The organism is Paenibacillus lactis, from assembly GCF_017873605.1.
Classification (GTDB): Bacteria; Bacillota; Bacilli; order Paenibacillales; family Paenibacillaceae; genus Paenibacillus_AQ; species Paenibacillus_AQ lactis.
This window is the reverse complement of sequence record NZ_JAGGKI010000017.1, coordinates 57672-114148: the sequence shown is the minus strand read 5'-3', so window position 1 is coordinate 114148 and position 56477 is coordinate 57672. Positions and strand designations below refer to the sequence as shown.

Annotated in this window: 44 protein-coding genes and 3 pseudogenes (1 of these 47 only partly in view); 11 read left to right on the top strand and 36 right to left on the bottom strand. The window is 48.3% G+C overall.

The genetic code is table 11. From position 1 onward, the window contains the following. The 6 genes from J2Z18_RS24325 to J2Z18_RS24300 form a co-directional block, all read right to left on the bottom strand. A partial coding sequence (locus J2Z18_RS24325) for a chitobiase/beta-hexosaminidase C-terminal domain-containing protein (protein WP_210095489.1) occupies positions 1-1046 on the bottom strand: 1046 nt, incomplete at its 3' end. After that, positions 1031-2308, bottom strand: coding sequence for an RCC1 domain-containing protein (locus J2Z18_RS24320; RefSeq protein WP_210095488.1), 1278 nt, complete (start codon positions 2306-2308; stop codon positions 1031-1033). The genes J2Z18_RS24325 and J2Z18_RS24320, both read right to left, overlap by 16 nt. Positions 2309-2485: 177 nt before the next feature. Continuing rightward, complete coding sequence (locus J2Z18_RS24315; RefSeq protein ID WP_210095487.1) at positions 2486-5047, bottom strand: winged helix-turn-helix domain-containing protein; 2562 nt, start codon at positions 5045-5047, stop codon at positions 2486-2488. A 171-nt stretch (positions 5048-5218) separates the two neighbouring features. After that, the gene (locus J2Z18_RS24310) at positions 5219-6388 is read right to left on the bottom strand and encodes a sensor histidine kinase (RefSeq protein WP_210095486.1); all 1170 of its coding nucleotides are present in this window, start codon (positions 6386-6388) and stop codon (positions 5219-5221) included. Next, the gene (locus tag J2Z18_RS24305; protein ID WP_210095485.1) at positions 6385-7074 is read right to left on the bottom strand and encodes a response regulator transcription factor; all 690 of its coding nucleotides are present in this window, start codon (positions 7072-7074) and stop codon (positions 6385-6387) included. The genes J2Z18_RS24310 and J2Z18_RS24305 overlap by 4 nt, the downstream gene beginning before the upstream one ends. Before the next feature lie 49 nt (positions 7075-7123). Continuing rightward, positions 7124-7729, bottom strand: coding sequence for a hypothetical protein (locus J2Z18_RS24300; protein WP_245256181.1), 606 nt, complete (start codon positions 7727-7729; stop codon positions 7124-7126). Between the two features lie 973 nt (positions 7730-8702). Between J2Z18_RS24300 and J2Z18_RS24295 the strand changes: the two genes are divergently transcribed. The 6 genes from J2Z18_RS24295 (at position 8703) to J2Z18_RS24270 (ending at position 14803) form a co-directional block, all read left to right on the top strand. Beyond that, positions 8703-10187 carry a spore germination protein gene (locus J2Z18_RS24295; RefSeq protein ID WP_210095484.1) on the top strand — a complete coding sequence of 495 codons (1485 nt, stop codon included), beginning with the start codon at positions 8703-8705 and terminating at the stop codon, positions 10185-10187. Further along, a complete protein-coding gene (locus J2Z18_RS24290) occupies positions 10184-11368 on the top strand; it encodes a Ger(x)C family spore germination protein (RefSeq protein WP_055109518.1) in 1185 nt (394 codons plus the stop codon). The genes J2Z18_RS24295 and J2Z18_RS24290 overlap by 4 nt, the downstream gene beginning before the upstream one ends. After that, complete coding sequence (locus J2Z18_RS24285) at positions 11365-12456, top strand: GerAB/ArcD/ProY family transporter (RefSeq protein ID WP_055109516.1); 1092 nt, start codon at positions 11365-11367, stop codon at positions 12454-12456. Before J2Z18_RS24290 ends, J2Z18_RS24285 begins: the two co-directional genes overlap by 4 nt. Before the next feature lie 7 nt (positions 12457-12463). Further along, the gene (locus J2Z18_RS24280; protein ID WP_007130946.1) at positions 12464-12682 is read left to right on the top strand and encodes a hypothetical protein; all 219 of its coding nucleotides are present in this window, start codon (positions 12464-12466) and stop codon (positions 12680-12682) included. A gap of 1093 nt (positions 12683-13775) precedes the next feature. Beyond that, positions 13776-14531, top strand: a complete 756-nt coding sequence (locus J2Z18_RS24275; RefSeq protein ID WP_210095483.1) for a DUF6431 domain-containing protein — start codon at positions 13776-13778, stop codon at positions 14529-14531. Between the two features lie 23 nt (positions 14532-14554). Then, positions 14555-14803, top strand: coding sequence for a hypothetical protein (locus J2Z18_RS24270; protein WP_210095482.1), 249 nt, complete (start codon positions 14555-14557; stop codon positions 14801-14803). 351 nt (positions 14804-15154) lie between these two features. On the opposite strand, the gene J2Z18_RS31070 is transcribed toward J2Z18_RS24270, so the two are convergent. The 3 genes and pseudogenes from J2Z18_RS31070 to J2Z18_RS24260 all read right to left on the bottom strand — a co-directional run bounded on the left by J2Z18_RS31070 (position 15155) and on the right by J2Z18_RS24260 (position 17998). After that, a complete protein-coding gene (locus tag J2Z18_RS31070) occupies positions 15155-15574 on the bottom strand; it encodes a VanZ family protein (protein WP_356710800.1) in 420 nt (139 codons plus the stop codon). Continuing rightward, positions 15563-16422: pseudogene (locus tag J2Z18_RS30945) on the bottom strand (transposase); the annotation flags it as partial. The pseudogene J2Z18_RS30945 and the gene J2Z18_RS31070, both read right to left, overlap by 12 nt. A gap of 220 nt (positions 16423-16642) precedes the next feature. Next, positions 16643-17998 (bottom strand): annotated as a pseudogene (locus J2Z18_RS24260) (ISNCY family transposase). 300 nt (positions 17999-18298) lie between these two features. Between J2Z18_RS24260 and J2Z18_RS30630 the strand changes: the two are divergent. Then, positions 18299-18619: pseudogene (locus tag J2Z18_RS30630) on the top strand (transposase); the annotation flags it as partial. Positions 18620-18711: 92 nt separating this feature from the next. On the opposite strand, the gene J2Z18_RS24250 reads toward J2Z18_RS30630, so the two are convergent. Next, positions 18712-19158, bottom strand: coding sequence for a VOC family protein (locus J2Z18_RS24250; RefSeq protein ID WP_210095481.1), 447 nt, complete (start codon positions 19156-19158; stop codon positions 18712-18714). Positions 19159-19268: 110 nt separating this feature from the next. Between J2Z18_RS24250 and J2Z18_RS24245 the strand changes: the two genes are divergently transcribed. After that, complete coding sequence (locus tag J2Z18_RS24245; protein ID WP_210095480.1) at positions 19269-20216, top strand: helix-turn-helix transcriptional regulator; 948 nt, start codon at positions 19269-19271, stop codon at positions 20214-20216. A 265-nt stretch (positions 20217-20481) separates the two neighbouring features. On the opposite strand, the gene J2Z18_RS24240 is transcribed toward J2Z18_RS24245, so the two are convergent. Continuing rightward, complete coding sequence (locus tag J2Z18_RS24240; RefSeq protein WP_210095479.1) at positions 20482-21075, bottom strand: TetR/AcrR family transcriptional regulator; 594 nt, start codon at positions 21073-21075, stop codon at positions 20482-20484. An 88-nt stretch (positions 21076-21163) separates the two neighbouring features. On the opposite strand from J2Z18_RS24240, the gene J2Z18_RS24235 reads away from it, so the two are divergent. Both J2Z18_RS24235 and J2Z18_RS24230 read left to right on the top strand, forming a co-directional pair. Further along, positions 21164-21874 carry a GAP family protein gene (locus J2Z18_RS24235; RefSeq protein WP_210095478.1) on the top strand — a complete coding sequence of 237 codons (711 nt, stop codon included), beginning with the start codon at positions 21164-21166 and terminating at the stop codon, positions 21872-21874. Positions 21875-21904: 30 nt separating this feature from the next. Then, the gene (locus tag J2Z18_RS24230; RefSeq protein WP_210095477.1) at positions 21905-22117 is read left to right on the top strand and encodes a hypothetical protein; all 213 of its coding nucleotides are present in this window, start codon (positions 21905-21907) and stop codon (positions 22115-22117) included. 635 nt (positions 22118-22752) lie between these two features. Here the strand turns inward: J2Z18_RS24230 and J2Z18_RS24225 are convergent. The 10 genes from J2Z18_RS24225 to J2Z18_RS24185 all read right to left on the bottom strand — a co-directional run bounded on the left by J2Z18_RS24225 (position 22753) and on the right by J2Z18_RS24185 (position 35376). Further along, positions 22753-23667 carry an NAD(P)/FAD-dependent oxidoreductase gene (locus J2Z18_RS24225; RefSeq protein ID WP_210095476.1) on the bottom strand — a complete coding sequence of 305 codons (915 nt, stop codon included), beginning with the start codon at positions 23665-23667 and terminating at the stop codon, positions 22753-22755. 135 nt (positions 23668-23802) lie between these two features. Then, positions 23803-23985, bottom strand: coding sequence for a metal ABC transporter permease (locus tag J2Z18_RS30940; RefSeq protein WP_312889672.1), 183 nt, complete (start codon positions 23983-23985; stop codon positions 23803-23805). A gap of 178 nt (positions 23986-24163) precedes the next feature. After that, positions 24164-25057, bottom strand: coding sequence for a class I SAM-dependent methyltransferase (locus J2Z18_RS24220; RefSeq protein WP_210095475.1), 894 nt, complete (start codon positions 25055-25057; stop codon positions 24164-24166). Positions 25058-25123: 66 nt separating this feature from the next. Further along, positions 25124-28822 carry a magnesium chelatase subunit H gene (gene bchH, locus J2Z18_RS24215; protein ID WP_210095474.1) on the bottom strand — a complete coding sequence of 1233 codons (3699 nt, stop codon included), beginning with the start codon at positions 28820-28822 and terminating at the stop codon, positions 25124-25126. A gap of 39 nt (positions 28823-28861) precedes the next feature. Further along, on the bottom strand, positions 28862-30913 hold the full coding sequence (locus tag J2Z18_RS24210; RefSeq protein WP_083832636.1) for a VWA domain-containing protein: 2052 nt from the start codon (positions 30911-30913) through the stop codon (positions 28862-28864). Further along, positions 30849-31787, bottom strand: a complete 939-nt coding sequence (locus J2Z18_RS24205) for a magnesium chelatase ATPase subunit I (protein WP_007130965.1) — start codon at positions 31785-31787, stop codon at positions 30849-30851. Before J2Z18_RS24205 ends, J2Z18_RS24210 begins: the two co-directional genes overlap by 65 nt. Before the next feature lie 85 nt (positions 31788-31872). Beyond that, a complete protein-coding gene (locus J2Z18_RS24200) occupies positions 31873-32700 on the bottom strand; it encodes an ABC transporter ATP-binding protein (protein WP_007130966.1) in 828 nt (275 codons plus the stop codon). Next, the gene (locus J2Z18_RS24195; protein WP_100085244.1) at positions 32697-33698 is read right to left on the bottom strand and encodes a FecCD family ABC transporter permease; all 1002 of its coding nucleotides are present in this window, start codon (positions 33696-33698) and stop codon (positions 32697-32699) included. Before J2Z18_RS24195 ends, J2Z18_RS24200 begins: the two co-directional genes overlap by 4 nt. Continuing rightward, on the bottom strand, positions 33688-34803 hold the full coding sequence (locus tag J2Z18_RS24190; protein ID WP_244152733.1) for an ABC transporter substrate-binding protein: 1116 nt from the start codon (positions 34801-34803) through the stop codon (positions 33688-33690). The genes J2Z18_RS24195 and J2Z18_RS24190 overlap by 11 nt, the downstream gene beginning before the upstream one ends. Before the next feature lie 120 nt (positions 34804-34923). Then, positions 34924-35376 carry a site-specific integrase gene (locus J2Z18_RS24185; protein WP_074048690.1) on the bottom strand — a complete coding sequence of 151 codons (453 nt, stop codon included), beginning with the start codon at positions 35374-35376 and terminating at the stop codon, positions 34924-34926. Between the two features lie 96 nt (positions 35377-35472). Here J2Z18_RS24185 and J2Z18_RS31065 point away from each other — a divergent pair, with 96 nt between their 5' ends. Further along, positions 35473-35820: a helix-turn-helix domain-containing protein gene (locus tag J2Z18_RS31065; protein WP_083832637.1), complete on the top strand. Its 348-nt coding sequence runs from the start codon at positions 35473-35475 to the stop codon at positions 35818-35820. A 132-nt stretch (positions 35821-35952) separates the two neighbouring features. Here J2Z18_RS31065 and J2Z18_RS24175 read toward each other — a convergent pair whose 3' ends face one another. The 15 genes from J2Z18_RS24175 to J2Z18_RS31115 form a co-directional block, all read right to left on the bottom strand. Further along, entirely contained in the window at positions 35953-36435 is a 483-nt protein-coding gene (locus tag J2Z18_RS24175) for a hypothetical protein (RefSeq protein WP_100085245.1), read from the bottom strand. A gap of 131 nt (positions 36436-36566) precedes the next feature. Beyond that, on the bottom strand, positions 36567-37508 hold the full coding sequence (locus J2Z18_RS24170) for a VanZ family protein (RefSeq protein WP_007130970.1): 942 nt from the start codon (positions 37506-37508) through the stop codon (positions 36567-36569). A 1138-nt stretch (positions 37509-38646) separates the two neighbouring features. Beyond that, the gene (locus J2Z18_RS24165; RefSeq protein ID WP_312889671.1) at positions 38647-41622 is read right to left on the bottom strand and encodes an FtsX-like permease family protein; all 2976 of its coding nucleotides are present in this window, start codon (positions 41620-41622) and stop codon (positions 38647-38649) included. A gap of 203 nt (positions 41623-41825) precedes the next feature. Next, positions 41826-42593: an ABC transporter ATP-binding protein gene (locus tag J2Z18_RS24160; protein ID WP_007130972.1), complete on the bottom strand. Its 768-nt coding sequence runs from the start codon at positions 42591-42593 to the stop codon at positions 41826-41828. 98 nt (positions 42594-42691) lie between these two features. Beyond that, on the bottom strand, positions 42692-43393 hold the full coding sequence (locus J2Z18_RS24155) for a type IV secretory system conjugative DNA transfer family protein (protein WP_244152735.1): 702 nt from the start codon (positions 43391-43393) through the stop codon (positions 42692-42694). Positions 43394-43493: 100 nt separating this feature from the next. Continuing rightward, positions 43494-43685 carry a hypothetical protein gene (locus J2Z18_RS24150; protein WP_007130974.1) on the bottom strand — a complete coding sequence of 64 codons (192 nt, stop codon included), beginning with the start codon at positions 43683-43685 and terminating at the stop codon, positions 43494-43496. A gap of 21 nt (positions 43686-43706) precedes the next feature. Beyond that, positions 43707-44612 (bottom strand): hypothetical protein, encoded by a 906-nt coding sequence (locus J2Z18_RS24145; RefSeq protein WP_007130975.1) that lies wholly within the window; start codon positions 44610-44612, stop codon positions 43707-43709. After that, on the bottom strand, positions 44609-45484 hold the full coding sequence (locus tag J2Z18_RS24140) for a PcfB family protein (protein WP_040739002.1): 876 nt from the start codon (positions 45482-45484) through the stop codon (positions 44609-44611). Before J2Z18_RS24140 ends, J2Z18_RS24145 begins: the two co-directional genes overlap by 4 nt. Continuing rightward, entirely contained in the window at positions 45393-46802 is a 1410-nt protein-coding gene (locus J2Z18_RS24135; RefSeq protein ID WP_007130977.1) for a relaxase/mobilization nuclease domain-containing protein, read from the bottom strand. The genes J2Z18_RS24140 and J2Z18_RS24135 overlap by 92 nt, the downstream gene beginning before the upstream one ends. Before the next feature lie 14 nt (positions 46803-46816). Further along, positions 46817-47173 carry a plasmid mobilization protein gene (locus J2Z18_RS24130; RefSeq protein WP_040739004.1) on the bottom strand — a complete coding sequence of 119 codons (357 nt, stop codon included), beginning with the start codon at positions 47171-47173 and terminating at the stop codon, positions 46817-46819. A gap of 269 nt (positions 47174-47442) precedes the next feature. Then, a complete protein-coding gene (locus tag J2Z18_RS24125; protein ID WP_007130979.1) occupies positions 47443-47760 on the bottom strand; it encodes a type II toxin-antitoxin system RelE/ParE family toxin in 318 nt (105 codons plus the stop codon). Further along, the gene (locus tag J2Z18_RS24120; RefSeq protein ID WP_007130980.1) at positions 47738-48028 is read right to left on the bottom strand and encodes a type II toxin-antitoxin system Phd/YefM family antitoxin; all 291 of its coding nucleotides are present in this window, start codon (positions 48026-48028) and stop codon (positions 47738-47740) included. The genes J2Z18_RS24125 and J2Z18_RS24120 overlap by 23 nt, the downstream gene beginning before the upstream one ends. Before the next feature lie 164 nt (positions 48029-48192). Next, entirely contained in the window at positions 48193-49143 is a 951-nt protein-coding gene (locus J2Z18_RS24115; RefSeq protein WP_007130981.1) for a DUF3991 domain-containing protein, read from the bottom strand. A gap of 49 nt (positions 49144-49192) precedes the next feature. Then, positions 49193-49477, bottom strand: a complete 285-nt coding sequence (locus J2Z18_RS24110) for a hypothetical protein (RefSeq protein WP_007130982.1) — start codon at positions 49475-49477, stop codon at positions 49193-49195. 181 nt (positions 49478-49658) lie between these two features. Further along, positions 49659-56477, bottom strand: the 3' portion of a protein-coding gene (locus J2Z18_RS31115; protein WP_210095473.1) for a helicase-like domain-containing protein. The gene runs 465 nt beyond the window's last position; the window shows 6819 of its 7284 coding nt (coding positions 466-7284); its start codon lies beyond the right edge, outside the window — the gene reads right to left on this strand; the stop codon is at positions 49659-49661.

Below are 56477 nucleotides of genomic sequence, written 5' to 3'. Positions count from 1 at the left end.
ACTTCGATGGGCGCGGTATATTCGGCACTGCTACTAGTAGGCGTGCTGCCGTCCGTCGTGTAGTAAATCATTGCTCCTTCCGTTGTCGTGCTCAACGTCACCGTTGTACCAGCCAAGACTGCACCGCCCGCGGGACTGGCGACTGGCTTCGATACTTGCTCTGGCTCCGCTTCTAGTGAGAGCGTGATCGTATACGTTTTACTTTTTTGCAAATAAGGGACGACTTCCACGGTAACGACCGTTTGCTCATCGGTTACTGGTATATTGACTCCTTCGACCTGATCGGATTGTCGCTCACCATTCACATACACAGCTGCAAATTCCGCATTTTCCAGTGCCGCGAGCACGTTCACCAACGTAACATGATTGTCAATTAATACCGTGTATTCCTGTTGTACAGTATCAAACAAGAGTTCCAATTCCCGACCGCTTTGATCTCTTAGCTCAATCGTTTCGAGATCGCTTGTTGGAATGATGAGTTGATCCTCGACATTATAGCCCCAACCGACAATCGCTCCGTCAGCTTGCAAGGCTAACGTGAGATGTGTACCTGCCGAAATCGCTACAACTTCACGCAAATTAGAAGGAACTTCGAGTTGGTTAAATGTGTTATCTCCCCAGGCAACCACCGTGCCGTCCGATCTTAAAGCAACGGAATGATGGCGACCTGCACTGATGGCCACAACATCCTGCAGGTTTTCGGGCACTTCTAACTGTTTATACGTATTATCTCCCCAAGCGATCACCGTACCATCCGTTTTAAGCGCCAAGGAATGGTAATGTCCTGCGCTAATCGCTTTTACATCATGCAGACCACCTGGCATATCCAGCTGGTTCCATTGATTCGCTCCCCAAATCACTACTGTACCGTCAACCTTCAGAGCAAGGGAGTGAAACAATCCTGCACTAACGGCAATCACCTGATCCAAATCATCAGGCACATCGAGCCGCTTATCATTCTCCCCCCCTTCAATTCTACCCCAGGCAACGACTGTGCCATCGGCTTGCAACGCCAAAGCGTGATAGCTGCCTACGCTGATTGCCACTGTCTGTCCTTGCACTTCAGGCGGAATCGCCGCATAATGAGAACCGTCCCCCAGATCACAATCGTGCCATCGGCTTTTAATGCCAGGGAAAAATAATCCCCTGCATCCATTGCTTGCACATCTTGCAAATCGGCAGGAATCGCAAGGCGATTGTACTGATTGCTTCCCCAGCCGAGTACTTGGCCATCGGAGGTTAACGCAAGCGAATGGTTTCTCCCGGCAGCCAATTGTTTGGCTTTCACACGTTCATGGACATGTTCCGGCACGTCAGTCTGACCTTGACCATTATCTCCCCAGGCAATGATCGTCCCATCCGCTTTCAAGGCAAGCGAATGTCCGTATCCCGCTGCAATCGCGATCACACCGCTTTTCGCTGCTTCGGGTACAACCGTTTGTCCGTAGTCGTAGTCATCCCACGAACCGTCTGAAATGCCCCAGGCAATGACAGAGCCGTCAGATTTCAAGGCCAGAGAATGTACATACCCTGCCGCAATGGCGATAACGCCGCTTTCCGCTTCTTCCGGCACAGAAGATTGTCCGTAATCGTCGCTCCCCCAAGCAACCACCTTGCCCGAAGCAGTTAACGCCAAAGAATGACGCAATCCTGCACTAATGGCTACTACCTGGCCCTGCACCTCGTCAGGCACATCGAGTTTTCCTTCGCGCCCATCTCCCCATGCAATCACTTCTCCGGCAGCCGTTAACGCTAAAGAATGCCAATACCCCGCCGCAATGGCTACAACGCCGCTCTCCGCTTCTTCCGGCACATCCGATTGACCGTTAGAATTGGAGCCCCAGGCAATGACTTTCCCTGAGGACGTGAGGGCTAACGAATAGAAGGCAGTAGGACCCGCTGCAATCGCTATAATATCGCTTTTCGCTTCCGCCGGTACATTGGCTTCGCCGAATCTTCCCCCACCCCAGGCGATGACCTCGCCGCCGGATGTGAGAGCGAGAGAGTGGTCTTGTCCTGCGGAAACCGAGACAATACTGGACTGTGCTTCAACAGGCACCGTAGTTCGGCCACCTTGATTCGATCCCCAAGCTAACACTTCGCCATCCGCAGTTAAGGCTAAGGAATGGTAACGCCCTCCTGCAATCTGCTGGACCCCGCCCCAACGATCACTCAAGGCTGGATGAAAACTCCCTTGAGCAGACACGTTGTCATAGGGTACCGTGATCAGAAACGACTGGATGAACAGCAAAGCGATGCACAACCTCACCAAGCCGTTCCCCATATTGCTTTTATATGATTGTTTCATGCTTTTCCCCCATGGATTCATCTCTTACAAATCCTCCTTCAAGTTAATCTCTGCATAGCTTCACCCCATCTATTGTATATTCTTCCAATCCCATTGTGATCAACCCTGCCCGGCACAAAAGATCAAAAAGGTTGAGCAGGGTGGTTGAGATAATTTGTACAAAATAAAAAGAACGGGTCAGAACAATTGTAGTGTTCTGGCACGTTCCAACGCTTGTAAGCGATTTTTGGATTGCAATTTGCAGTAGATATTGTTAATATGTGTTTTTACGGTTGCCAGGGAAACATTCAATTTAAGCGCGATTTCTTTATTAGACATTCCCGTTTCCATCAACCGAAGCACGCTTTGTTCTCTGGCTGTAAGAGCAGCCAACGTTCTATCATGGGGAGTACCGGCTTCCCTTTCGGCTAGCGGAATCAGTCTCCGCAGCCGTTTCACATAGGATAAAGGCACCTTATGGCTGGGGCGGCGAAGCTGATTTTGGCGCAATCGGATATATTGATCCAACAATTGCCCAAGTGATGCTCCTTCGTCGACAAAGGTCCGGATATACCCTTCCGGCCGCGCCAATGCCAGCGCTTCTTCCAGTACGTCCATGGAGTCCGAAATCTTTCCTTGTAAGGATAGGATCATACTCTTGTGAACGAGCAGACGAATTCGGTCGCTTTGCCGTCCTTCTTCTATTGACAGCTGGAGTAGACGCTCCGTCAATGCTGCGGCTTCTTCCATTTTTCCTTGCTCCGCCAATATAGAGGCCAGTAAATCGTATTCCTTGATCATGGATACCGGAATTTCATCACGGAATCGCAAGCGGCTCTTTCTCAGCCATTGTCTCACCGGTTTCTCTTCTCTATGCATCCTGCCCAGCATGGCGCGAAACGAGGCGATTTTCCCGGACAAACGCGAATTCGCCGTCTTGGACGTGAGTTGGGTTAGCTCGCGTAATATGTGCTTTGACGTCGCCTCGTCTCCTTGTACGGTGGCAATGCGGGCAAGCCAGAGCGCTGCGATGGTCGCCAAGCTTCGATGATCATGCAATCTTCCAATATCATAGGCTTGGCGCATCAGCTTTTCCGCTTCGACCAAGCGATTTCGTTCGTACTGCATTTTGCCTAAGTCGATATAAAGATGAGCAACAAAATAGACATTTCGGGTTTCAGACCAAATCGACAGCAAGGACGTTAACACCTGCTCCGCCAATCGAAGGCTGTCATCCGACACGTAGATATCCCACACCGGATGATAGCCATCCACGTCGCTCCCAAACTCAATGAAGAAATCGCCTTCCGGATGCTTCTCGACATATTCATGTGAAAATTGAACGGCATATTCAAAATCACGATCCAAAAACGTGCGAAATGCAGCCAGAAAAGCGAGTCCGGCTTGCAATGTTTCGGCTTCTTCAGGAGGAAGGGGATCTGTGTCCTCTTCTAGCCTGCGAACCGCTTGCCAATACCCGTCAGTGGCCGCTTCGACATGCCCGGACAAGTACTGGGAAGCGAGTTTTGTCAACAGCATCATCGGTCTGGCAAATAACAGCGTGTCGGGAATTGCGTTTAACCACTTGCAAAGCGTCGTCCATTCATTGGTCATCAGCTCCGGTGTCATCACCTCTATCAATGATAGCGCATGTTCATAATCGGCAGCCGCAAGGTAATGATCTACCGCTTCATGCGGATAACCGTTCTCTTCCAACCATTTTCCCGCTGTCATGTGAAGTGTTTGCCATTGCCGCGGCTCGCGCATTTTCAACTGCGCCGTCAAAAATTGCCGGAATAAATGATGATACCTGTACCACTCCCGCCACTCGTCCAAAGCTACAAGAAACAAGCTTTCCTTGTCTAATTGTTGCAGATACGCATGACTTTCGGCTATACCGGTTACCGCTTGACAAAGTTCGCCCTTCATCCGGTCCAAAATGGAAGTATAGAGTAAAAATTGCTGCATCGTTGCGGATTGTCGGGCTAACACCTCATCAAAGAAGTAATCCGATATATCACGTTCCGTCCCCGCCATCTTCCGGATTAGAGATACGGGATCGGTATGTTCGTGCATTGACAAGACCGCCAGTCGCATCGCCACTGCCCAACCCTCTGTCTTTTTTTGTACGGTCGCCACATCTTCATTGGATAATTGTATACCACCGCACTTCGCAAAAAATTCAGTCGTTTCGTCCGGCACAAACCGGAGATCGCTCGCCTCCAACGAGATCAGCCTATTTTCTGCTCGTAGTCTGGAAAGAGGAAGCGCTGGAGAATTTCGGCTTGCAAGATAGAGATGGACATGTAGTGGTAAACGTTCCAGCAGATAAGTGACGCCCTGCAAGATGGACGTTTCTTCGATATGATGAAAGTCATCCCATACGAGCACCATCGTGTGTGAAATGCGATGTAGCCCGTTGATGAGCGCAGCAATCAGTGACACACCCGATGGATCTTCTGCGGCATGACGAAGGACGTCCTGTTGGTCAAAAGACGGATAAGCTTGTTTTAACGCTGCAATGGTATGTGCCCAGAAGCGCGTGCGATCATTATCCCCTTGATCAAGCGAGACCCAGGCGACGGGATTTTCCAGCGTCATCACCCATTCGCCGAGCAATGTCGTTTTGCCATACCCGGCTGGAGCTGAGATCAAAGTAAGCGTGCGATCTAACCCTTCATGCAAACGCCGGGTGAGACGGGAACGCACAACAAGCGAGCTTCGCGATCGAGGAATATGCAGTTTCGTGGCTATGATCATGGCTTGCCCCCCTCCCTTATTTGGCAACCGTCATGAGATATGAACATTTTTTCTATTATTTTACCAAAAAACTTTTATTTAGGTAGGGCCTTATCGGAGCATGTCAAATCACTTCGATCGACAATGCTGGGGGTACTATTAACTTGAAATAGAATGGAGTACATCTTTCCGCTAGTCGATGACAGGAAGGCGGACGATAAAGCCTTTCATCGTTTGCTCACGACTGTATTCAATCGTTCCCTCATGCTTTTTAATAATGGATAACGCTATGGATAGACCTAGCCCTGTGCCTGCCTTGTTCTTCGTTCTACCTTCCGAAGTTCTGTAAAACGGTTCAAAGATAAACGGAATGTGTTTTTCATCAATACCATCTCCGGTGTCCATAATTGAAACGAAACACTCGCCTTCTTGACTTGTGCATGTGATGATCACTTTTCCTTGTGGCTTGTTGTACATAATAGCGTTCTCGACCAGATTGCTAATGGCTCTCTGGATTAAAATATCGTTCCCGTATATCTCAACATCAAGATGGATGTGGATTTCAATAGCAATTGTCTGTGTTGAAGCTAAATCGTTTAATTCACTTACTACTTTACGGATCAGCGAACCAACTTCAATCACATCCTTATCCGGATCATTATTTTTAGTAAGAACTAGCAGTTCATTGATCATATGATTCATTCGTTTTAACGTCTTTTCAAAAATGTCCGAGAGCTGCTGATAATCTTCCATAGTCGCGGATGGGTCACTCCTCAAGACGTCCAGATTCGTCTTCAAAATCGTCAAGGGAGTTCTAAATTCATGAGCGGCATTGGCCATAAAACGTTCTTGCTGTTGAAAAGCATGTTCTATTTTTTTCAGCATGGTATTGAACGATTCCGTTAATTCTTTCAATTCATCATTTGGCAGTTCCTTAACAGGAAGCTGCACAGACAAATCGTTGGCATTGATTTTCATCAGCCGTTCACTCAATAAACGCACTGGCCACAGACTTCTTTTGGAGAGATAAAACGCCCCGACCCCACCTAATATAATCATGATGATCAGACAGATCAGCGAAAAAAGGAGAACTTGTCCTTTAAATGCGATCAATTCAGATGAAAAGCTTACATCCGATATGAGCATTCCCTCTTCGTTTACCTGATTCACTTCAATGGTGGGTACGATCACTTCTTGGTCTTGTGGAAGCAGTATATCGTTAGGCTTCACATGGACGGCAGGAAGCATAATTTGCACGAAAATATTGAGCGAAACCATCAGAAACACACCTGTCAATATGATTAAACCCAGGTTCCACAACACGATTGTTCCTGCCAATGTAAGCCGCCTGCTTTTCGTCATTTTGGCAACTCCTCAATTTGTTTGTTCAGTTGATAGCCGTACCCTGGCACTGTATTCAAAAAGTTTGCATGGATGATGGATCTTATCTTACTACGCAAAGTCGTAATATGTACCCTGACGGAACTGGAAAAAGGGTCCGCATGCTGATCCCACACATGTTCAACCAATTGTTCAGAAGAGATAACTTGATCGGGATGAGATAAAAAATACTGTAATATGGCAAACTCCTTACGAGTGAGTGTCAACTGTTGCCCAGCGCAAGTTGCTGTCTTCGTAATCGGATTCAACTCGATAGGGCCATAAGTGAGCAACGGGCTTTCTCGTAAAAGATCACGTCTCAATAAGGCGCGTATTCTTGCTTTCAGTTCTTCAAAATCAAATGGTTTACCAAGATAATCGTCCGCTCCCAAATTCAATCCTTTCACACGAGAAGGCGTATCCGAAAGCGCCGTTAGAATCAGCACTCTGATTTGTTTGGACAGATGTCGTATGTGTTGCAGCACGTCTAATCCACTCCTATCTGGCAAGTTTAAATCCAAGATGATGATGTCGTAGGCATGGATTTCCGCCAGCTGACAGCCTTCTTCTCCATCAAATGCAATGTCTACCGCAAACCCTTCCATTTCCAATCCTTTTTCGATCGCATTGGCCAAATCTTGTTCATCTTCGATCACCAACATCCGCATCTTTAGCTCACCTCTCAATAAAACGTCGTAGTCGGGGAATGGTTTATGTTTAGATCGTGATATTTCCAGTGACTGTCACTTGATGGGTATCCGTATTGTAAATCCCCACTCGATAGTTGTCAGCGACATTCACTACAAAAGTTCGACTATCGGCACCGCCTGTAAAGTTCACATAAAAAAAGGTATTGTCCGAGTCGATTAAACCAACTCGAAGTGTAGCGTCCCGAGGCAGCCATGTCAACGATATGGTAACCTCTTCGTTCCGAGTCAAATACCACGGGTTTCCAGACCCATCACTTATTGTGGCAAGTGATGATCCCGGCAAGTTGAAATTAACCGGATAAGCAGCCTGTACACCAACATCGTCAGAATCCCCAAGATTCAATTCAATGATGTTTTCCTCTGATAGTTGAATTTTGTGTACCGGCTGCCCGTCCACAGTGACATCGCTCGAAGTTGGGTTAGCGTCATTCACTTGAGGAGTTGCCCGTTGAATTACTGTAACCGCTCCGGAAGACTGGCCCGAAATATCCTCTGACTTCGAAACAACATCACTCATTTGAATCGTTACTGCAGGCGCATCATTTGCCAAGGCAAATGCGGTCATGGGCAACACAGCCAGCAACAAAACAGCCGTAATTAAAAAACGTTTCATTTTCACTTTTTTCACCTCATTTTGTCTTTTCCCCGACTACTTAAAAACAGTCTATCCCATCGATCGTTAAATTTTTGTTAAGTAATTCTGTATTTCAGAAAAAGAGGAAGTCAGCTGAGGAACTTCTGGGGCGAGAACGATGCTTACGGTTATCGAGGCAGTCACGAGCCCCATCGAACATGATACTGTCCACCCAAACCTGCCAGTTAAAATCGGTAGCTTTTCCGATGACAATCGGCAGTCAATCCGTTAAATCCACGACGATCTGACAGAGCCACCGCCGTAGATGGCGGGGAAGCAGATAGAGAAGAGTCAGTACATGATCGCAAGGCCCAAATAAAATTCGCGCGAGTGTGCGCCCATGTTGAGGGATACGATCAAATTCGCCTTGCCGGTAATATCCATGAATCCGATAGTTAACGCCGGAGCGCCTGCGCGGGCGTTAGACCGACGGAAACAGCCGCCTTGGGTTGTCCACGCGCACACCTTCCTGTCTTCAAATCGGCCCCGTACCACGACCCCATTTTCGTTCTCGACGGACTAGGGGAGTTCGTTTACAAACAGAATAGTCACGCGATCCGCAAAGCCGAATTGTTCTGCCTGTTTTTGCAGACGGTGCACAAATATGAGGTCAAATGGCGACCCTCTTTTTTTCTAATCGATAATCTATAAATCATGAATAAGAGAGTCGTATTTACGTTAGATCATCCAACTTTGGCGAATGCTGCGAGCGAATCTATAATAGCCTGCTTCTTCCTTCATGCCAGCAAGTACGGGAAGTATGTTCAAGAATACTGCAGCAGTTGAGGTCATGTACTAGATATCCTCATTGATCGAATAACTTAGTAATGTCGTAACCGAATCTTGATTTCACCACACGATAATTTGCAACAGCATAACTGCCAATGGAATAAGAATCCACCCAATAGGAAATAATGATAATGATGAGATGTGAGAATCTGGAGGTTCGTCGATGGCAAGAAAAAAGCAAAATCAATCGATCAAGAATGATTTTTTCGGAGACATTCAATCAGCCCTCGGGTTCCCTCCAGACTTGGTCTGCCGATCCTTGTTTGCCCAAGGGGAACAAACCATGCAGTGCCTGTATCTGGAATCGATGGTCGATAAAAAAACGATTGACGAATACATTTTGAAATCGTTCACGGAAAATACGTTTTCCGAAGGGGAAGCGCCTCTTTCCGCCGAAAGCGGTTTTTTGCGCGAATTTTCCTTTTCCGATCCATATGAACAGTTGCGGGAACATGCCGTAAAAGCTCTCCTTACAGGCCATTGCGCACTAACCGATTTTGCAAGGGAGCGCGTTTGTCTTATCAATGTGACCGAATCCAAACAACGCTCCATTGAAGAACCGAAGTCGGAATCGACCATTCGCGGGCCGCACGAAGGCTTTACGGAAAGCATTCTGACCAATGTGGGGCTTGTCCGCAAAAGAATCCGCAACCCATTCCTCCGGTTTGATAAAATGAACATCGGCAATCAAACCGGGACGACTTTGCTTATGGTGTACATGGAGAACCTCGCCCCGGAATCGCTGGTCCGGGAAGTGCGCGGCAGATTGTCAGCCATCCGGACGGACAGTGTGCTGGAAAGCGCTTATGTGGAGGAATTCATCCAGGACCGGATTTGGTCTCCTTTTCCGACGCTTACCAACACCGAGCGCCCAGATATGGTAGCTGCCCAGTTGCTGGATGGTAAAGTGGCCGTAATGGTGGACGGAACGCCCAACGTCCTGCTTGCCCCCATGACGTTTTTCGAGTTTTTCAGTTCTCCTGAAGATTATTATCAGCGGGCGGACATCGCCACGTTTATTCGCTGGATTCGGTTGATTTCCTTTTTTACGGCCGTGTTCGTCCCTTCCTTGTATGTCGCGGCCACGACGTTCCACCAGGAACTGATCCCGACCCAACTCCTGATCAGTTTGTCCGCCCAGCGGGAAGGGGTTCCCTTCCCCGCCATCTTCGAAGTGTTGTTAATGGAAGTCGTGTTTGAAATTATCCGGGAAGCGGGGCTGCGTATGCCGCGAGCGGTCGGACAGGCGCTTTCGATCGTGGGGGCGATTGTACTGGGGCAGGCGGCGGTGGAAGCCGGTCTCATTTCCGTCGCGATTGTCATTGTTGTAGCCATAACCGGCATCACCAATTTTGTCGTTCCGGTTTACAGCTTTGGCATGTCACAACGCCTGCTTCGTTTTTCGTTCGTGCTGTTGGCCGGCTTTATGGGCCTTTTCGGCATTTTATGCGGTGCCCTGTTTCTGGTTGCCCATCTGGTGTCGCTTAAGTCCTTTGGCGTTCCTTACTTCACTCCCGCTTCCCCGTACATAGGAACCGATTGGAAAGATGTGTTGGTGCGGCTGCCCCGGCCCTGGCTGAATCCGAACGGTCTGCCCGGATATATTCGGAATATGAAGAGAAAAAGTAATCTGGAGGATCAAACATGACCAACCGGTATGCAGCGGGTCTGTTCATCCTGATGATGTTTACCGCCCTGCTTACGGCTTGCTGGGACAGAACGGAAATGAACGAACTGGCGCTGGTCAGTATGATGGGGGTGGACAGAGATCCTGAGAGTGGAAAAATAACCGTATATTACCAGATCATCAACCCGCTCAGCGGCACTTCCGCCAAAGGTACGTCGGGAGGCGAACAAGCCCCTGTATACACTTACGAAATCAGTGGATCCTCTTTTGGAGAAATCAAATCTACGATTTACAAAATGTTGCCGCGCAAGTTATTTATGGCCCACTGCAAGGTGCTGCTCGTTTCTCGACGGGTGGCCAAACAAAACATACGCGATATTGTCAACTTTATCGAAATGCAACCTAATGGCCGTTCGTCGGTCCCGATGCTGATTGTCGACGGATCGATATCTCAGGTCATGAGAACATTAACTCCCCTGGAGCGGGTGCCGTCTGACACGATCGATTCCAGGCTCGACCTGCTGATCCGGAATTCGCTCCTAGTGGGAAAACAGATCAAGGTCAGTGATGTCATTGAACGGATGGAAAAGTCAGATACGATCGTATTACCGTTGATCACCGGAATGACAGAGGCACCTTCTTCCAACAGCGGGGAAAGGTCGGCGGATATCGACGCCAATCAAAACAACTTTATCATCCGAGGCGGGGCGGTTTTCCGTGATTATCGCATGGCGGGCAAACTGAATGATACGCAGCTGGTCTGGTACCATTTGCTAAATGGCGATCGAGGTCGCCACGTGCGACAGTTTCAGGTGGAAGGAAAACAGGTATCCGTGGAATTGAGACTGGTTCGCATAAAACGTGAGGTCTTCTGGAAATCCGACCAACCTGTCGTTCGGATCCGCATGGACCTCGAACTTTCCACTGCCTATACAATCGAGTCCGTCCCGAAGTCTCGGAACGAGGTGGAGAGACTTGAAAACAGACTGAATCAGATCATAGCAGACGAGTCGCTTGCTTTCTATCAAATGATAAGGGAGCGTGGCTGGGATCTGTTAAGCATCAACGACTTGTTGCGCAAACAAACGCCAAATCATCCGGATATCGACCAAGCGGCGAAAAATGTACAAATTGAGATTCGTGCAAATACCCGGCTGCTCCGAACGGGAAGCATGAGTCAACCTTATGGAGGAACAGGATGAAGCCAATGATTTCCCGATTCCAGTTTTATCTGCTGACAATCAATTATATCCTCGGAACCACCCTTTTCGTGCTGATCGGGCGGCTAGTCGTACAGGCGGGACAGGATGCCTGGCTCATGCCCTTGTGGGCAGGAAGTTTTGGCATACTCGTCGGTCTGTTCTGGACTTTTCTTTTCCGATACTACCCGGGCAAAAGTCTGGTGCAAATCCCGCTGGAAGCTTGGGGACGTTCTCTGGGAACGCTTGTCTCCGTCTTGTATTTTCTTTATTTCTGTATTTTGGCTGGATGGGCTCTTCGAAATTTAAGCGATTTTTTAAATGGAACCATCATGCCGGAGACGCCGAAAACCGTTTTTCACGTCATGTTTTTGCTTGTCGCCTTTTACACGGTCGCTCAGGGGACGGAAGCCATCGGACGATTAAATCAAATCATCACTCCGTTTTTGTTCTTCCCGTTCTGGTTTGTTCTGTTGCTGGCAATGGTGAACTGGGATTGGGGAAGACTTCAGCCAGCTTTCCATTCCGGCCTGGGTGCCATTTTGCAATACCATTCCTTTTTGGGCTTTCCCTATATGGAAGCCATAGCGCTCACGATGCTTTTTCCGCTGGTCAAACAGGGGGCAACACGCCCCTTTTTGCTTGGGTTGATGACCGCTTCCCTTTCTCTTAGCATGACCTTGTTTATGATTATCGGTTTATTAGGAGTGGAGAGGGCGTCACAACTTACCTTTCCAGTGTATACGACCGTGCAGGAAATTTCCATCGGAGAGGTGATCGTCAACATCCATTCCATTATCTCCGTTATTTTACTGATTCTGATTTTTATCAAGCTGTTGGTACTCGTTTACGGAGCTTCCGAAACGCTGCGTCAAGTATTTCGTCCAAAAACCCGGTGGCCTCATTTTCTGGGTTTGACGATTTTGTTGTCGGCGACCGCCTTGTCCATCTATGAAAACCCGATCCAAAACGAGGAATGGGATGAAAAATATACATTCATATATGACAGTTTCTTTGTTCTACTGATCCCCTTTTTGTTGCTAGTGACAACATGGGTCAAACGCACGTTCGAGAAGCGAAAAGGAGGATGAATTGAACATGTTGATGCTTCACATCCTGCTGGCGCCTTTGATAGGTTTACCGATGTTGGGATTGCTTCGAAAGAGACTTTATCGGGATGCAGCAGTTTTTGGGGCTGTATCTGTTATTGGATACGGATTATGGATTTGTATCGTGAATCATCGTCCTTTTATCATTACGATTTTTATTGAAAGAATGATTGAAATGTTAAAATCCATTTCAACGACGATGATATAAACGTAGAATGAATGAATTGTTTTGCGGGTTCTTCCCAGTTTAGTACCACTATGATCCGCCAATCCTTGTGACAGAACCTTAACAGGAGATATGAAGGATGACTGAAAACGAATGATTACTAGCGGCAAAATTAATGCTTATAATAAACCGTTCCTTCATACCAGCCTTGTAGCCAGATTCTAGGGTACTGATTTTGAACGGGTTGATCTCGTGCGGAATAACCATTTCATAGATTTCCCTATCAAATAATACTTCTGTCGGAGGAAAGCAAGAAGTGAAGTCACTATAATCATAATTAAATAACCAAGCATTAAACTATTTTCAAAATCTTGGTGCATTGAAAAATAAACAAAACAGACTATTAGAATACCAATTACCGTTTTTTTTATATCAGTATCTCCTCGTATAATATGTTTATAAAAAATAAATATATGTGGTAAACTTGGGCATCAGAAGATTATCATAGGTTAAATTTATCGGAGACCAAGCAATGATCAAATATCAGGGGGAGGTCGTCGGAAACGACGGCCTTTTTACTTGGTTCAAGGGTTATGCGGCAAACTGGTCTCGTAGTAGATATGCGGCATGATAGGATACCTAACTAGAGACTGCAATTTTGCATGCTTCTTGAGACAAAAAGGACGCGTAAGCTTATGCTCTTTCATTTTACTGGTGATTCCGGATACTTTACCTTAGGTTTAGGTCCTTTAGCAAACCCGGATATACTCCTTTCAATTTTCTTCTTCCCTTAATAACACAGCTCAAAACTTCTTTTCATCGGGCATTTTTTCTTGTTATTTCGCCCCCCTTCCCTCCCTCTTTTTATTTCATAGCTTTCAGAAAAGTTGCTAAAGCAATATCATGTTTGTCTATTATTAAAAACGTTTGAAATCATGATATGCTGTTCGCCGCCTGATTATTTGGCGGAAAAAAACCATGGATTCGCCATTCGGTTTGGCGGAGCCAAACCGAATAAACAGCCGACAATAGCCTAATCCCTTCTGTACATTGACGGGGGATTAGGCTATTGTCGATTAAATAGGAAAATGCTCCCGAACCTTTGGAGAGGATCCCCGGGAGCATTCACTTCATCATGTCAAAAGTACTTTATTTCGGCCTTTCTTGCAAGGCTTATTTACGCACTTTCGAGAATCAATCTCCTGACGTCCAAATCTGCTGTGACGATTGCGGCCGGCTTCTCCATAAACACGGTCGTTATTGGCGAGGCGTTGTGACGAAACACGAAGTCATCCTGATCCCCATCTACCGCTGGTACTGTCCTGCTTGTAATAAGACGATTTCCCTTCTTCCGGAATTTCTGATTCCATGGGCCCGGTATGCGACTTGGGTGCGAGAAGCGGCATTGAAGCGCAAGCGCAAGGGATTCTCTTGGCGGCAGATCGCAGAAAGCACGACAACATCTAGCGTACGTTACAGCTTCCGTACGTTGAAACGCTGGTGGGCAAGGCATTTGCACCGCGCAGCAAATGCGGCACTTTGGGTTGCCGGGCAATTCATTGCCGGGGGAGTAGACGAAGATATGCTCCGCCTTTACCCCACCATGATGAATCCAACGCCAATGGACACACTGGATTGGCTGAACAAACTGTTATCCCGATTCATCCCCGCTGGCGCATCTAGACGGGGCTATTGGACTTTTCTAAATGCAGGGTTACCTGCATGCAGCATCACGCTTATAAATTCCTTCAGCATCCGCCGCCAAGGAGCACGGCAAGCGAAAGTCGCCTCCAAAATCGCTTTAAAAATCGCCTGGACGGCAAGTTGCCCTCCCGATCCCACAAAATATGCGCCCTCCCTGGTTTCTAGCGTCTATGGGATACTCTCATAGACCACAGGGAGAGGAGATTTTGCATGGATGAGCAAGCAAGGCAGCAAGAGGCTAACTTCCGTTACGGCTTGATTGCGCCCCTGGTTAGCCGCAAATTGGATCCCGGAGAGCAAATGGCACTCATGCGCGAAATTGTAAGCCACGAGTATGAAACACCGTCGGGAAATGCCGATAACCTTATGCTGCAAGATCATCAGCATTTCTTATTTTCTTTATTGAGTAAACTCCATGTGCGTATAATAAACGCTTGTAATAGGAAAACAGACTTCTAAATCTGAATTCAAATCGCTATAAACGAAAAAAGACCGTACAACAGTCTATTTACAATTTTTATTCATGAAATAATGCGTACTAAGATCAGTTCTCTAGCTCGCGTACTGTTTCTTTTACCTAGATGCTAACCCGGTGGAAGCAAAGTTTCCAGGGCAAAAATCTACGCGGATTAGCGGTCAGACTTGCTGACGGCTATAAAAGTTTAATACCTGATTGCAGGTCCTTATATCCAGTTGAGTTATTTAACCCCTTTTTCTATGAAAGTCAAGTAATCGCACTCTATGTGATGTGTTCAGCATCCAGCACCATTATCTAAGATTTTGAGCCCTTTTCACGTATTCATAGAGTTGTTACTTTCGAAATTCAGGTTTAGCTATTTTCCTGGCTAATATTCTAAACCCACTATAAACAAAATATCCAATTAAACAACCTGTCATATTCAAAATGATATCATCAACATCAAAATAACCTAACATTGTGACAAATTGGAAACTCTCGATCCCAATTATACTGATTAAACAAATCAACAAAGTCTTAGAAAGTTTCCTGTACTTTGTAAAAATAGTAGGGATTAAGAATCCTAATGGACAGAACGTAACAATATTACCCAAAATATTTATGAAGGCAAATGGAGTCGTTTTAAAACGGAAATAACTTGAGATACTTCGAAAAGGATCTACATTGTAGTTCCAGATCCCGATACTCCTATTTTCAAGTATGGATTGTATTCTATCAATAAAACCAATAGGTTTTACTACAATGATCGCCACGCGGCGGGGCTTTTTCCAGGATGTCGCTTTGTAAATGAGCGTTATCCCTTCGATAATCCAGTCTTCATCGACAAATCGTTTCCAGTACCGGCAGGCTGCACCTGCGCCGCAAGGCGCTGCGTCCTTTTCAGCTTGCCGACGTAGCCGATGTTCTTGCCTTCCCACAGGCTATAGAACTCCTCGCCGCCGAAGCCCTTGTCGAATCGGGCATATTTCACCGAACGTCCGCCAAGGAGCTCGAACGTGTTGTCTAAGAATGAAGCAGCATCCGTAGAGGCATGCGTGTTCCCAGATCGGAGGAAGTCATTCAGGCACAGGCGAGACTGCCCCTCAAATGTCAGTAGCGGGTGGTAGCTTTTGCGGCCGGGCTTGTGCGGGTTCTTTCCTTTCTCTGCGCCGACTTGATCGCCGTATACGGTTTCCGCCGTCGAATCCAGATCAAGGACAAGTTTAGACGGCAGGCAGGGCCGAATGACGGTCTGATTGAGCGTTCGCAGTTCGAACCGCAAGTTAGGACAAGATGTTCTCAATCGAATCAGTTCTTTGTACAGCAAGGTATGGTGTGGGCATCGCCCGCCAAGAAATCGCTTCAGAAGCTAGTCGCGCTATAGTTTGCGAAAATGAAAGAGCCGCTCGCAGCCGAGCATCCAACCCACGATGAGATAAAGCAGAATGCGGTAAATCGGAAAGAGAGAATTTCGTCCTTTGCCGCAAGAGATGTCACGTAACGCTTCGGAGAGCTTTATTTTCTCAAGGTATTCCAGAAAGATTTTGATGCCTCCGAAGCTGGTGGCATTCTCCAAGGAAAATTCAGTCTTGATCTTGCTGACGGGTGTGGTAGACTTCACCTAAAAGGTGCTCCTCTCTTTGGGTGATGTGTTTCAGTCAAACACCATTCTACCAAAGATTTGGATCCCTTTTCACGTTTCCACGGAGCTGTACGTTCGAAATTCAGGATTACTTTTCGTTTCTAATTAGTTACCCCTGAAAAATTCGAATTTAGAGTTCGCTCTACTCTCCTTGAAATTTTCAGGTGGACATATTTCCTTTGTATTCCATTTCTTTGCCTTATTTGATCATCTGAGCGGCTTTTCTGAGGTTATGAACCCAAATTCCCAAGCCGATCCAGGTTTTTGAGCCAACAAAGCCCCTGTACCGGCTGCGGTTTAAACCGTACCTGCGTTTCAGTAAAATGATTTTGGCTTCACCTGCAGCGCGGAAGCGTTGCAAATCTTTATACCATAACTGTTTCTCAAGTTCCGCACGTTTCTTGCTCTTCTTCCCTCAGAATGGGGTGCTGATTCGTGTTACACCCAGTTCTGCAAGGGTCGATTCATTTTTCTTGCTGCCGAAGCCGCGGTCGGTTGCCACAGCACGGGGCACCGAGCCAAATCGTTCTTTATGTTGTACCACGGCGGGAACGAGCATTTCGTCGTCCGAGGGGTTACCTTTGTATAACTCATAGCCGGTTACAAACCCATTTTCGGTTTCATCGATTCGCGCTTTGTATCCGAATTCCGCGCTCTTGGATAGCTTCCCTTTTTTGATCGGGCGTGCTTCAGGATCAAAGAAGCTGACGATCCGATCTGGAATAATGCGGTTTCCGGATACCACTTGCTTGGCCTGATCGACGAGCTTTTGGGTCAAGGTAATAGCTTCACCTAACTTCTCTTTCATCGCCTTGACGGACGCCTTACCTTTATCCTTTGTAAGATTCATAACAGCTGTTGATTTCTGACATACGTCTTCCGTCATCGCAACGACTTGCTCCGTTATGGCATTGAGCTCGTCCCATGACTGTTGCGTGCGCCGGCGCAGCAACTTGGCGATCGAAAGGATGTGTTGCTTCACTTCACTGTTTTTATCCTCGAAGTTCCGGGTCGCTTCGGACGCCACTTTCCGGATCTTGCCTACCAGGCGAGTGATGACCTTTACGCCATCCTGCAGCAAGGTCGCATCGGTCGGATGATGTACATCCGATTCGACTACGGTGGTATCCGTCCGCAGCTTCCGGTGTTTGAGCACCTTCGCTTCATCCAGTTTTTGAAGCAAAAGCTCATTGAGTTGTTCGACCCATTCTTCGCCATAGCGCTGGCGCGCTTTGATCAAGGTCGTCGGATCAGGCATCTTTTCGTCAATGGGTATGCGGCAAAATCGCCGCCACGTCAGACTGTCGCCTACTTCCTGCACGAGGGATTCGTAACCGAAATTGTAGCGGCGCTTCAGATACATGAGACGCAGGAAGGTTTCAATCGCTTTGGTCGGACGGCCCCTTCGGGTGTGATGCTTCTCTAGAAAAGGCTGCATGAAACGTTCATCATCCAGCAAGGCATCTATTTTAGCCAGTTCTTCAGGCAACGACCATACGCTCTCAGAGATGATGGAATCCCACAATGTGATTTGTTCTTCACGAAGTTTCAACATTTTTCTCACCTCAAAAGGATTTTGAGGGGCAATGAAGAATTCATAAGCATAGGAATTCGGCCCCCCTTTGGATGGTTATCTGGACAATAACTAATTCCATTTTGAGGCAGTGAATTCCTTTTATTTTTGATCAAAACCCTGATTTTTTCAGGGGTAACTAATTAACAGTGAGCAACATTCAACATGCCTAGTTCAGCGAAAAAAGGCGCTATCAACGGAATAATGTCCTGCTCAATTTTTTTCTGATTGGAAAGCAGAGATTGTACCAAGCGGGTCAGCCGCCGCCACATCTAGGTGCACTATTTGGAGGAAGTGGATCATTTGCGCCACACGGAAGGCAGTCGAGAAATTTATGCACAGCGAAAAGAAACGATTGAGCGTGTGTTTGCAGACATGAAAGAAAAGCATGGCATGCGATGGACGACCTTGAGAGGCTTGGAGAAGGTTACCATGCAGGCGATGCTTACGTTTGTAGCCATGAATCTGAAAAAACTGGCGACCTGGCTATGGAAGTCAGGTCGACCTTTCGATAATAACCCGAGGTTTAGCTCCACATTTATTTCATTCAACGACAAACTCCCGATGCGATGCATGTCGTTCGGGAGTTTGTCTTCAATCTGACACGCCAAGTAATGGCGTGCTTTTTTGTGTTTGGCGGATCGCTTGAAGGGGCGAACCTTGAGGGTTCGATCCCGGCTCTACGAACCACTTTATTACAATCGATTGTCATACATCAGTTGAATTTGAATACCGAAAGGGTCTTCAATGATCCCATATGCTTTGCTAAATATATTGCTGGATAAAGGGACAATTATCCTTACACGTTCATCCATGGTCAAGCTCTTGTAAAACTTCTCAATTTCTTTTAAATCAGCACTCTGAATACAAATGGACGTATTATTTCCAACCGTATACATTTCACTGATGTCCATTGTGTCTTCCGCGATCATTATCTTTGTTTTACCGATGGTTAAAACAGAGTGAGTAATCCAATGCTTATTTTCATCAGTAAGTTGAAATGAACTGTCACGTTTTGCCATGTCTTCGTAGGTTACTAGTAGCAATTCTTGGGCATGAAAATGGCGCTTATAAAATTCGATAGCTTCTTTCGCTCTTCCGTTCATGGATAAGAATATTGCTGCTTCCAGTGTTGTACTCATAGTCATGATCTCCTTTTCGTTAATTTGTACTAACAACTTGATATATAACTGATTTGATTGTAACATTTTAAGGTATCAAAATATGACACCTTAAAAGAGGTTTATCAATAATGAATAAATCAGAACGATTAAATGACATGATCCGATACCTTAATGGCAGAGACTTCTTTCATTTGCATGATCTTATGGAGAAATATCAGATTTCAAAAAGTACAGCACTACGGGATATTAAATCTTTAGAGCAATTGGGAATGCCGATTTTTGTGGAATATGGTAGATATGGACGTTACAGAATCCTAAAAAATCGCCTGCTATCCCCAATCATGTTTACGATGGATGAATTGTATGCGTTATACTTTGCTATGTTGACACTAAAATCTTATGAATCTACACCATTTCATTTAAGCGTCGATCAACTCAATGAAAAGTTTGAAAGTTGTCTTTCTCCAAAGCAAATCGAACAAATTGAAATCATGAAGAGGGTGCTGCAATTTGAAATGAACCAGCATCATCATGAAAGTCGATTTTTGGATAAAATCTTGCAAAGCATTCTAAACGAGAGCAATTGCACGATTCAATATTCCATAAACAACGAGGAAAAATGTTACCTTGTTCAATTTTTCAAAATTTCCGCCAAGTTTGGTCAATGGTATGCGTCGGGGATTGATCTTACAACGAATCAATATAGAGTATTCCGATGTGATCGAGTTACTGATATGGTGGAAGAAAGTACGAAATCTCCTTTTACGATTGATGATCTACTGAATCGTTCGCTAGAACTTTATCGTTCCGAGTTCAGTATTGACTTTGAGGTAGAAATTGAAGAAGATGCACAAGATATTTTTTATAAAGAACATTACCCTTCTATGAAAATTGACAGCGGTAATAGAACCGTTATCAGGGGGTTTTATAATCCAGGAGAAGAAGCGTTCATCGCCGATTTTTTCATGAAATTTGGTAATCAAGTTATATCTGTGAAACCTGAATCTTTACGTGAACTGATCAAGGAACGAATAGAGAAACTGTTAAGTCATTACAAATTTGTTTTGGGACAGTGAAACCGATTATAGTAGGAGAGGCTTCGCTGGCAGTGTAGAGGTCAGGAGTTCGATCCCACTTGGTTCCACCATACATACAACTAACGAAACAGCAGAGATGCCGTTTTTTGTTGAGCGCTATGAGAATTTGAATTTAATTGATGAAGAAGAATTCAACAATATGTTAAAGTAAAAAAGAAAGTTCAGAATGGTCAAGATGGTGTGCTTACTGAAAAAGTGGCACACCTCTTATATTTAATTCATGTTTTAATAAATGAGAGCAATATTATTTATTGCAAAGTTCATTTAAGTGGTGTGTAATAATTTGTTCCGTTTTTTCAATTGTGAATATATCCGGTCTTAAAAGAGCATGAATGGATAAGCCTTCAATGATGACGGCAAGTCTTAACGTTTCAATTTCAATATTTATAGTTTTGTTTATATAGCCTGCTTTTATTAATATTTCAAGCAGTGCTTCCATTAAAATATATTCTCCTTCAGTGAGTTCATCTTTTTTTGCGTTCAAAGCCGCACTAGTAAGTGAGCGGATGGCGAAAACTAACCAAACGCCCGTTTCAGTTTGTTTATCCTGATTCACCGGAACTAATTCTAACAACGTTTCGCGTACCGCATTAAGAGGGTTTGTTGACCAGGATATATTTTCCGATCGTTCTCTACCGCGAGCAAGAAAATATTCCATGATAAATAAGAGTAATTCATCTTGGTTTGAGAAATAATGTCTTAGTGCTCCGGTAGACATTCCAGCCTCAGATGCGATTCTGCGAATAGATGCTCGTTCAATGCCTTCCGTTTCGATAATTTTCCAAGCCGTTTCAGCAATGATCTTCCTTTTATGATCATGATCAACGATTTTTGGCACTTAAATCACCTCTTGCTTTTATTTCGCACACTGTGTTATTATCATTTTATCACAGTGTGCGAAATAAATAAATAAGGAGGATGTTGAGGTGCTTGAAATCATTGAATCATTAATTCCTACCAACATAGATTTCACAACAGCACTCCTCATTATTGTGCTCTGTGCTTTCATTGACATTTTAAGCCCCGGGGTATTGGCCATCACAGCTTATATCCTTCTAATACAAAGAGGAAAATTGGCATCGCGTTTGATGTTTTTTTTAATATCCACACAATTTTGCTATTTTATGATGGGTATCTTGGTTTACCTGGGAGTTGGGCAGATAATTGGTTTTATAGAAAGCATGTCCCGCAGTCAAATTTCAAGCTGGTTTTATACGATACTTGGCGCCATCCTTGTACTGATCAGCTTTTATAAGCCTAAGAAAAAAATGGAATCCCGATTTTTGGAATGGTTACCTGCGCAAGTGTCTATAAGAGCGATGATCATACTCGGAATTATTGTATTTGCGATTGAGTTTACCACAGCTTTACCGTATTTTTACTCGATATTATTAATGGATGGTTTAGCGTTTAACACGGGTTTGTCCATAATCATTTTAATTGGCTATAACGTGATTATGGTGCTTCCTTCAATTTTACTCTTGATCGTGTTTATACTATATAAAAATTGGATAATGAATAAGCTTGAACAACTGCGAACAAAAATAGTAAAAGCTCCGTTGTCTTCTGTATTAGTCGGAGCAGCAGTTATTGGAGCGATTTTGTTCAATATTGGAATCAGGGGAATTCTAACTTGATATTCTTTATTAAAAAGGAGATGTAGCGTTATGAAAGAGATTGCAAGCGGTGCAAGTCTGCTTCTATTGATTCAAGGAGTTGGAGGTATCATTAACCGATTGGCAGGCGGGGGACCGAGTTGGTTTCTCGTCAATTACATCGAGGCATTGCAAGGATATGAAATTATTGCCAGTATAATTTTAGTGATATTGGGAGCAATTATTGGTGTGGGTTCTCTAAAAATAAAAGGTAAAGATGACTAGCCTATTATCTCTTCAAGACCTCATAGTTATTGAATCACCACAACATGGATGTAACATCCCTTAAGGCATTAGCGAAACCTAACCGGTTAGCTATCATTGAATTATTATGGGAACCCCCTCTAACAGTTTAATGTCCTCCCACTATAAATTAATGTTTTCTTTCATTTGCTCACGATTTCTTAGGTTTTCAACTTCGACTTTTTTGAGAGATGGCGATATTATGTTGGTATGACATGTTTTTCTGGCCGAGCCGGTTGCGGGAATAAAGCTTGGAACTCAATTTCCAATCTATGGATAACGATGGTATGTCCGCACCTTGGATATCCACACCATTCCCTTGAAGGCTTACCCTCCCATGTCACACTGGGTCTTAGCCCTCACATTGCTTCGTCCTGCCTCTCAAGGGGTGGACGCCGCTTCTTGCTCCTTGACTGGGTCGTTGCCCTTATGGAATAATTCCTTGCGGCTGCTCCGTGCTTCCGTTGTCGTTGTATAAAACCTACTTTTTCGTTGGCAAATGAATGAAGTTCGAATCTGGTTTTATGCTGCCATCTGAAGCTGGGACTGGCGTACCGGCCCCAGTACACATTCCAAGACCCAGCATACAGGAATGGCTCCTTATAAAAATATTTCAATCAAACGTTGCTCTTCCGCCATTCTTCTTGATTTAATTCCCCGTTTATTGCAGCTGCGGATACAGCACCTGAAGCAGCTGCAATAATAGATTGGTGTAAGTGTGTAGTTGCATCCCCTGCTGCATAAACACCAGGTACACTAGTTTTTCCAAACTCATCGACTTCAATGATTCCAGTATCCAACATCCGGCAACCAAGGGCAACTGGCAAATCCGATCCAAGTTCCAATTCCGGCTTGAAGAAAATCCCTGTGCACGAAATTTCCGTCCCATCCTCAAGCTTGATATGGCTTACCATGCCTTGATTTGATTGGATTGAATGTATTGGTGCATTAAATACCGGGATATTATGTGCGCGCAATTCTTCACGTTCCGCTTCACTCAATTCATCGAGACCATTTGTACAAACTACTAACTGCTTCGACCACCCAGAAAGCAATGGGACAAAATGCATTAATGTCGCTCCTCTGTTTATGACAACTAATTGCTGATCCCTTAGTTCCCAGCCATCACAATACGGGCATACAAACGCACTCTTACCATAGACCTCCGCCAACCCTGGTATACCAAGATCACGATCCTTCATTCCGATAGCAAACAGCAGTTTTCTAGTGGCTATCTTCACCCCCGAAACAGTTTCCAACAAAAATTGTCCATCTTCCCCTTCTATCAACTTGACGATATCTTCCAGATGTGAAACCGATGGATAAGTGCGAAGCTGTTCTTTAGCAATATTTCGAAAGTCATGTGGGCTAATGCCATCACGTGTTAAAAAACCATGAGCCTCTCTAGTCACTGCATTACGCGGTTGGCCCTCATCAATAATCAATGTCTTCTTTCTAGCACGTCCTAGCACAAGTCCAGCACTTAAACCTGCAGGACCTCCTCCAATAATAACAACATCAACTTCCTTCATGATTAACTCCCTTCCACTTTAGTTTAACTTTCCATAGGTGAAGTGATTACTCAGTATGATGCATGGGCTTATTTCTAAATGGCAAATCTACGGCGTAAACTCGATTTGTCATTTTCTGCATATTTCATTCTAGACTTAACTTTTATTAAATAGTCTATCCAATTTCAAGTAATCTAACATGTACTTTGCAAGTGTTATGACTGAAAAAATCAACATTAAAATTAATGTGATTGAAGCGCCGGGTGGTGTACCCAATTCATAAGAAGCGACTAAACCACTTAACATGCCAACAAGCGCAATGACCATTCCATTTAATATGATAAGTGTTGTTTTTCAAAGGCAAACACAATCAAAGTACACGCCTCTTTCTTCATCCGCCTGAATATCATGCCCATCTGGATCAAAAATTCCCGCTCTTCCGGAACCGCCATTGTTTCGTACAACGCGTCCCTTATGCGGGAACTCATCGGATGTAGGCGCTTTGGTTGATTCATCCTCATGAATAATTAAACATGCTTTGCTCTTCTAACTGAATGAGCACTTTGCCGAAGCGCCCTCCTTGTTTGATTGGGATCGTTTTTCCAGGATAAGTTTGATCCAGATAATCTTCAATGATGGCCTGCGTATTCTCATCTACTGGATAATTGTAAAAGTTAAGCCAATGTAAAACCTCTTGAATGGCTTCCGCACGAGACACAACCCTGGCTTTCATTTCTTTTGTGACGAGTGAATGAAAGGCGTACCCTTTTAGATAAAGCAGCTGTAGCAAATACATCATCTCGGAGTTTTGATGCTTGTTGTATGAATGGTTTAACAGCGGTAATATTTCAAGGGTGAGGCTGTGTTCTTTAGGACCTGCTGCCAAGCTGATATAACAAAATTTTCGAGCGCAGCTGATCACTTTCTCCACCATCTCCCAGTCTGTGATCGCTGGGCACATTGACACAAAGACAAAATCAAAAGCTTGGTTCCAGCCTAATGTCTTCGTATCCATATCTTCAAAGGCTGCGCGCACGATCTTTACCTTACCGTCGGCCCATTTTTGATTGTTGTGCTCCAATAGTTCTGTGAACGGAAGCGACGGCTCAACGGCGGTCACATCTGCTCCTCTTTGCGCAAAGGGAATAGAAAATATTCCAGAGGCCGCTCCGATGTCGAGGACAGAGGCGCCATTAAAATTTACGCCTTGATTTTCCAACCAGCCGATAATACGTGCTGACCGTCTTCTTCCTTCATCGTTGAACGATTGCTCATTGTAGTTTTGTGCCGCGATGGCGCCAAAAGTGAATCTCGGCTCGATCCCTGCTGATTTCATCAAGTTTACACCTGTCGTTTGGTCGTCCTTCCAAGCTTTTTCCCAAGCAGCTTCGTTGCGTAACATTTCGATCATCTAGCTTAACACCTCATTTCTTAATGTAAAATGTAAATGGATTTCAGCTTAAGCCTCAAGCTGTTCTCATTCCCCTTCTAACTCTCCTTCAAGCTCAAGGTATTTTTGCCGCAGCTGATTCAGAACTTGTTCATCCGGTGTCCAGTACCCTCGCTGCTCGCTTTCCAGCAATGTTTCGATCATCGCATGGTAAGCCCAGCGGTTGTTGTCCTGTAGCTTCTGACCAAGCTCTTCATCAGCCACATAGACGTCATGCAGACGATCGAATACCCAAGGTTCTACTTTTCCAGTCGTGGCTGCAAGTCCCAGTACATACTCGAATCGGCTGGCCATTACTTTTGCGCCATGATAAGGATGCTTCAAGAGATCGTTGATCCATTTCGGGTTAGTTAAGCGAGTCCTTACTCCGCGTGCAATCGCATGTTCAGCAGATTCTGTCTTGATTTGCTCCCCTGTCGTATCCGTAATATGAATGTCTGCTTTACGACCTTTCATCACTTCCACAGACTTTGCCAAGCCGCCAAAATACTCATAATAGTGGTCAGAATCCGTTACTTCCCATTCATGACTGCTGCGAATTTGCGACACAATATCCACCTCCAGCATATGTGACCGGTACAATTCCGGCTCCGCCTGTCCTCGCGCTAGTGCGCTGTATACATGCTGCTGGCTGTCCGTGTATGCCGCTCCGAGCTCAGACTCCTCGTTCCATAGCTTCGTCTCGATCATCCGCGTCACCGTCGTGCCATACTCTCCTTCTGCCGGGCCGAAGATGCGGGCGCAAGCTAAGTCATGCGCTTGACTTGCCTCATATCCAGCAGCAAGCAGCTCCTCCTCCATGCTTCGTGTATGAGCCTTGAACCAATTGAGCTCATCAGGTTCATCCAGCTCCGAAACCTTGCGGAATAGGTCATGTAATTCTTCCAGCAAATTCGGAAACAAATCGCGAAAAACCCCAGTAATATGCACCATGACGTTCAAGCGCGGTCGGCCTAATTCCGCAAGCGGGATCACTTCATATTCTGTACGGAACGTTCCGACTCCCCCGCCAATGCGAACCCCCATATAATGCAGGATTTGCCCAATGGTTTCCCCTTGTGTGCGCGACGTCTCAATCCCCCAGAGGATGACCGCCGTCGTGTGCGGGTAGTCCCCGTGCTGCTCGCGATATTGCTGTATGGAGTTTTCGGCGACAATCGCCCCCCGTTCAGCAGCTGTACGGCTGGGCACTAAGCGGGGATCGAATTGGTACAGATTGCGTCCGGTCGGCAATATTTCAGGTGTTCGCAGCACGTCACCAGCGAGCTTAGCTGGAACGTACCGGCCTTCCAACGCCCGCATCAGCCCTTCTGCTTCCTCATTTTGCAATGATCTTAGGTAAGCTTCGTAACCGTACTCGAGCGAAGCTTCCAACTGCTTAAGCCAATCTGGATGTTCACTCTTATACATGTCCGGGATTGCCTTGTTTGACACATAAGCGGTCACTAACGCATTCGCTTCCTCATCGAGCTGGCGCAGCAAGCTCACATGCTTGCCCGAAGTTAGCGCATCCGCCCGAACGCCTTGACGTTCAGCGAGCAGTCCGCGAATTGAGCGAATATTTCCCCGCTCGTGGCGAAGCACGAATTGCATATGGTTCAAAGCGACTTCAGGAGAATAGCTGTCGCCAAGCACATGCAGTCCACTAGGGATGAGCGAACGCTGCATGCGATAGAGCTCCTCCTCCATGTGTTCTACGGTCTCCGCGGAGAAGTCAAGCGACTTCGCTACCGCCTGCAGCTCTTGTAGAATCGCCTCACATCGTTCCGGCGCGAGCTGCTTCGCTTCACGATATTCGTGCAGCAAGGCTTCAAGCTCACGCCATTCGCCATACAGCTCAGCTTCAGTAAAAGCCGGCGCCTGATAGCCGATCAATACGGCATGGCTGCGCCGCTTGGCGATCATCGCTTCGGACGGATTCCCTACGTAATAGTAGTACAAATTTGGCAAATCCCCGAGTAAGTCATCCGGTACACAGTCCCCAGACAGAGCGGCCTCTTTCCCCCGCTGAAACTCTAAGGTGCCGTGTGTCCCGATATGGACGATGGCATCCGCTTGAAACTGTTCACGAATCCATTGATAAAACGCAGTATATTGATGCGTAGGTAGTAACGAACGATCGTGCAGTGACTTCTCTGGATCCTCATGGATACCGCGTGAAGGTTGCAGGCCGATAAACACTTGGCCGATCATTAGACCGGGTATGAGAAAGGAGCCGTTGTCCGTCATGATGTCACCAGGCGGCTGACCCCAGCGGCTTATCGCTTCTTCTCCCCATGAACGACCGGATAGCTTCTGTGTGAAATGGGGATCCGCATAACGGATCAACTGACTCGAAGCTTGAGGATCAGACCATTTTGCGGAATTGACTAGACCGCCCTCTATAAATCTGGCACGCAGCTCCGCCGCTGACAGTTCCTCGGTATGATATCCTTGCTGCTTCAGCCAGCTCAATAAACGTGCTATCGATTCGAATGTATCCAAGAAGGAACCGCCGAACACCGTTCCTTCGCCTGGCGGATAATTGTAGCCAATGAGCGCCAGCTTCTTCTCTGCATTGGGCTTGCTCCGCAGGGCAAGCCAGCGGCGGATGCGATCTGTCAAGCGTTTTGTCCGTTCAGGGATAAGTGCAAGTCGCTTTAGCGGAACGTTTAGCTCGGCGTCTTCTCCTTCTTCCTGCAGTGCCGCTATCGGAAACATCTCCACGCTCCCGTCAAGCTCCGGAAGCATGACCTGAACGAGTAGCAACGAAGGCTCAAGTCCACTCGCAGACTGTCTCCATTCTTGTTCCGTTCTACTGTTCAACAATAGCGGATGCAGCATCGGCACATCGAGCTGTTCCAGCATCTGCACAGCCCCGTCCTGATTTCCTCCGCCGGGACCAATCCCAAGTCGGAAAGGCAGCAGGTTCACGATAAGGTCGACTTGGTGACCGTCGCCAAGTAGCAACTCGCGCAGACGGTCGAGCGGAATGTTCATCACTGAAGGAAACGCGATCGGCATGACGTTCACGAAAGCCTCCAATTGTTCCTTAAGCTGCGCAATACATTCTGCGGTATCGAGCGGATTGCTATTCCCAAGATATAAAATCGCGACATTCGGCCGACCTTCGTCGTAGCGATTGCTTTGCCGGTAGCTGGCTGCAGACGAGTAAACCGTGCGACTGCTCGGCTCCATAATCGTTAACTCCCGAACATATACCGGCTCCTTAGGCTCCGGCAACAGATGGCAGCCGCCGTATTCACGGCCTGCCAGACAAAGCAGGCCGAGCAAATTGTCAGTACCTCCGCCCCGCCAATATTCGGTAAATCGAACGTAGTGTTCATAATCCGCCTTACCCTCATCCATTCCTTCTAGCGGCAAGGACGTTGCCGCATGTGTATGCCCTTCTTGTCTAGGCAAATTTGCAAAGGTCAGACTGCCTAGCCTGAGCAGCGAAGCGATCTCAGCGGAGTTGCCGCCAAGCGGAACGATATGAGCCGTCCCTTTGCTTAGCAGGCTACTCAACCATTCGACAACGTCCTGGCGGACGCCATGTGCATCGAAGATGACAAGGTCAGCTCCAACAAGCGTGGCTTCCACGTCCTCAAGCTCGTCGATCTTCCGATTCCCTAAATCGATGATGGTCAGATGCAGCTGATTTTTCTGATTTTGATCAAGCAATTGATATGCTTCAGACAAATGCGACAACGTCGTTTCCCCGTTTGTGAGTATGGATAGCTTCAACGCGCCATCCTCCTTTCCGTAATCCATAAATCATTATTTTTAGATCAACGTCCGTACAGCTCGTTCGATACTCCCAGCCTCCAATTGTTCTAACCGGTAATACCGCGCTTGCATCGCTTCCGCCAGCTTGCGGGCATAGCCGAATCGTACTACACCATCCTCCGTATCGATCACAAGTGTGCGTATGCCAGCCGCTGCGATGCGTTGTGCAGCTTGCAGGCTTTCCTGCCATGGATCACCTGCCGCTTCTGCGCTGACGTTCGCCTTTCCATCGGTCATGACGATCATCGCGGGGATGAGTCCACTTCTTCTATTTAACAAAGGGCGGATCGCCATAAGTCCCTTTTCCAGTCCAATACCTAGCGGAGTTTTCCCGCCAGCTGGCAGCGTCCTCAATTTGCGTTCCGCGAGCTCTACACTGCGTGTCAACCCGAGCAGCAATTCAGCTTGTTGATCGCGAAAGGCAATCAAGCCCACATGGTCACGCTGCCGGTACGCATCACGAAGTAAAGACAATACCGCACCTTTGACAGCCTTCATTCTCTTATTTGCATTCATCGAACCGCTGGCATCGACGACGAATAGCAAAGCAGTTCCTGTCTTGTTTTCCCTAACCTTCACACGCACATCACTCGGCTCAATCCATAGCTTTAAGTTCGTGTTATATGAACTTGATTGTTGCTTACGTATCCGCTGAAAGGGAGCCGCCATACGAAGCGTGGCATCAAACGCAATGTCTCTTAGAGGGCCGCGTGGCATCGCAGCCCGCACATATCGACCGTTTACCGTTCCTACTGACGCTTGATTTCGTTTCCCAGTTTGCGCTTGTTTCATTGGATGCGGCGAGGTAAAGACGAATGGCTGCACAGCGATTTCCCGTCCAACGGCTTCCACTACAGCCCGCGCCTCTGAGGAAAGAGATTGTCTACTATCGGCTTCGCCGTTGTGGTCGCCCCCAAGTTGTGCAGGCGAAGCGAATTGTGACCGGTCAACTTGCTCGCCGTTTGTCGCATTATTCTCTCCTTCCGCTTGGCTTTCTCTTTGGCTTTCCTTATCGCGATGCGATCCTGGTGATGGATGATCGCCATTCGAATCATGCTTCGTTTGCTCTTGATCCGGCAAGTCTCCAGGCGACTTCCCTCGCGACACTTCCGGTTGAGATGCTGCACGCATCCGGTGCGGCAGCACAAAGCCCGCCGCTTCTTGCAGATGTTCCTGTGTCGTCTCGCTAAGACCCTCCCAAGCTGTGATCGTACGGACCGCTTCGATCAGCAGGATGTCCGCGCGGTGTCCCAGACAGCCAGCTTCCTCAGCGATTTCGGCAGCCAAACGTAGCAGCTCTCCATCAATATGTACAGCAGGCAGCCGAGTCCTAGCCGCTGCGATACGTGCTCTCAATTCCTTCGTTTCCGATTCATAAGCTAGGCGAAACGACTCAGGATCTTGTTCGAAGGCGAGCAAGCGGCTTGCGATTTCCGTTCGCTCCGCAAGGTCCGCCGAGGTTTCCAGTCGCACATATAGCCCGCAGCGATCAAACATCGCCGGCAGCGGCTTCCTATCGTCCGGACTCATAGCTGCGAACAAGCAGAATGCTGCACTGTCAAGGCCACTTCTTCGCTCAGAGCTCTTGCGGACATGCCCATGCGCGGGCTCGCCCGCCACATTGTCGCCAGCAGTCAGGACCGCTTTCATTAACCTTTCGGGCATGATATGCGCATTGTCTACCGTGACGATGTGCCCATCCGCAGCTGCAAGCAAGCCGGGTACAAACGTTCGTTTGCCGCTGCGGACAGCAGCTGCCATATCCCAGTCGCCCCAAAGCCGTTCCTCATCCACGTTCAAAGGAATGTTAATGACGTTAAGTTCCGGCAGAAGCTCTGTAACACCATGGATGAGCGTGGACTTCGCCGTTCCTGGTGGGCCTGCCAGCAGCACCCCCTTTAATCCCGGATTTACAGCATGAAGCAGCAGCGCCTTTTGCGCACGTTCTTGACCGACTACAGCACAGAACGGATACAAGTGAGGCTTAACTTGCATGGGTGACCTCGGACAGAAGGTCGCCGAGCAGCTCGCGTATCGTCTCGTGGTCATATGCTCCCTCTTCGAACGGCCGCTTGCGCATGCGATGCGGCATCACCATCATCGCCGCTTCTACCATATCGTCTGCCACGATCTGCGTTCTTCCCTGGAATGCAGCCATCGCCATGGCGGTTTTCATTAACATGATATCCGCACGATGTCCGTCTACCTTCAGCCGAATGCCGACTGCGGCGGTCCATTTCAGTAACTCCTCGGACGGTTTGATCTGCTCGAGCAGCTGACGCGCTCGTTCTATCCGTTCCCGAAGCTCTAGTTGTTGCGGCTCATAACGTCTTCGGAATTCGTCTGGATCTGCTTCGAATGCTAGGCGCCGGCGAATGACCTCCATTCGGCTCTCCACATCTCGTTCCCCATTCACCTCTACTGAAAGCGCGAAGCGATCCAGCAGCTGCGGCCGCAGCTCCCCTTCCTCCGGGTTCATCGTACCGATCAAGATAAAGCGGCTCGGATGCGAGTAGGAGACGCCTTCTCGCTCAACGGTGTTCACCCCCATGGCTGCTGCGTCGAGCAGCGCATCGACGATCGCATCATCGAGTAGATTGATTTCATCCACGTACAAAATATGTCCATGCGCCTTCGCTAACAGTCCCGGCTCGAACTTTTTCTCTCCTTCTCGAATCGCATGCTCGATATCCAATGTGCCGACGACGCGATCCTCCGTAGCATATACGGGCAAATTCACGACGCTCAGCTCCGGCATTAAGTCCGCGATTGCGCGTACGGCCGTCGATTTGGCTGTGCCTTTCTCCCCGCGGATCAAGATGCCGCCGAGCTTCCGATTGACAAGATTAAGCAGCAGCCCTTTGCGCATCAAGTCCTGTCCGACGATTGCCGCGAATGGATATACGTCTGCTTTCCCCTCCATGTTGATCCTCTCCTTTGTAAATGTTTTCTATTAAGTGAACTGAACAAGGCAAAATCTGCACATATACACGAAATCAAGACATTCGTTATTTGACTGCCGCGATTGCGGGTTGAGCTGAGAAATCCACCGCTTCAAGCAGCCCTTCGATATGGCAATGCATGCGACCGCTTCGATCATCCCTTCCTACGCTCCCTCTCACACCGAACACATCGCGCAGCATGCGATCGGTGATGACTTGCTCCGGCGGTCCGCTGGCATACATTTCGCCAGCTCGCATCACCAACAATTCATCGGAGCAAGCTGCAGCATGGTTGAGATCGTGCAGGACCATGACGATCGTAATGCTATATTTGCGATTCAGATCGTGGACTAGCTCCATAACCTCCCACTGGTGATTGACATCGAGATAGGTCGTCGGTTCATCTAATAAGATTAGCCCCGATTGCTGTGCCAAGGTCATGGCAATCCATACGCGTTGCCGTTCTCCGCCGGATAAGTTAGACAGCTTTCGCTCCGCGAAGGGTAGCGTTCCGGTCTGAGCCATGGCCCATTCGACAATCTTCTCGTCTTCCTTGCGCTTTGCGCCCCATACAGGCTGATGAGGAAAACGTCCGTAACTGACCAGCGAACGCACGGACACGTCCGGCAGAGATGCTTGACTTTGCTGAAGCATTGCCATATGCCGTGCCAACTGCCGACGGGGATAGCTGTCGAGCAGTCTGCCTTGCAAGAGCACCTTTCCTTGCGCAGGCTTTAATTGACCGGCGCAAGTTTTGAGCAAGGTGCTTTTGCCGCTGCCATTCGGACCGATAATGCTGTAAATTTTTCCGACCTCCACCTGCCAATTCAGCGAATCCAGCACCGTACGGTTGTGAAGCCTCACGGACACGTCTTCCAAGCGTAACAACGTCATCTCGCTTCCCTCCTTAGCAAATATAGAAAGAACGGCGCCCCCAAAGCTCCCATCATAATGCCGACCGGCAGCTCCAAAGGAGCAAACATCAAGCGGGCGAGTGTATCGCAAAATGTCACAACGGCCGCTCCAAGCAGCACGGATGCAGGAAGTAAGAACCGATAATCACTGCCGATCAGCAAGCGGGCTGAATGCGGAACGATCAGACCGACGAAGCCGAGCAGGCCGACGACGCTGACCGCGCTTGCGGCAAGCAAGGTAGCGAGCGCCGTCAGGAAGAAGCGAGCTGCTTCCACCGACAAGCCGAGGCCGCGTGCATTGGAATCGCCAAGGGCAAGTATATTCAAATGCGAGCTGCCAATGAACGCCAGGCTCATGCCAATGAGCGAATAAGGGAGAATGATTTCAAGCTCTGGCCAGCTTTTGGCGGACAAGCCGCCAACCATAAACACGAGGGCACCGTTCACCCGATCGCTGAAGAAAATTAACAATGCGGAGATGCCAGAGCCGAGAAAGGCGGACACGGCCACGCCTGCAAGTATTAGGCGCACCGGCTGTACACCGTCCTTCCAGGCAAGCAAATAAATGATGGCGGCAGCTCCGGAAGCGCCAAGAAAAGCGATAGGTGTCAGCATCGACCATAGATGTGGAAATAAAATGAGAACGATGATGCCGAATAATCCTGCTCCAGATGACACGCCGATGATGTGCGGATCTGCCAGCGAGTTCCGCATCACGCCTTGCAAGAGTGCACCGGACAGTGCCAGATTAGCTCCAACGAGCGTGCCCACTAACGTGCGAGGCAGCCGAATGTTCCACACAATTTCCTTCATTGGACCGTCATAACCGTGAAAGACATATAACCAAATCTCTGACAAAGAAATGCGGACTGCTCCGGTACCGATGCTGAATCCAGTAGCGAGGATTACCGCAGCCGTCAAAGCGACAATGACTAGAACGCCTTTGGACATCGGAACACGGAAAGCATTAATGACCATTCTCATATGTATTCGGATAAACAAGTTTAGCCAAATATTCGACCGATTCACTTAATCGAAATCCCGGGTTTGAGAGAAACCGATCAGACGGCAAGATGACCATACGGTTTTCCTTCACCGCACGCAGCGATGTCCATGCAGGTTGGCTGGCCAGATCGGATTGAATTTTCTTCTCCCCATCTTCTCGCGCCCCGTGGATCAGAATAAAAACATAATCCGGATTTAGCTCGACGATTTTTTCCAGACTAAATGGTGCAGTCGACGGACTGTCGCTTGCTGCTTCCCATGTTTCCGCCAAATTGTTCATATGCAGCATAGTTGCGACCTCGATTCCGACGGTATCTTGCCGCTGCACAGAAAGGCTGTTAGGGGTCACGTTCAGCATGATGAAAGTTGGTGCATCACTGGCCGGTACCCGGGCAGTCCATTCACGAATTTCCTGATCCAAATCGGCAAGTGCTTCCCTAGCTTTGTTTTCCGTCCCAGAGAGCTGACCGAACAACACCGCTTTTTGTTGCAAATCTGCATATGTACTCAGATTGAACAGGGCGAACGGCACGTTACTCGCATCCAAAATCGCCGTTAACTCACGGTGAAACACCACAGAGCCGATCACGAGATCAGGCTTTAAAGCAAGTAGCTTCTCCGTATTGACGGTCGTCATTCCCCCGACTTCTTCGATTCGCTCCGCCTCATCCGGCACCGTTCCACCCGGTGATGTGGCGTGGGCAATGGCGTGACCGTCAACCGAATAAAGCAAATCCAATAGCTGCGGCGATAGGACGATGATGCGCTGTGGTTGCTCAGGCAGCCGAATCTCCCTTCCAGTGTCGTCTTCGAACGTGAGAAACGACTCCCTTTCCTCCGCATCATGAACAGATACAGGTCTAGACTCCGCTGACGGCGATAACTCCAATGCATCACGATTATTGTCGCTCGCAGGATTGGACGGCGCTGCACAACCGGATACGAACATAACTCCTGCTAGCAGTCCTCCGCTCCATTGGCGAAGTAAATTTTGCCGCTTGTATGCATGCATCACTTTGAACCTCCTGTCTTTTGATTCATACAACACTTCACTCAAAATAATATTAATCGTAATCATTACGATTAACTCATGCATATTGTAACAGCGCCTACTTTTATATGTCAACTACTTCGTAATGTTTACTATTAATTTTTTGAAAATCAAAAGGACTTGACGGTTACAAAGGTTCCACAAGGTTTAGGTGGGAGGATGGCAAATATGCTGTAACGCCACCTCTATCGATGCCCCACCCTTTAATGCGTAGCTTGCAAATACATGACGGAATGTATGGCTAGTAAAATCAATTAATTCGTTGTTCTTATCTCGGATATTATGCTGTTTAATCCATGGTCGCAAATGATTCTTATTCCAATTTGAATGCGAAGCCAATCCAACCGGGTAGCCTTTTTTGCTTCTATTTCTTGACAGGAACAAATATGGAAGCCCTGATTCCTTTTGTAACGGCACTGCATATTCTTTGATTTTATCCAATGCGTATACTACTAGTTGATTCGCTGGCTTTGAAACCTCTACTGGTTCGGGACTCAACTTTCCAGTTGAATAAATTAGCATCGTATCGCCGCCTACTTGCTTGATTGAGGCGCTATAAATAGTGATCAACTCACTAATACGCAGTCCCAATTGAGTCAATATATTTAACTTATAATGTTATGTATTTTTTCGATTGAAACACTTACCCTTAGGATAAGCAGGGAGGTTGTAAATCGATGTCTGATTTAAAAAAAACTGATCTGTGAAAAAATTCGTAGCATACGTAATAAAAAAAATCTGACCTTACTTCAATTAAGCCAAATAACAGGGCAACAAACCTCATATTTAACCGAAGTTGAACTTGGAAAAAGAAATTTAGCCATTGATTCATTGGAAAAAATCATGGACGCTCTTAACATAAAGCCAGGAAATCTTTTAGATTTTCGAGAAATCGATCCAGATTCTCAGGAATTTGGGACCAGAACTGTCCTTGAGGTCCACTATCAATTTCTATTAGGGAAGAAGAGCGAAGATGTAAAGATGATCCATAAGATAACAACGGAGATTTTCAAATCAATAGATGCCGCAGCGAGGTCTGAATAGCCATTTTTTATCGCCATTAACACAAAAAGAGCGTTTTCTTTTTTACACGGGATTTCGCTCTTGTAGTTTCTTTAACTGTACCTGCCAATAATCGCTTCAATAATTTGTAAGTTTTAAGAGCTGACAGTATCCCTATGCAACGCTTAGCCATGTTTTAATTTGGTCTAATGTTGCCTCACTTTTGGCTTGGTTGTAAATATATTCAATCATGTCGTGCTTTTTCTGGATACGGTAGTGATGTAACCCATCGTTTAAACTTCCTTGGCTGTCATACTGGTAATATAACGTAGAAAACATGAGCAGGGTCAAGTAACGATCAATCGCCTGAGTAGATCGAACCTGGTAACGATCCATGGCCGGTTGTACTTTCGCAGTTCGAAAATACGTTTCAATGTCCCAACGTTTGCTGTAATAGCATAGAATCTCTTCATTGCTCAGTGAAATATCCATGCTCAGAAAGGCCTTCATCAGCTTAGATTCAAAGCCATCTCCCTCTTTCCAACATAGGAGCAGGGCGGCATTTTCCAAGAGATTGAGCTTCCCTTCATAGCGATATACTCGGTAAGCGGAGGAGCCGATCGTTCTCCAGACCTTCAGCTCCTTTAAAATACCCAATTGGACAACCAACCAGCCTAGGTTATAACCAGGTTTCTGAAAATCCCGATCTCAAAAGTAAAAAAAGCGCTTGAAAACCCAAGCGCTAGGTGTTATTCATGATAAAATGGCGGCGAAATCCCTTTAAGCACTTAGTTCCAGAGATACTGCATCCGCGTATACCCGACATCCCATGCTTTCATGTCGCCCTTAATCGTGATCTTCAGCTCATCCCCCGGCTCAAGCGGAATCTTGAATAGCGAAGGGAACAGATCAGGATGAGTACGCTGAAGTTCTCCAGAATTGCTCATGATCTCCCTGTCATCCCAAGTAACACTGATACTACCGGAATAATCCGTTGGTTCGGGGCATCCGTAATCGAAGGAGAAAATCGTCTGTCCCTCAGACTTGTACGTGAACGTTCTGGAATCTCCGCCTTCAGCGCCATATAGGTTATAGCGGAGCGGTATCTTCTGTCCGTTGATTTGAATACTGTCCGGTTTGTCTCCTCCGGTGGATGAATTGCCCGAGTTGTCCGTCCATTCAGTGATCGCCACAAACGGACCCTCTACTTTAGTTGTTATTTTGTCTACCGCCGCCCCTAATCCCCATAAAGCTATAAAAAGAACCATACCCGATATAGCCGTTGCCACCAGATTGCGCCCGAGGCTCCGGTAACGGAAACCAAGCTTGTACGCCCCAAAACCGAGGGCTGCTCCAATCGAATTCTGAAGAGCGTCGTTGATATCGAAGCTGCCCAGGAATGTAAGGGCCTGGATCGTTTCCAGCACAAGAATCGCGATGAAGAATAAGATGATGAACCGGACAAAGCTGACCCGGTATAGCCATGGAATCAATATACCGAAAGGAATAAACGCAATAGTGTTCCCGAAAGCCACCATACTCATTAGGTTGGGATGCAGGAGATCAGCTGGAGACGGCAAACTAATAAAGTTCTCCGGCATGAAAATAAAGGTGTAGCTGGAAATTTGCTCCGAAGCCTCTCCTCTGCCGAAAGCGAAGAACATAAAATAAAGTACAATAATGGTATAGACAATAGTTGCGGTTAGTAAAATTTTGCGTTGTTTGACCATGCTTAACTCCTCCACTCTATTTTTCCACTTGTCACTATAACCTACTTGCCTGTTTCATGAAACCCCCACCCCTTAGCTTGATTAACTTTACTTGCCCAAATTCAGTTCTATGAAATGTAAAAAGAGACACCCTTGACTCTCTGACCAACCACTCCACGCAGAGGAGAACATGATATGTCTCATACGTTTATCACAACAAAATCATTGGAACAATCGGTCGGAACAATGGAAACTTCCGCTCCCCTGCATGATACACGCCGCTCATGCCTACTTGATGCAGGGTTTGAACCGGTGATCCGACTTATAGACGTCCGCATTACACACAAGAGCTAAGCATCGCAAGGCATGTAGAATTCAAGGCAATATCTTCACCCAGCGATTAGTTTCTGAAGTATTTGGCGAGTCATGAATGTGATCGGTCGGTCTTCGCAAATCATGTTCCAGATTTATTGTGTTATTCGCTTTTGCTTCATCCAGCAGGGCGGCCATTAACTTCTAGTATTCTTGGTAAGTCTGATCCGACCTCTTGGCTTACTTCCGCAAATTTTGAAGCAAGAAACGCCGGAATCCCCGGTTGTTCTTCATTTCACCGAATTACACTTTTCCACCTCGATCATGCGCCGGACGGAAAGTTCACGACCTTCCTCGCTCTGAAGTTCTTCACGTGCTTTTGCCTTTTAGCCAAGATAAGTCATTTCTCACTTTAATCTCGCGATTCGCTTGCGCTTTGCTGCAACGCTCCTTAAGTGGGCAACCTTCAAGTCTGCACATCGGTAGTAACGCATTTGTACTTCATACAAGCTTTCATTTTTTTGTATGCTCTCGCGCAGAAGTGAAGCGCGCATGGGCTTAATGACTGCAGGCGGCTCATTCAGGTTACAAAAGGGCGAGGGAGTGGGTATGGGTGAAGGAGTTTACGTCCGCCCTTTGAACGTCGTGTTGTACTCTTCTAACCTTTTCCAAGAACACGACGTTCAAGAGCGACCAGAACTCGTTCCCCCTCCCGACAACTGCAAGATTATAAAAGAGGGATCTGTCCCTAGTCATTTATGACTTTGAGACAGCCCCTTAAAATTAGAGTAGTAACCCGTAGTGCTTGATTTTACAACTTTTCCTCTAGATGGTTCAGTTATGACCGTTATTCCAACACCTCCACATTCGCATAAGGAGATTTTGATGACTCTAACAGGGGCTGCGACACCCCTTTCAGATGCATGTCGAAAAACGCGGTAATGTAATCGCGTTGTGCCGCAAGCGCCTGTTCCGGCTCGACGATTCCAACACTCCCCTGGACGACTTGAGGAGAAAGGCTCAGCTTACTGCTTATTTGCGGCAGCAGATATTGTTGATCGGTGAACGTATAATGCGCCCCGTTCGGTATCGCTACATCTAGTTTCCACCCGCTCGACTCGTTCCAGAACGATGCCCTATCCTCCGCCGTGAGATGGGGATCCACCTCTCCCTCGTCGGTAAAACCAGCATTCATTAGTAAAAACGGGCGGTCAAGTCCATGCTGAGCAACCGGAAGCAGGTGGTTGGGTAAATAGCCCATCGAGCCATCCATATCGATACCGGCGCCGATTCGCTCATCTTCATACATCGCTTGGGCAGCCGTTGCGCCGCCAGCAGAATGACCAAAAATGCCGATTCTAGATAAGTCCAGTGCAAGGTCCAACCCTTCAGGCAGCTCACGTTTCGCATGATCCGGATTGTTCCCTTCCTTGAGCGCCTCCAGTCGATCCAGTACAAACCGGACATCATCAACCCTGACGCTCATCATTTTCAGTACCGTATCCGCCCCGAAATCAGGCAATTGCTCGGTCTCTATTCTCCCTTCGGGAAACTCGACGACCGTTGTCTCATATGTATGGTCAATGGTCACAACGACATAGCCATTACTGGCCAATTCCTGAACGTTAATCGTACCTAGACTTCTCGGAACAGATCCGCCCGGAGAATATATGATGACAGGCCAGCCCTTCTCTCCGTGCTCTGCGGGTGCGTTCAGCGAAGCATGAACGCCGATGTTGGATAGATCGATTCGGCCGGGCTCTACTCCGATTGTCGGCATGACGGTTTCGTCGTAAAATGCAGCTGCGTTTGGCGGTATATATTTGGCTTTCTGGCCAACCTCCCGGGTGGCCGGGTACCAGATGCTGATCATAAGCTCCCGCTTTCGATCCTTTACCCAAGGATCGGCTCGGTCGATATCTGTCAAGTGGAGCTCCGTCACGCCCACTGGCATCTCGCCAGTCGGCTCAGGTAACGTGATGTGAATCCGTTCACCGGTATGCGGTTCGTCGTATTGTACTGGCGGTTCCGCCAAGATGAACAGGCTAACGGCCGCAACCATTACGGCTGCTGAGGCGAACATGGCGAACCTAACCTTACGAGCAGACTCCCCGTTAATAAACTTTATGATAGAATTTACTGTGATCATGTAATATGTCATATAGATCACCATAAACAATCCAACGCAAACCAATATTGGAAGCAGGAGATTTATACCACCCATTCCTCCGAAGAGCTTCCGCAGCCAGTTAAAGATAATCAAATAATGACCGAGGCCGACCAACAGCGGCAACAAGAAGATCAGTGCGTTCTGTTTCAGGATCGTAGCGGCGATTTCCTTGTGGCTCACGCCGATTTTTTTCAATATCTCATAGCGAGAACGATCGTTCGTCGCCTCCGTCAACTGTTTAAAGTATAGGATACTTCCCGTTGCTAGAAGGAACATCACACCCAAAAACCCTAGAATGAAAACATTGAAAGCCGCATTCTCGATGCCGAGGCGATACACGGAATAATAGGTCGACAGCTTCATTTCTGATGTCTGTATAGCTGCAAGCGCATCGGCAGTCTCTTTCGTATTCTTCTGGTCCTCAACGATGTAACCAACATATTGCTTGGTAGGAACTTGCGCTTCCAGCTTGCGAAATGTATCGTCCGCAACGACGACCATAATATCCGGATAATGCCAATTGAGAACACGTTCAAGCGTCATGCCTGCAAATGCTAAATTAACGTTCCCATTAGGCAAATCCAGGGTGATGGTTTCTCCTGCATAATCCGCCCATTCGTAATCCGTATACATGGGGCGAATAGCGATCGCATGGTCAGATTCGTTCAACGTTAACCGGTCAAGACTCAGCGCATCCGCTACACGATTATATGTGCTAGCCGCTATCACTTTCACCGGATGCTCGGCTGCCTTGCGCTCACGATCAGACAAGATATCGTCGCTTGACGCTTCGCCGCTCAGATGAATGACCGGAATCGACATCTTGGCTTTCACGGGATGCGCATCGTCGCCACGTATGATCTCCTCGACCTTTTGATCGACTTCGTCATCCTGCGCAATATGCATGTAACTAAAAGGTGCCGTTACACGTGCCGTGTGCTCGTAAGCGTAGTAAGTGCTGAAACCGAAACTGAAGGCGCATAGTGCGATTGCGGACAAGATGGTAATGACGCTTAGCGTGCGTGCATTCCCTTTCATTCGGTACACCAGGTTGGAAATCATGATTAGGTTCATGCCCTTGTAATAATGGGACTTCCGCCTCTTGGCGTATTTCAGCAGGTAAATAACGAGCGATGAAAAAAGCAAAAAAGTTCCTGCGATGATGCCGACGGTCATGACGCCCAGGTTCGTAAAGATCTGTTCATTATTTTCAAAATTCCGAAGTCCAAATCCGTAGCCGACGATGAGCAACGCGACCGCGGCGGCAGCGGGAACGATCGACGCCCTCGGTTCCTGCTCCCCTTCCTGCTCTGCGCGGAACAATTCGATAAGCTTGAATCGATAGACCAATCGATAAGCTTGTATAGAAGTTATTGTAATTAGTATAAGAAATATAACCACAGTGGTAAGCACCGCAGGAAGGGAGAACGTGATTCCGACATCGACAGCTACTCCCAATAAGCGCATTAAAATCATGGCAAACAGCTTCGACAATAGCGTACCGGCCACAATGCCGAGAACCAGGACGCCGGCTCCAATTGTCATATTTTCATAGAACAGCATCCGGCCGATTGTTTTTTTTGGAAAACCTAATAAAGCATATAGCCCGACTTCTTTTTTTCGTTTGTGGGTAAAAAATTGGCCAGAGTACATCATAAAGACGGATACAAACAATACCAGGATGATTGATCCAACCATGAACACAGATTGCATGCTATCTGAAGATTCGACAGCCTCGACTACCTGCGTACTATATTGTAGTGAAGCAAAGACATAAAATATGGCGACGCTTGCGAACATGGAAAATAAATATATGAAATAGTTGCGAAGATTACCTTTTATTTTTCTTGGCCAACTCAAATAACGTCATCCGTACGCCCTCCAAGCACCGTCAACACATCCAGTATCTTTTTAAAGAATGCTTGTCGCGGTGTCGTTCCTTTGACGATCTCGGCAAAAATGACACCGTCTTTTAGAAAGAGAACTCGACTGCAGTAGCTTGCCGCTAATGCATCATGAGTCACCATCAGAATGGTCGCATGCTCTTGTTCGTTCAGTTCATTTAGCGCCTCTAGCAGGCTGGCCGCAGCTTTAGAATCCAGCGCTCCCGTCGGTTCGTCGGCCAGAATCAGTCGCGGACGCGTCACAATGGCACGGCAGGCAGCAGTTCGCTGTTTCTGACCTCCGGAGATTTGGTAAGGGTATTTTTCTAGAATATGCTTGATGTTAAATCGTTCCGCAATGGCAGACACTCTGTTCTCCAATTCGTCGACCGATATACCGGACAACGCGAGGGGGAGCAGAATGTTTTCCTTGACCGTCAACGTATCCAGCAAATTATAGTCTTGAAAAATGAATCCTAGCTTGGATCGCCGAAAAGCCGATAACTGCGCCTCGTTCATTTGAAGAACGTTTTCCCCGTCGATCACGATGCTGCCGGAGGTCGGTTCATCGATGGTGGCGGCCATATGAAGCAGTGTTGTCTTCCCGGAGCCCGATGGCCCCATAATGCCGACAAATTCTCCTTCGCCTATGCACATATCGATCCCGTGAAGCACCGGCACGACGTTCCCTTTATTCCCATAACTTTTCGTTAACGCTTTTATTTCAATAACCGTTTCCACTGTATCTTTCCTCCCTGCTTTCCCTTTTTCAATTTCCATCGTACCATGCCGGTGACTAGTTATCCTTACGCTGAACTTACGTTTTTCTACTGGCGAGCTTACATTTTTGTCACGGTACTAGTTGCAGTAGTGTTAGCCGAATTAAGATATAATAGGATTAAGGATATGGAGGCGTATGGAATGAAGATGAAGATAATGATCGTAGAAGACGACCCGACTATTCGGGGGTTAATCGGCGAGACCGTCGGGAAGTGGGGATACGAATCCGTGACCAATTTCAAGACATCCTTGTCGTCCTGCAAATAGACAAACGGGTTATAGCCATGCGAACGATGCGGGTGAATCAGGTCCAGCACTTTGATGTCATAGCCTTTGGCTTTAAGCAGATGACCGGTGTCCCGCAATATTTCCCCCTTTGGGTCCAGAACGACATAAGAGGTCGAGGCTTGCATCACATTCGGCTTAGCATAGAACCGTGTTTTGCCCGCGCCGGAGCCGCCGACAACCAACACGTTCAGGTTCCGGCGATGCTTGCGGCCATCCAGACCGATTTTGACCCGCTGCGTCAAAATTTTGTTTTGTTCCGTCCGTCTGTCTCGATACTTGGCATTGACGGTTTTCGCTCGGCCCCAGCGGGCGCTGCCGTGCTCTTCCCGCCGACGATAATTCCGTGGTGTCGCCAAATAAACCCCAGCGCAAAGCCCATAGATCAGCGCAAAAATCAACAAGCAGCGGGGCGTATCGTCCACCCACTCTATGTTAAGCGGCTGGCGCATCGCCGTGCTGAGATGGACCAACATACTCGGCAATCCTTCTGACCATGCGGGAGCAACCAACAGTGCCAACCAGATGACGGGAATAAAAAAAGCCGCAAAGAGTATCAAATTACTCCTTGCGGCTTCATCGCGTTTCATAATGCCTCCAGCGCTTTTTATTTAGAAGTGGGGCATCAATCATTTTTAACAATAAATCATCCACGGCATCCGTCGGTCGTTTCTCACCGATTAAGTCATTTCGTAACGCATTCAGCGCATGGACGACTATCCCGTGCTCATAATGATTCAAAGACAAGATTCGTTCCTGTTTTTTCATAGCACTCCCTCCAGACAAAACTTAGCGAACCGGATCGTATCGTTTAGGCTGGCGCTGTTGTGACAGGTTCCGGTTCATTCTCTGGGATGTTTGTTGAAAAGCTTCCTTCATGAGCGTCAACTCGGCACGAACTTGCTGCGGTTCCAACCCGTTCCACTTCTCCGGCGCTCGATCAAAGCGGAAGGTGTCGGTTGCAACACCAAATTGCCTGCACAACATATAAGAAGCGGAGTAGGCAACAAACTCGTTATCTGAGCGGTTGTACCGTCCATCGCCACGATCCAGTTCAGCATGTGTCAGTTCTTGGGCAAGCGCTCGAAAAATATCGCCGGCCTCAAGCCCGCGACGAATGGTAATGTTTTTTGTATCTGGCTGATAGAACGCGTGCTTTACCGATGGCAACGCATCACCAATGCCAATCGGAACAGGGGCGAGGTCAATTAACGCTTTAATACGGGCGCGATCATCCGGGAATGCCGGTTCTTCCCGTTTCAACGCGGCGGTCGTTTGCGCAATATCAAACATCTTTTTCGGATTGTAGCTGATACCGGTGCTGCCATCCTGCTTTTGATAGGTTTCGCCCGGTTCCAGAATGTAAAACCCTGTTTCCTTTCGACGAATGAATACCCCTTGTTCCTTCCATGTGTCAAAATCGGCAATGCGAGTCGCGTTTGGCCGCTGCGCCAGAATCAGCAACGCATTGGCCACGCTATAGCGGTCAAAGCGGCTCTGGACATCCAAATATTGCTGGAACGCCTCACCGTTCTGCATCACCGACAAGGTGGTGGCATCAATCGTATCATATGTCCATTGCCGCAGCTCCTGTTTCTTTTGCACCCATGCTTCTTTATCGAAGGATGGTTCGGTTGTACGGAAAGAAGAGGAAGCCGCAGCATCCTGTCGGAATAAATCATCCAGTTCGCTCATTTGGCTTTCCCTCGCTTTCGTCCTTTTGCTTTGTTGGCTTGTTGTTTATCGGCGGCTATCCGCTCCTTTCGAGACGGCAACGGTTCCGCTTGTTCCCGCGGCTGTCTGTCTTTCTCCCATATCCTTTGCTGCCGGTTCTCTTCGCGTATTTCCCGCAATAATTGACGGACGGACACTCGCTCCGGCTCTTGACGAGAAGGTGGATCAGTATCCCTTGCGGTAACCTCGTTGCGCTCGAAGGTATTCTCGGACGGATGGGACGTTTCCGCCGGTTCCTTCTCCGCTGTTGAATGGTCGTCCTCCGATGGAGTCGGCTCCGGCAGTTCGGACTTTCCCATCAATTCATCCAACAAGTCGTCCGTATTCCTTTCTTCTGCGATTTCCTTCGACAGCTCTTGTTCCTGAACTTGCTCGTGACCTGGTTCATGTCCTTGTTCCACAGCAGGAGCTTCGGACATTCCATTGGATTTTTCAATTTCACTCTTAATTTTGGCGGTATCCACAGTGGCCAAGTGGAAACGCTCCACGATCCGATTGATTTTGGACGCATCCTCCGCCCGGACCATCACATCGCACATCCCGTCCACGTTCTTTTTGTCGCGCAAAGCACAGTACAACACGCCATACCGCTTGGCTTCCTTGCAGAAGGTTGCCAGGTCTTCGTTCTTGACCGCAAATACCTTTAATTCTTTCCCACTGCGCAGCAAACTCTCCAACCGGATGCTGCCCTTTGTTCGTTTTTGTCCTTGCAAGGCCGCAAACAAATATACCGCCAAATGCTTAGCGCCTTCGCCGGAAATCTTGGCCATGACTTCGATGCTTTTCAAGCTCATGTTGACAACCTGATTGGCGGCTTCCGTTTCGGTACTCATCGAAAATTTCCTCCTTTCGATCCTGTGCGCCACTTCTGTTTAACGTCTCTCGTAATTCTCCTGATCGCTCCAAAATGCCTTGAACCAGCTTCACCTCCTTTCGAAGCGAGGCAAGCCGTTTAGAACAAACAGCAATTTGCGTTTTGTATTGTTCTCGCTGGCCAGCATCCTTGCAGCGGCGAATTCGGTTGTACAACGACTTGCGCTTCAGGTGCAGGGATTGGATCTGTTCCTCCAACCTGTCACGGAAAGCGAGAAGCTCCTCTTGATGGGTGAGGCGATACTTGCATAGCAGCTTGGTTTGCTCCATCAATACCGACAAGTGTCTCAAATCCTCCCGAAGTCTAAAGGATGGCTTTTTGACAGGCTTTCGTTTTCTAGGAAGCACACCCATTTCAAACAAGTAGCGGATATATAAAGCTTGCAAGCCGCGCAATTTGCGACCAGACCGAACATGGCTCTTACACATGGCACGTCGTCTGCGGACATGGGATGGCCTTTCCCGTTCAGGTATTCGGTTTCGCAATATTCGCTGCTTGATCGCTTCCTCGGTATAGCCATCGCCTAGACTGCGCAAACGGACAAAGCGTGTCTTTCCAGGCGGCCGTATCGCCATATGTTTAACCGCCGTTTTTAGCTCATAACCTTGCTTTTGTAAATGGGCAAAAAACTGTGTCATCGTCATGGAAGATGCAATAGCCTGATCGATGTCCTGCCGGATTAGCCCTCTCCATGTTGGCTTTCGCTCACGTTCCGCTTTCCATTCTCCATAATGCTTGGCTTTGCCCGATTCGGGATGCTCGATCACCGACAAGTGATGTTCCTGGCAAAGCCGGTCGGATGTCTGTCTCAGCAGGGCATAGGAAGCTTTGTTGTCGTAATACCGTTTCCCATCCACAAAGGAAACCGAGTTTAACACAAAGTGATTGTGCACATGCTGTTTATCCAAATGGGTCGATATGACGACTTCAAAGCGCTCCCCCCACAACTCCTGTGCCAGTTTAACACCGATGGTATGGGCGATTTGCGGCGTTGTCTCCCCCGGCGCAAACGCTTGATAGGCGTGAAAGGCCAATATGCCGTCCGTCTTAAAAAACTGCCGCTTCGTCCGCTGCATCTGCTCATAAGCCGTTGACGGATCGCAGTTGACACCGCTGACATATAGTTGCTTCTCCGTCTTGGCATCCGCCTGTGTATATACGAGTACCTGCTCCAAACCTCCGCCTTCGCTACGTTCTGCTGTCTTGTCAGGATTTGCGGCGTAATCCAGCACCCGCTTAAGCCTGTCGGTCACACCCCAGATTGCGGTCGTTGCCACGCGAAATTCCCCCCTTACGGCGGATGCACATTTGGATTCACTGGTGGTCTTCGTTCCGGTTCGGTTACAGACTGTTGAATCTGCTGGACTGCGCGGCGCAAGCGGTCGGCTTCCACCTGAAATGCAGCCCGTTCTAGATGTCCAGTCGTATGGGCCTTCACAGTGAGTTGATTCAGGTTATTCCCAATAGCGTTTAGTTCACGCATCATCGCGAAATAATCCAGGGGCGGTAGCGGTTTGGGAGTATACCCATTGATCAGTGCCCGAATGTACGCTTCCCGAGAAAGTCCCGTTTTTTTCACTTCTCTCATAAGGCGAGCATGCTCGCTTTCATTTAAGCGAACCAGAAAAGAGATTGGTCGTTTCCTCATTAGCATCACCCCTTTCCGAAAATGAGCTACCGACAGAAAATCTCATCGCCGCGGGACAATTCGAGCATCGAGGCAATAGCATCGTGCGAACGGGGTCTTAGGGGCTATGCCCCTAACAAGCGAATTTGGATATCCAAATTCAGTGCTTGCTACAACACGAGACAGTCGTCTCGCGTTGCCTTCAAAAGCACCTGCCAGGAAAAAGAGAGGGACCCAAAAAACACAAAAAAGACGCCGATCCGCTCAGCGCCTTCCTTCGAACTTTTTTGTTATCTCACCAACCAGCGATAATCCTGACGGCAGTCTACAATGTAATCGACATACACGATTTCATCCTGAATTTGATATAACACCAGATACCATTTTTCCACGAACATCTTGTGATACTTGTTTGACGGGATAAATTCCGCTTCCAGAAAAGGATAGCGCTCCGGCATTCGCGCCAAGGAACGTATCGCTTGCAGTAATTCGTTTTTCGTTTTTCGCGCGGCATCCGGACTTTTCTCCGCAAGAAATCGCACATGAGTCGCCAGCATTTGGCGGGCGCGATCGGAGACGATGATCTTATAACGGGGCATCTTTTCCATGCTGCACCTCGTCAATAATGCCCTCCAGGTAAGCGTCCAGTTCATCCGGCGTCACGCCAACACGGCCCGCCAAACGATCTTCTTGCACAGCGAGCAGTTCTTCACGCAGCTTTAACATCTTCTCGCGACGGGAAAACGTATCAATGTCCATTACGACAAGATCGCCTTCACCGTTCTTGGTCAGATAAACCGGTTCCCCGGATGTTTTGCATAGATCGGCGATTTCATTATAGTTTTGCCGGATACTGGCGGAAGGTTTGATAATCATCTTGGTCACTCCTTGCATAGCTGTATATTGATTTTATTATACCTATTACATGCTATACAATCAATGCGGCTGCACTTATCCCCATATATTCACATCTTATCCACATGATGTGAAAATTTTCCGTAGCCCAGAAAGAAAAGACGCCAACCGTTCAGCGTCTACCGCTATCGGGATGGTTCACCGCGTCTTCTTCGGAATTCCATCAAATCGTTGTTTACATCCTTTCCGAACTTAGGCGGCTCATCGGATATGAGAAGGGCGGGGGAGAGGAGCCTCTGTATCGTGGCTGCCGCCAATCGCCCCGGCTCATCATTGTCCAGGTGCAGGACAAGTCGATTCACCTGGGGAAAGCACTGCAAGTAATGCGTTAGGGCAGACGGGGGAGTAGAGTCCTCCCCATTTGTCCTGGGCCTGTATATTCCGGCCAGCGACAGCTTATGCGCCTGCCGCCAATCCCGGCCAGCGAGATGTTCCAGCGTACAGTAGGATAAGAGATCAATAGCGCTCTCAAACAGATGCAGTTCCGTACAGTTTCCCGAGGCCGGAATGGAAAACGAATACCGCTTGTCGCTGCCAGCGGCTTCCCCCATATAACGAGTGCTTGTCGTACCGCGTATCGCCGCATAGCGCGGCGTTCCTTGCTGGTCGAAACCGACGAATACCGCGTTGTGATAGCGGCGGCTTTCATACAAACGCCCCGTTTCGAGACAGTAGTCGATCAACGTGCGATGGATACCACGTTTGCTGAGATAGGCCATGACGCGATGCGATGTACGATTCGGTTCAGGAAGTTCAAACCGCGCTGGAGATGAGCGTTGTTGCAAAGATTGCGAAAATGCAGGTGCGCTGCCTGGATGAACGCCTTCCATTTGCAGCACCGCATCGGGAAAAGACATGCCCCGCACTTTGATCAAATAGTCCAGCGCCGAGCGCCCGCCGATCCCCCTTGACCACCAGTACCATTTACCGTTGGAAATTTTCAAGCTGTCGTGTGTCCGGGTGGTGTAGACATTGCGGGAGCATCGGACCAGTTCTGCCGGCTCGTACATTTGCAAATATGTGAGCAGGTCCAGTCTTTTGGCACGTTCGATCTGTTCCTTGTTTACATAGCTCATTGCCGCAGCTCCTTTTGGAAATCCAGGCAGCGTCCGATGGGGTTATGGTTCATCGTGCCTTACCCCTCTTTTTGGGGTACGTATAAGCTCTGCCTTCCTTCAACTTCGTAACGCCTTTCTTGTTCATGAATGCGTCTAAATCGCCTTCATGAACTTGACTGGTCACCCCGTTTGAGTCGCGGATGTAATAATACGTGTCGCCAAATCCGTTTTTCTCTTTGGATATCAACTCCAACGATGGCACGGTTTCTCCCTCCTTGATCAAGCTGGTTCCGTAACCAAAAGGCGGCAAAATCGGACAAAAGCATCCGCCGCTTGGGCTGGCATACAACATGTTCATTCCTCCGGAAACGAGAAAAGGACCCCAAAACCGGAGTCCCATTCGTCATGAAATTGATAATTTTAACAAGTGAGCGATCTTCGACCTGTGAAATGCTCGCACCGATACCATGTTCTTCTCCGTAATGGTCAGCATGAAGTTCCCTTTCAGGGGGAGGAACGACGGTGTCAGGCCGTTATCGCCCACGGCCCACCACTCGCCGTTCGGGCGCTTCCGGTTCTTCGTCCGGAACGCTGTCCACGGCTTCATTCTCCCGCTTATCCATATTAAGCAGGGCATTCAGTTCCGCGAGTCGCGCCGATTTCGTTAGCAGCTCCTGTTCTTTCTCGAAAGGAGCTTCGACTTGTTCCTTCGCTGTTTCCATCTGCTGGAGCAGCGTGGAGAGTTGCTGGCGGCTATGTTCCAGTTTGGCTGGCAAATCCGCCAACATATTGTTCAACCGGGTGATGTTGCCACCTGCATCCATCCCTAGCGAGATGGTATGGTCCAATGCGCCGCGCAGGGTCGCCTTGTATTCTTTATGGAAGCTGTCAAAGGATAACCATAGGGAAAAACCGAGATAACTGCCCGCCTCCTGCGGCTCGGATGAAGTCATTCCCTTGCACGCCTCCAGCAAGGCCGCGCCTGCTGCCGCTCTCTCCGTGTAGGTAAAATCCTTAATGACCATACCTGGGAACTTGGATTCATCCGTTCCCTCCGGCACAGCCGATTTGGAACGCAGATATAGAGCGACATCCTGTTCATATCCGGCAATTCGATCTTCTGTAGATTTGACTTGTTGCGGCAATACTTTCAGCAACCGATCCTCCAATGCGTAGCGTTGGCTCAAGTGATTAGCCTTGAGCAGCTTAAGCTTGGAAACCTGGATATCCAGGTCCATCTTCTCTTTGATATACGGATTACCGGTTGCCAGCGCCTTGACTTCGGCATAAGAAAGGGCTGCTTCATCGATATCCTCGGCAGAACGTACCGGCGATTTACTGGTCATGATTTGCGAGATAAAGCGCTGTTTATTCTCCAGCGTCTGATACAAATAAGCGTCGAACGTGTTCTCCGTCACATACCGAAAAATGTGTACCTCGCTATTCTCATTGCCTTGCCGGATAATGCGTCCGCTTCGCTGCTCCAGGTCGCGCGGGCGCCAAGGGCAATCGAGATCATGAAGCGCAATCAGCTTCGTTTGCACATTGGTGCCCGCCCCCATTTTAAATGTCGATCCGAGCAGTATACGAATCTGGCCAGTCCGCACCTTGGCGAACAGTTCCTTTTTCTTCACCTCGGTGTTGGCATCGTGAATGTACGCAATCTCCTCGGTAGGCACCCCTTTCTCTGTCAGCTTGCGTCGCAGTTCGTCATACACATTGAACGTTCCGTCTTGCTTTGGGATGGATAGATCGCAAAACACCAGTTGGGCTAGCCGCTTTTCCTCGTGTTCCTTCCATAGCCGAAACACATTGTCCGCACAAACGCTCACTTTACTGCCTTCGTCATCGGGCAACATCGGATTGGCCAGCCGTTGATCCAGTGCCAGCTTACGCCCATCATTCGTAATCTTGAGCATATTGTCTTCGTGCGGCTCTACTTCCTTGGCTCGCACCCGCTCAGCACGGTGGGCGAGATCCGCGACCATTTCCCGCTGGAAGTCGCTTGGCGGCACGGCAACATTGTGGAAATGGGATTTCGGTACGGGAAGCTGGAGCATGTCCGCCGTCTGGATGTCAGCCACTTCCTTGAACATATTCATCAGTTCCGGCAAATTGTAAAAACGGGCAAACCGGGTTTTCGCCCGATAGCCCGTTCCTTCCGGTGCCAGTTCAATCGCCGTGACCGTCTCGCCAAACGTCGAAGCCCAGGAATCAAAATGTTGCAATCCTTGCTTTCGCAGCCGCTCATATTGCAAGTAGCGCTGCATCGTATACATTTCCGTAATGGAATTGGAGATCGGCGTACCCGTCGCAAAGATGATACCCCGGCCTCCGGTCAGTTCGTCCAGATAGCGGCATTTGGCAAACATGTCCGACGACTTCTGCGCTTCGGTTTGCGACAGTCCGGCCACATTGCGCATTTTCGTGTAAAGAAACAGGTTTTTGTACGAATCGGCCTCGTCCACGAATAGCCGATCTACGCCCAGCTCCTCGAAGGTGACCACATCATCCTTGCGGCTGGTATCGTTCAGCTTTGCCAGCTTGGCTTGCAGCGTCTTCCTCGTCTTCTCCAGTTGCTTGATCGCGTACCGTTCGCCCTTGGCCTCCTTCAGCTCGCGAATGCCGCTTGTGATCTCGTAAATTTGTTCCTCCAGTTGTTGACGTTGGCGCTCCATCGATATGGGAATTTTCTCAAACTGCGAATGTCCGATGATGATCGCGTCATAGTCGCCGGTGGCAATCCGCGCGCAAAACGTTTTGCGGTTTTTCGTTTCAAAGTCCTTCTTGGTCGCCACCAGAATATTCGCCGATGGATATAGCTGCAAAAACTCCGCTGCCCACTGCTCCGTCAAATGATTAGGAACAACGAACATGCTTTTGCTGCATAAGCCAAGATGCTTGCTTTCCATGGCCGCAGCGGTCATGGCAAACGTTTTGCCTGCGCCTACACAATGAGCAAAAAGGGAATTGCCTCCATACAGCGCCCGGGCAACCGCATTGACTTGATGTTGGCGCAGCCGGATTTCCGGATTCATTCCCGTAAACCGAATATGACTGCCATCGTACTCGCGCGGGCGGATCGCATTGAAACGATCATTATACAAACGCGTTAATCGTTCCCGCCTCTGCGGGTCTTTCCAAATCCAATCGCGGAACGCTTCTTTCAGCATCTCCTGCTTTTGTTGGGCAATTGCGGTCTCTTGCTTGTTCAAAACGCGCTTTTCCACGCCATTCTCCAGCACGGTATCGAAAATGCGCACATCTCGCAAATTTAAGGTATCTTCCAAAATCTTATACGCATTCACACGATTCGTTCCGAAGGTCACGTTGGCTTTAATGTTGTTGCTGCGGTCATTGCTTTTCCCTCGGACATTCCAGGCAGCTGTATATTCGGAATACAAGACGTCGATAGACTGCCGGAACATGTATGGCGTGTCCACCAGTTCGAATATAAACTCCCGGATCACTTCCGGAGGAAGCCACGTCGCTCCTAACCGCACATCAATCTCGGAAGCATCCAAATCTTTCGGCTGCACCGCTTCTAATGCTTTGACATTTTCGCCGTACCGCTCTGCATCCATTTCGGCGGCACGCCGTGCAATCAGAAGTTTGTCACGAACGTTGCCAGACAAATAAGCGTCCGCCGTTTCAAAAACCGGCTGTCCTTTCTCATCCAGTCTTTCCGGGTTGGGGAAGATCACGCCGCGCAACTCCTGAACAAGCTGTTCCGTTGTCATGTCGGTCAATTCTTGCATATAGGGGAGATCGACACGTGCTTTTTCTCCAATGGAGACGCCCAGCGCTTCCTCTGCCGTTTCCACATGCCGAACGGTCGTGCGCTGCCGAATCGTACGCTTCGTGAACATATCGGCTTTGCGTAGCAGCTTCCCTTCCTCGTCGAGCACTTCCAATGAACAAAGTAAAAAATAGGCGCTATCGTCGGCGAATGCCAGGCTGTTGGCGCGGCTGTTGATCAGACCGTATTGGGCGGTAAAACGATCATACTGCGCATTCAATTTCCGCTGCTGTTCCCGGATCTCTTCGTCGCTATAATCTTCCGTCTGGTATTCGATCAGTTCGCGCACCGTATCCCGCAATCGGATCATACCTTTGATTCGCCCGGCGGCCGTGGCCGACGTGTCCACTCGGTGCATCCGGCTGTTTTCGCGGTAATACAGTTGGCCGTCCACAAGGGTATAACTGAAATTGCGCACGGTCGGATCGGCCGGGAGGGACGTGTCTTCTTCATCCGGCATTACTTCCCTCTCAACCTCCACCCAATCGGCATGGATATTGGTCAGTGCTTCTCCCAGCAGTTCGCTTAAATTAGCATCCGGGTACGGGTTGCAAGTCGTCTCCTGTCTATTGCCATACATCCGGTCATCAAACGCCATCGTCCCAAGCACCATGTCAGGATGCGCAGCAAAGTACGCATTGATCGGCACGCCTTCGGCTGTCTCTGCCAAGCCAATCCATTCCACACTTTGTTCGGTGACAGTCACCATTCGGTCGCGCTTTTGCAGAAACAAAATATCCGCCGTCACTTCCGTTCCGGCGTTGGACTGAAAAGCGTTGTTCGGCAAACGAACCGCACCCAGCAATTCTGCCCGTTCCGCAATATACTTGCGGACAGCCGGGTTCTGTTTATCCATCGTTCCTTTGGACGTAATAAAGGCAATAATGCCGCCCGGACGCACTTTGTCCAATGTTTTCGCAAAGAAGTAATCGTGAATGAGAAACTTGTGCTTGTCGTAGCGTTTATCCGCCACACCATACCCGCCGAAAGGAACATTCCCTATGGCCAAATCAAAAAAACTGTCCGGCAAAGCGGTTTCCTCAAACCCGCTGATCGCAATCGTCGCCTGCGGGTAAAGCTGCTTGGCGATGCGACCTGTGATGCTGTCCAGTTCTACACCAAATAGCTGCGAGTCTTGAAACGACTCCGGAACTAACCCGAAGAAATTGCCGATCCCGCAGGAAGGCTCTAAAATATTGCCGTTGCGAAAGCCCATCCTTTCCAGACAACCATAGATTGCTTTAATGACAACTGGAGACGTATAGTGAGCGTTCAGCGTTGATGCGCGAGCGGACGCATATTCGTCCGGTTCCAGCAACGATTGCAGTTCGGCATATTCGGCCGTCCATTGCGCGTTCGCTTCGTCAAATACTTGTGGGATTCCGCCCCATCCGACATAGCGGGCGAGAACGACCTGTTCATCCGCAGTTGCCTGGCGGCCTTCTAGCTCCAATTGTTTGAGCAAGCGAATCGCGGCTACATTAAAACCATACTTAACCTTGGCTCCGCCATGCCCTAACTGGTCATCGGTGATACGGTAATTCACCGCAGTCGTTTGCGGTGCAACAGACCGTACATCCTCGACAGCGGAAGGAGCAGAGGGTGCTTCCTCATTATGCGCCTCATCCGATACTTGTTCGGTTAACTGAAGGGATGCCGAGGCAGACTTCGGCTCATCTCCATCCGAAAGCTCCGGCTCTATTTCTTTTCCGGCAGGTTCCTCCGCTTCGGTTTCCACTCCTTGTTCATCAGTTAGCAGATGATCATTAAGCGGATTTTCACGCAGGATGCGTTCAAAATCTCGGCGTTCCAGTTCCTTGGTGAAAAGCGGAAAATGAACATCCCGCAGCATCACGTTACCGTTTTCCACCAGCAAAATCTCATATTCGTCCGCGCCAAAAAAAACCGTATCGCCGGGCGCATAGGCATAACGCGCCTGCTTCCGCTCCATCGTCTCCGACTGCTGTGAGGAGGACGGATGTTCTTGTTCCAACCGTTCGCGAGCAGACGCTTCTTCGGCCATCTGCCCGCGGCGCCCCTCCAGTTGCTCGGCAAATGCAGGAAGTCGTTCCGTTTCCAAACGATTCAGATAACGTCCCGCCGCCAGCAACTCGCCGATCCGCTTCTGTACCTTCATCCAAGGCAACACCAGCTTTTGCTCTTGATCCGTCATTGAACGTCGGGTCAACGTGATGCCTTTGCTATCATGATGCTCATAAATATCCGTGCCGATCAGTACAGGGGCGCGCCCGCCCGTGCCATATTCCCGTTTCAAAAATTCGGCGTTTTCTTTCTCCGATAACGATTGCTGAAAATGGAGAGCAATGCGATATTTACTGTTGGCAAAGCCGCTTCCTTGTTGGAGAATCGCATCGATCACCGCCTGCGGCCAGACAAAAGCGGAGGCTGTATCCGCCTCCGCCTGTTCCATAAATAAGGTTTGCTGCTGAACCGATGGCTCCGTCTTTCGTGCCGGGTCAAATTCGTTAAGTACTATCATACTGTTGATATGGCCGGCGATCACTTCCCAATCGTAAAAACTTTGTGCGGTTGGTTCGGTTGCCGGACCCGTCCAAAGATGGAGCACATTGCGATACGGTTCATACCCGATGAGAAGGTCTTCGTCCAGCGTAAGCTCGGACTGACCCGGCGCAAACAGGCTACGCACATACAACGCCCGCTCCCCTTCATTTTCATGTGCGGCGAAGAAAGCCTCGATTTCCGACTTGCTTTTCAGTAAAGGAGCGGTGCGCAGTAGATCGTTGATGGCATGATGGTCATGAAAAAACGGAAGACTCCGATCTTCCGTTTTTCGATCATACCATTTTAGTTGTAAATCAGTTCTGTCAGAATGGTCTCCTCCACCTGTTGCTTCAGGCTGTTCATGTAACCCGTCCAGCCCAGCGGATCGCTCGCTTTGTCCGGGGCCGGGTGCAGACGGAGCAGTTCGTTCATCGTCTGTTCGAGCTGCGTCCGCGCCGACCGGTCGATTTCCGTCAGATGCTGGTGCAGTTCGCCCGAGAGCAGCAGGCTGGCGTATGTGCCTTTCTTCTCGGTTTTCAGGTAGTTTTTGCGCAACATCCCATACTTGCCGATCAGTTGATGATCCTCGGTCAGTGTCAGGTCGGGCAGCAGATAGCCCCCTTGACGGGTGTAAGTCACTTCCATGTTCATCCGTCCTTTCTGGCAATCGTTTAGCTTCATTTTGTGTCAAGGCCGTTTCTCTTGCAACGGTGCGAACGTCTCTAGCCTGTGAAGTCTGACGTTCTACACGCCGCTGCACCCGTATCGTCGATTCGATTTCCCGCAGCATCATCTCCGCGATGTCGCTGATCGCTGCTCCAAGCTGCGAAAGAGCGGGCAGTGTATTGAAATTCCCGATGCCTGAAAGATCCTCCCGTCCAATATAGTGAGGGGCGTTCATACCACAGCGGGTTAGTGCCATATAGGCAACGGAATGATACACAATCTGACGGAACAGCACTTCCACAGGTTGGCGTTCCAGTTCTTCAAGCAGACTGCCCTCAAGCTCTCGAACAAGCAAATCCACATA

Excerpts from the sequence above, each read along its gene's own strand:
- J2Z18_RS24320 (WP_210095488.1), bottom strand. The coding sequence starts at position 2,308 with ATGAAACAATCATATAAAAGCAATATGGGGAACGGCTTGGTGAGGTTG.
- J2Z18_RS24315 (WP_210095487.1), bottom strand. The coding sequence starts at position 5,047 with ATGATCATAGCCACGAAACTGCATATTCCTCGATCGCGAAGCTCGCTT.
- J2Z18_RS24310 (WP_210095486.1), bottom strand. The coding sequence starts at position 6,388 with ATGACGAAAAGCAGGCGGCTTACATTGGCAGGAACAATCGTGTTGTGG.
- J2Z18_RS24305 (WP_210095485.1), bottom strand. The coding sequence starts at position 7,074 with ATGCGGATGTTGGTGATCGAAGATGAACAAGATTTGGCCAATGCGATC.
- J2Z18_RS24300 (WP_245256181.1), bottom strand. The coding sequence starts at position 7,729 with ATGAAACGTTTTTTAATTACGGCTGTTTTGTTGCTGGCTGTGTTGCCC.
- J2Z18_RS24295 (WP_210095484.1), top strand. The coding sequence starts at position 8,703 with ATGGCAAGAAAAAAGCAAAATCAATCGATCAAGAATGATTTTTTCGGA.
- J2Z18_RS24290 (WP_055109518.1), top strand. The coding sequence starts at position 10,184 with ATGACCAACCGGTATGCAGCGGGTCTGTTCATCCTGATGATGTTTACC.
- J2Z18_RS24285 (WP_055109516.1), top strand. The coding sequence starts at position 11,365 with ATGAAGCCAATGATTTCCCGATTCCAGTTTTATCTGCTGACAATCAAT.
- J2Z18_RS24280 (WP_007130946.1), top strand. The coding sequence starts at position 12,464 with ATGTTGATGCTTCACATCCTGCTGGCGCCTTTGATAGGTTTACCGATG.
- J2Z18_RS24275 (WP_210095483.1), top strand. The coding sequence starts at position 13,776 with ATGTCAAAAGTACTTTATTTCGGCCTTTCTTGCAAGGCTTATTTACGC.
- J2Z18_RS24270 (WP_210095482.1), top strand. The coding sequence starts at position 14,555 with ATGGATGAGCAAGCAAGGCAGCAAGAGGCTAACTTCCGTTACGGCTTG.
- J2Z18_RS24250 (WP_210095481.1), bottom strand. The coding sequence starts at position 19,158 with ATGAGTACAACACTGGAAGCAGCAATATTCTTATCCATGAACGGAAGA.
- J2Z18_RS24245 (WP_210095480.1), top strand. The coding sequence starts at position 19,269 with ATGAATAAATCAGAACGATTAAATGACATGATCCGATACCTTAATGGC.
- J2Z18_RS24230 (WP_210095477.1), top strand. The coding sequence starts at position 21,905 with ATGAAAGAGATTGCAAGCGGTGCAAGTCTGCTTCTATTGATTCAAGGA.
- J2Z18_RS24225 (WP_210095476.1), bottom strand. The coding sequence starts at position 23,667 with ATGAAGGAAGTTGATGTTGTTATTATTGGAGGAGGTCCTGCAGGTTTA.
- J2Z18_RS24220 (WP_210095475.1), bottom strand. The coding sequence starts at position 25,057 with ATGATCGAAATGTTACGCAACGAAGCTGCTTGGGAAAAAGCTTGGAAG.
- J2Z18_RS24210 (WP_083832636.1), bottom strand. The coding sequence starts at position 30,913 with ATGACCACGAGACGATACGCGAGCTGCTCGGCGACCTTCTGTCCGAGG.
- J2Z18_RS24205 (WP_007130965.1), bottom strand. The coding sequence starts at position 31,787 with ATGGAGGGGAAAGCAGACGTATATCCATTCGCGGCAATCGTCGGACAG.
- J2Z18_RS24200 (WP_007130966.1), bottom strand. The coding sequence starts at position 32,700 with ATGACGTTGTTACGCTTGGAAGACGTGTCCGTGAGGCTTCACAACCGT.
- J2Z18_RS24195 (WP_100085244.1), bottom strand. The coding sequence starts at position 33,698 with ATGGTCATTAATGCTTTCCGTGTTCCGATGTCCAAAGGCGTTCTAGTC.
- J2Z18_RS24190 (WP_244152733.1), bottom strand. The coding sequence starts at position 34,803 with ATGATTACGATTAATATTATTTTGAGTGAAGTGTTGTATGAATCAAAA.
- J2Z18_RS24170 (WP_007130970.1), bottom strand. The coding sequence starts at position 37,508 with ATGGTCAAACAACGCAAAATTTTACTAACCGCAACTATTGTCTATACC.
- J2Z18_RS24165 (WP_312889671.1), bottom strand. The coding sequence starts at position 41,622 with ATGTACTCTGGCCAATTTTTTACCCACAAACGAAAAAAAGAAGTCGGG.
- J2Z18_RS24155 (WP_244152735.1), bottom strand. The coding sequence starts at position 43,393 with ATGTTGGTCCATCTCAGCACGGCGATGCGCCAGCCGCTTAACATAGAG.
- J2Z18_RS24150 (WP_007130974.1), bottom strand. The coding sequence starts at position 43,685 with ATGAAAAAACAGGAACGAATCTTGTCTTTGAATCATTATGAGCACGGG.
- J2Z18_RS24145 (WP_007130975.1), bottom strand. The coding sequence starts at position 44,612 with ATGAGCGAACTGGATGATTTATTCCGACAGGATGCTGCGGCTTCCTCT.
- J2Z18_RS24140 (WP_040739002.1), bottom strand. The coding sequence starts at position 45,484 with ATGAGTACCGAAACGGAAGCCGCCAATCAGGTTGTCAACATGAGCTTG.
- J2Z18_RS24130 (WP_040739004.1), bottom strand. The coding sequence starts at position 47,173 with ATGAGGAAACGACCAATCTCTTTTCTGGTTCGCTTAAATGAAAGCGAG.
- J2Z18_RS24125 (WP_007130979.1), bottom strand. The coding sequence starts at position 47,760 with ATGGAAAAGATGCCCCGTTATAAGATCATCGTCTCCGATCGCGCCCGC.
- J2Z18_RS24120 (WP_007130980.1), bottom strand. The coding sequence starts at position 48,028 with ATGATTATCAAACCTTCCGCCAGTATCCGGCAAAACTATAATGAAATC.
- J2Z18_RS24115 (WP_007130981.1), bottom strand. The coding sequence starts at position 49,143 with ATGAGCTATGTAAACAAGGAACAGATCGAACGTGCCAAAAGACTGGAC.
- J2Z18_RS24110 (WP_007130982.1), bottom strand. The coding sequence starts at position 49,477 with ATGTTGTATGCCAGCCCAAGCGGCGGATGCTTTTGTCCGATTTTGCCG.